Annotated in this window: 55 protein-coding genes and 1 tRNA gene (2 of these 56 cut by a window edge); 21 read left to right on the forward strand and 35 right to left on the reverse strand. The window is 66.6% G+C overall.

The genetic code is table 11. From position 1 onward, the window contains the following. Window positions 1–142 carry the final stretch of a long-chain-fatty-acid--CoA ligase gene (locus EDC31_RS05940; protein ID WP_042056578.1) on the forward strand. It extends 1520 nt beyond the left edge of the window, so only the last 142 of its 1662 coding nucleotides appear in the window; the start codon falls outside the window, past its left edge; the stop codon is at window positions 140–142. Here EDC31_RS05940 and EDC31_RS05945 read toward each other — a convergent pair whose 3' ends face one another. Next, the gene (locus EDC31_RS05945; protein WP_042056576.1) at window positions 143–991 is read right to left on the reverse strand and encodes an alpha/beta hydrolase; all 849 of its coding nucleotides are present in this window, start codon (window positions 989–991) and stop codon (window positions 143–145) included. On the opposite strand from EDC31_RS05945, the gene EDC31_RS05950 reads away from it, so the two are divergent. Together EDC31_RS05950 and EDC31_RS05955 are read left to right on the forward strand one after the other, a co-directional pair. Then, window positions 990–1268, forward strand: coding sequence for a hypothetical protein (locus EDC31_RS05950; RefSeq protein WP_132126948.1), 279 nt, complete (start codon window positions 990–992; stop codon window positions 1266–1268). The two genes, EDC31_RS05945 and EDC31_RS05950, sit on opposite strands and share 2 nt — an antisense overlap. Window positions 1269–1284: 16 nt before the next feature. Beyond that, a complete protein-coding gene (locus EDC31_RS05955) occupies window positions 1285–1908 on the forward strand; it encodes a histidine phosphatase family protein (RefSeq protein ID WP_042056625.1) in 624 nt (207 codons plus the stop codon). A 36-nt stretch (window positions 1909–1944) separates the two neighbouring features. On the opposite strand, the gene EDC31_RS05960 is transcribed toward EDC31_RS05955, so the two are convergent. Beyond that, the gene (locus tag EDC31_RS05960; RefSeq protein WP_239641556.1) at window positions 1945–2742 is read right to left on the reverse strand and encodes an alpha/beta hydrolase; all 798 of its coding nucleotides are present in this window, start codon (window positions 2740–2742) and stop codon (window positions 1945–1947) included. Between the two features lie 228 nt (window positions 2743–2970). Between EDC31_RS05960 and EDC31_RS05965 the strand changes: the two genes are divergently transcribed. The 5 genes from EDC31_RS05965 (at window position 2971) to EDC31_RS05985 (ending at window position 6582) form a co-directional block, all read left to right on the forward strand. Beyond that, window positions 2971–3045, forward strand: a tRNA-Thr gene (locus tag EDC31_RS05965). A 147-nt stretch (window positions 3046–3192) separates the two neighbouring features. After that, window positions 3193–4266, forward strand: coding sequence for an ABC transporter permease (locus tag EDC31_RS05970; protein ID WP_239641558.1), 1074 nt, complete (start codon window positions 3193–3195; stop codon window positions 4264–4266). Next, complete coding sequence (locus tag EDC31_RS05975) at window positions 4266–5051, forward strand: ABC transporter ATP-binding protein (protein ID WP_042056575.1); 786 nt, start codon at window positions 4266–4268, stop codon at window positions 5049–5051. The genes EDC31_RS05970 and EDC31_RS05975 overlap by 1 nt, the downstream gene beginning before the upstream one ends. Next, the gene (locus EDC31_RS05980; RefSeq protein WP_042056571.1) at window positions 5048–6010 is read left to right on the forward strand and encodes an MlaD family protein; all 963 of its coding nucleotides are present in this window, start codon (window positions 5048–5050) and stop codon (window positions 6008–6010) included. The genes EDC31_RS05975 and EDC31_RS05980 overlap by 4 nt, the downstream gene beginning before the upstream one ends. Next, the gene (locus EDC31_RS05985) at window positions 6007–6582 is read left to right on the forward strand and encodes a PqiC family protein (protein WP_042056570.1); all 576 of its coding nucleotides are present in this window, start codon (window positions 6007–6009) and stop codon (window positions 6580–6582) included. Before EDC31_RS05980 ends, EDC31_RS05985 begins: the two co-directional genes overlap by 4 nt. 12 nt (window positions 6583–6594) lie before the next feature. On the opposite strand, the gene EDC31_RS05990 is transcribed toward EDC31_RS05985, so the two are convergent. From EDC31_RS05990 to EDC31_RS06015, 6 genes are all read right to left on the reverse strand, one after another. Then, entirely contained in the window at window positions 6595–7032 is a 438-nt protein-coding gene (locus EDC31_RS05990; protein ID WP_042056567.1) for a DUF934 domain-containing protein, read from the reverse strand. Continuing rightward, a complete protein-coding gene (locus EDC31_RS05995; RefSeq protein ID WP_042056565.1) occupies window positions 7019–8692 on the reverse strand; it encodes a nitrite/sulfite reductase in 1674 nt (557 codons plus the stop codon). The genes EDC31_RS05990 and EDC31_RS05995 overlap by 14 nt, the downstream gene beginning before the upstream one ends. A 12-nt stretch (window positions 8693–8704) precedes the next feature. Beyond that, window positions 8705–8986: a DUF2849 domain-containing protein gene (locus tag EDC31_RS06000; protein ID WP_042056563.1), complete on the reverse strand. Its 282-nt coding sequence runs from the start codon at window positions 8984–8986 to the stop codon at window positions 8705–8707. Continuing rightward, on the reverse strand, window positions 8986–10857 hold the full coding sequence (cysC, locus tag EDC31_RS06005) for an adenylyl-sulfate kinase (protein ID WP_132126949.1): 1872 nt from the start codon (window positions 10855–10857) through the stop codon (window positions 8986–8988). The genes EDC31_RS06000 and cysC overlap by 1 nt, the downstream gene beginning before the upstream one ends. 14 nt (window positions 10858–10871) lie before the next feature. Then, window positions 10872–11666: a sulfate adenylyltransferase subunit CysD gene (gene cysD / locus EDC31_RS06010; protein WP_042056620.1), complete on the reverse strand. Its 795-nt coding sequence runs from the start codon at window positions 11664–11666 to the stop codon at window positions 10872–10874. A gap of 65 nt (window positions 11667–11731) precedes the next feature. Next, window positions 11732–12412, reverse strand: coding sequence for a phosphoadenylyl-sulfate reductase (locus EDC31_RS06015; RefSeq protein WP_042056557.1), 681 nt, complete (start codon window positions 12410–12412; stop codon window positions 11732–11734). A gap of 427 nt (window positions 12413–12839) precedes the next feature. Between EDC31_RS06015 and EDC31_RS06020 the strand changes: the two genes are divergently transcribed. Continuing rightward, window positions 12840–13316 (forward strand): SRPBCC family protein, encoded by a 477-nt coding sequence (locus EDC31_RS06020; RefSeq protein ID WP_042056556.1) that lies wholly within the window; start codon window positions 12840–12842, stop codon window positions 13314–13316. A 20-nt stretch (window positions 13317–13336) separates the two neighbouring features. Here EDC31_RS06020 and cysG read toward each other — a convergent pair whose 3' ends face one another. Further along, window positions 13337–14722 carry a siroheme synthase CysG gene (gene cysG, locus EDC31_RS06025; protein WP_042056554.1) on the reverse strand — a complete coding sequence of 462 codons (1386 nt, stop codon included), beginning with the start codon at window positions 14720–14722 and terminating at the stop codon, window positions 13337–13339. 587 nt (window positions 14723–15309) lie between these two features. Between cysG and EDC31_RS06030 the strand changes: the two genes are divergently transcribed. Continuing rightward, entirely contained in the window at window positions 15310–17556 is a 2247-nt protein-coding gene (locus tag EDC31_RS06030; protein ID WP_081797425.1) for a PQQ-dependent dehydrogenase, methanol/ethanol family, read from the forward strand. 65 nt (window positions 17557–17621) lie between these two features. Further along, window positions 17622–19037 carry a cytochrome c gene (locus tag EDC31_RS06035; protein ID WP_132126950.1) on the forward strand — a complete coding sequence of 472 codons (1416 nt, stop codon included), beginning with the start codon at window positions 17622–17624 and terminating at the stop codon, window positions 19035–19037. Window positions 19038–19122: 85 nt separating this feature from the next. Here the strand turns inward: EDC31_RS06035 and EDC31_RS06040 are convergent, their stop codons facing one another. Beyond that, window positions 19123–19896 (reverse strand): aspartyl/asparaginyl beta-hydroxylase domain-containing protein, encoded by a 774-nt coding sequence (locus tag EDC31_RS06040; RefSeq protein ID WP_042056549.1) that lies wholly within the window; start codon window positions 19894–19896, stop codon window positions 19123–19125. 95 nt (window positions 19897–19991) lie between these two features. On the opposite strand from EDC31_RS06040, the gene EDC31_RS06045 reads away from it, so the two are divergent. The 3 genes from EDC31_RS06045 (at window position 19992) to EDC31_RS06055 (ending at window position 23106) form a co-directional block, all read left to right on the forward strand. Continuing rightward, the gene (locus tag EDC31_RS06045) at window positions 19992–21359 is read left to right on the forward strand and encodes an anthranilate synthase component I family protein (protein WP_042056546.1); all 1368 of its coding nucleotides are present in this window, start codon (window positions 19992–19994) and stop codon (window positions 21357–21359) included. Continuing rightward, window positions 21356–22174 carry an aminotransferase class IV gene (locus EDC31_RS06050; protein ID WP_042056544.1) on the forward strand — a complete coding sequence of 273 codons (819 nt, stop codon included), beginning with the start codon at window positions 21356–21358 and terminating at the stop codon, window positions 22172–22174. The genes EDC31_RS06045 and EDC31_RS06050 overlap by 4 nt, the downstream gene beginning before the upstream one ends. Before the next feature lie 152 nt (window positions 22175–22326). Beyond that, window positions 22327–23106 (forward strand): enoyl-CoA hydratase-related protein, encoded by a 780-nt coding sequence (locus tag EDC31_RS06055; protein ID WP_042056542.1) that lies wholly within the window; start codon window positions 22327–22329, stop codon window positions 23104–23106. A 39-nt stretch (window positions 23107–23145) separates the two neighbouring features. Here EDC31_RS06055 and EDC31_RS06060 read toward each other — a convergent pair whose 3' ends face one another. From EDC31_RS06060 to EDC31_RS06110, 11 genes are all read right to left on the reverse strand, one after another. After that, window positions 23146–24294 carry a TDT family transporter gene (locus EDC31_RS06060; RefSeq protein ID WP_042056539.1) on the reverse strand — a complete coding sequence of 383 codons (1149 nt, stop codon included), beginning with the start codon at window positions 24292–24294 and terminating at the stop codon, window positions 23146–23148. 24 nt (window positions 24295–24318) lie between these two features. Then, a complete protein-coding gene (locus EDC31_RS06065; RefSeq protein ID WP_239641555.1) occupies window positions 24319–25479 on the reverse strand; it encodes a TQO small subunit DoxD in 1161 nt (386 codons plus the stop codon). Between the two features lies 1 nt (window position 25480). Then, window positions 25481–26497 (reverse strand): substrate-binding domain-containing protein, encoded by a 1017-nt coding sequence (locus EDC31_RS06070; RefSeq protein ID WP_239641553.1) that lies wholly within the window; start codon window positions 26495–26497, stop codon window positions 25481–25483. Next, window positions 26494–27294: a thiosulfate dehydrogenase gene (gene tetH / locus EDC31_RS06075; RefSeq protein ID WP_042056613.1), complete on the reverse strand. Its 801-nt coding sequence runs from the start codon at window positions 27292–27294 to the stop codon at window positions 26494–26496. The genes EDC31_RS06070 and tetH overlap by 4 nt, the downstream gene beginning before the upstream one ends. A 330-nt stretch (window positions 27295–27624) precedes the next feature. Further along, on the reverse strand, window positions 27625–28305 hold the full coding sequence (locus EDC31_RS06080) for a DUF4410 domain-containing protein (protein ID WP_042056537.1): 681 nt from the start codon (window positions 28303–28305) through the stop codon (window positions 27625–27627). After that, window positions 28302–28670: a hypothetical protein gene (locus tag EDC31_RS06085; protein ID WP_042056535.1), complete on the reverse strand. Its 369-nt coding sequence runs from the start codon at window positions 28668–28670 to the stop codon at window positions 28302–28304. Before EDC31_RS06085 ends, EDC31_RS06080 begins: the two co-directional genes overlap by 4 nt. A gap of 38 nt (window positions 28671–28708) precedes the next feature. Next, window positions 28709–29068, reverse strand: a complete 360-nt coding sequence (locus tag EDC31_RS06090) for an EF-hand domain-containing protein (protein WP_042056532.1) — start codon at window positions 29066–29068, stop codon at window positions 28709–28711. Window positions 29069–29140: 72 nt separating this feature from the next. Continuing rightward, entirely contained in the window at window positions 29141–29692 is a 552-nt protein-coding gene (locus EDC31_RS06095) for a glycine zipper family protein (RefSeq protein ID WP_052511669.1), read from the reverse strand. Between the two features lie 129 nt (window positions 29693–29821). Next, window positions 29822–30274 (reverse strand): periplasmic heavy metal sensor, encoded by a 453-nt coding sequence (locus EDC31_RS06100; RefSeq protein ID WP_042056529.1) that lies wholly within the window; start codon window positions 30272–30274, stop codon window positions 29822–29824. Further along, entirely contained in the window at window positions 30271–30783 is a 513-nt protein-coding gene (locus EDC31_RS06105) for a hypothetical protein (RefSeq protein ID WP_042056527.1), read from the reverse strand. Before EDC31_RS06105 ends, EDC31_RS06100 begins: the two co-directional genes overlap by 4 nt. After that, window positions 30780–31364: a sigma-70 family RNA polymerase sigma factor gene (locus tag EDC31_RS06110; protein ID WP_239641552.1), complete on the reverse strand. Its 585-nt coding sequence runs from the start codon at window positions 31362–31364 to the stop codon at window positions 30780–30782. Before EDC31_RS06110 ends, EDC31_RS06105 begins: the two co-directional genes overlap by 4 nt. 225 nt (window positions 31365–31589) lie before the next feature. On the opposite strand from EDC31_RS06110, the gene EDC31_RS06115 reads away from it, so the two are divergent. Then, a complete protein-coding gene (locus tag EDC31_RS06115) occupies window positions 31590–32258 on the forward strand; it encodes a DUF4410 domain-containing protein (RefSeq protein ID WP_042056522.1) in 669 nt (222 codons plus the stop codon). Beyond that, window positions 32255–33598, forward strand: coding sequence for an ATP-binding protein (locus EDC31_RS06120; protein ID WP_239641551.1), 1344 nt, complete (start codon window positions 32255–32257; stop codon window positions 33596–33598). Before EDC31_RS06115 ends, EDC31_RS06120 begins: the two co-directional genes overlap by 4 nt. A gap of 12 nt (window positions 33599–33610) precedes the next feature. Here EDC31_RS06120 and EDC31_RS06125 read toward each other — a convergent pair whose 3' ends face one another. The 9 genes from EDC31_RS06125 to EDC31_RS06165 all read right to left on the reverse strand — a co-directional run bounded on the left by EDC31_RS06125 (window position 33611) and on the right by EDC31_RS06165 (window position 46717). After that, window positions 33611–35404, reverse strand: coding sequence for a tannase/feruloyl esterase family alpha/beta hydrolase (locus EDC31_RS06125; RefSeq protein WP_042056520.1), 1794 nt, complete (start codon window positions 35402–35404; stop codon window positions 33611–33613). A gap of 36 nt (window positions 35405–35440) precedes the next feature. Then, entirely contained in the window at window positions 35441–37840 is a 2400-nt protein-coding gene (locus EDC31_RS06130; protein ID WP_165920198.1) for a TonB-dependent receptor, read from the reverse strand. A gap of 198 nt (window positions 37841–38038) precedes the next feature. Then, window positions 38039–38857, reverse strand: a complete 819-nt coding sequence (locus EDC31_RS06135) for an alpha/beta fold hydrolase (RefSeq protein ID WP_042056517.1) — start codon at window positions 38855–38857, stop codon at window positions 38039–38041. A gap of 12 nt (window positions 38858–38869) precedes the next feature. Further along, a complete protein-coding gene (locus EDC31_RS06140) occupies window positions 38870–39625 on the reverse strand; it encodes a maleate cis-trans isomerase family protein (RefSeq protein WP_042056516.1) in 756 nt (251 codons plus the stop codon). Between the two features lie 19 nt (window positions 39626–39644). After that, on the reverse strand, window positions 39645–40274 hold the full coding sequence (locus EDC31_RS06145; RefSeq protein WP_252349670.1) for an isochorismatase family protein: 630 nt from the start codon (window positions 40272–40274) through the stop codon (window positions 39645–39647). Window positions 40275–40276: 2 nt separating this feature from the next. Further along, the gene (locus tag EDC31_RS06150; protein WP_042056511.1) at window positions 40277–41311 is read right to left on the reverse strand and encodes a hypothetical protein; all 1035 of its coding nucleotides are present in this window, start codon (window positions 41309–41311) and stop codon (window positions 40277–40279) included. After that, a complete protein-coding gene (locus tag EDC31_RS06155) occupies window positions 41308–42603 on the reverse strand; it encodes a solute carrier family 23 protein (protein WP_052511665.1) in 1296 nt (431 codons plus the stop codon). The genes EDC31_RS06150 and EDC31_RS06155 overlap by 4 nt, the downstream gene beginning before the upstream one ends. Before the next feature lie 2 nt (window positions 42604–42605). Continuing rightward, window positions 42606–46247: a molybdopterin cofactor-binding domain-containing protein gene (locus EDC31_RS06160; protein ID WP_239641550.1), complete on the reverse strand. Its 3642-nt coding sequence runs from the start codon at window positions 46245–46247 to the stop codon at window positions 42606–42608. Further along, a complete protein-coding gene (locus tag EDC31_RS06165) occupies window positions 46244–46717 on the reverse strand; it encodes a (2Fe-2S)-binding protein (protein WP_042056509.1) in 474 nt (157 codons plus the stop codon). The genes EDC31_RS06160 and EDC31_RS06165 overlap by 4 nt, the downstream gene beginning before the upstream one ends. A 161-nt stretch (window positions 46718–46878) precedes the next feature. Here EDC31_RS06165 and EDC31_RS06170 point away from each other — a divergent pair, with 161 nt between their 5' ends. Further along, complete coding sequence (locus tag EDC31_RS06170; protein WP_081797424.1) at window positions 46879–47382, forward strand: MarR family winged helix-turn-helix transcriptional regulator; 504 nt, start codon at window positions 46879–46881, stop codon at window positions 47380–47382. 140 nt (window positions 47383–47522) lie between these two features. After that, the gene (locus EDC31_RS06175; protein ID WP_042056507.1) at window positions 47523–48641 is read left to right on the forward strand and encodes an FAD-dependent monooxygenase; all 1119 of its coding nucleotides are present in this window, start codon (window positions 47523–47525) and stop codon (window positions 48639–48641) included. Between the two features lie 30 nt (window positions 48642–48671). Here EDC31_RS06175 and EDC31_RS06180 read toward each other — a convergent pair whose 3' ends face one another. The 5 genes from EDC31_RS06180 to pqqA form a co-directional block, all read right to left on the reverse strand. After that, window positions 48672–49256: a nucleotidyltransferase family protein gene (locus tag EDC31_RS06180; protein WP_158310297.1), complete on the reverse strand. Its 585-nt coding sequence runs from the start codon at window positions 49254–49256 to the stop codon at window positions 48672–48674. Between the two features lie 19 nt (window positions 49257–49275). Next, window positions 49276–50298, reverse strand: a complete 1023-nt coding sequence (locus EDC31_RS06185; protein WP_158310296.1) for an XdhC family protein — start codon at window positions 50296–50298, stop codon at window positions 49276–49278. A 261-nt stretch (window positions 50299–50559) separates the two neighbouring features. After that, the gene (gene speE / locus EDC31_RS06190; RefSeq protein WP_042056502.1) at window positions 50560–51441 is read right to left on the reverse strand and encodes a polyamine aminopropyltransferase; all 882 of its coding nucleotides are present in this window, start codon (window positions 51439–51441) and stop codon (window positions 50560–50562) included. Window positions 51442–51570: 129 nt separating this feature from the next. After that, entirely contained in the window at window positions 51571–52047 is a 477-nt protein-coding gene (speD, locus tag EDC31_RS06195) for an adenosylmethionine decarboxylase (RefSeq protein WP_042056498.1), read from the reverse strand. A 233-nt stretch (window positions 52048–52280) separates the two neighbouring features. Further along, window positions 52281–52361: a pyrroloquinoline quinone precursor peptide PqqA gene (gene pqqA / locus EDC31_RS06200; protein ID WP_042056495.1), complete on the reverse strand. Its 81-nt coding sequence runs from the start codon at window positions 52359–52361 to the stop codon at window positions 52281–52283. Between the two features lie 204 nt (window positions 52362–52565). Between pqqA and EDC31_RS06205 the strand changes: the two genes are divergently transcribed. From EDC31_RS06205 to EDC31_RS06215, 3 genes are all read left to right on the forward strand, one after another. Further along, window positions 52566–53801: an AI-2E family transporter gene (locus tag EDC31_RS06205; protein ID WP_042056493.1), complete on the forward strand. Its 1236-nt coding sequence runs from the start codon at window positions 52566–52568 to the stop codon at window positions 53799–53801. Window positions 53802–54009: 208 nt separating this feature from the next. After that, window positions 54010–55167, forward strand: coding sequence for an efflux RND transporter periplasmic adaptor subunit (locus tag EDC31_RS06210; protein WP_052511661.1), 1158 nt, complete (start codon window positions 54010–54012; stop codon window positions 55165–55167). A gap of 45 nt (window positions 55168–55212) precedes the next feature. Continuing rightward, window positions 55213–56330, forward strand: partial view of an efflux RND transporter permease subunit gene (locus EDC31_RS06215; protein WP_042056490.1) — the 5' end (the start) only. Its footprint extends 1975 nt past the window's final position; the window shows 1118 of its 3093 coding nt (coding positions 1–1118); the start codon lies at window positions 55213–55215; its stop codon lies off the right edge, out of view.

Consider the following 56330-nt stretch of genomic DNA (forward strand, 5'->3'; position numbering starts at 1 on the left):
ACTCGCCACGCATCTGGAGGAGTATCTCTCGAAGATCGAACGCCCGAAGGAAATCGTCTTCCGCGACACGCTGCCCAAGACGCTCATCGGGAAGCTCTCCCGCAAGGATCTGATGATTCAGGAAGGTCTCACCTCCTCCTGATCACCTCTCCCGGACCGGGCCGGACAGCCACGCCTCCAGCGTCTCGAAAACGATCTCCCCCGCAGGGGGAGGTTCGTTGAAGATCTCGTGGTAGAGCCCCTCGAAAAGATGCAGCTCCACACGGCCAGCCGGAGCGGCGGCGGCGAAATCGATGCTGCCCTGAGGATCGACGACCCGGTCGGCCCCCGCCGCCAGCAGCAGGGTGGGCACATCCAGCGCGGGCGCGTCACGAATGCACGCCTCTCCGGCCCGGAGAAAATAATCGACCAGCGACAGGGTGATCCATCCCGTCCCGAGCGGATCGCTCCGCGCGGCCTGCCCGAAAGCGGCGTCATGCGACAAATCGGCCGGAGAAATGCCCGCGCGGAGCGGCAGACCAGGCACGACGCGGGCAAGCAGCCGCGCCACATGGCTCAGCGCGCGGCCGACGGGTAGACGCAGGGCGGGCGAGCTGAGAATCAGGCGGGGCGGGGCGACACGCCCGTCCAGCACGGCCCGGGCCGCCGTCAACCCGCCCATGCTATGCCCGAACAGCAACGGCTCATGCGGCAATTCCTGCGCGAAGGCGCGATAGACCGTCGTCAGATCGCGCGGCAGATCGTCGAGACGACGGATCGCCCCGCGCCGCCCGGGAGAAAGGCCATGCCCCCGATGATCGTAACTTCTGACCGCATAACCGCGCGCGCGGAACCACGCCGCCAGATGGGCATAACGGCCGCTATGTTCCCCATAGCCATGGACGAGCAGAACGCCGCGCTCCGCGCCCGGAAGCGGCCAGTCCCGCCGGGCGAGCGCCACGCCATCCTCCATCACCTGCCGGTCAACTCGTCCCGGATCGTCTTCAGCCATGCGTCGACCGCCCTTCGAACCCGTCCCCGGAGCGGCAAGACCGCGCTCACGCGGCGATGCCTCCTTATTACGCGGCCGGGAGGCGCGCTTCAAGGTTCGGGGGGCGACGGTCAGGAAACAGCGTTCTTTTTTGAAAAAAGAACCAAAAAACTTTTTCGACCTGCGGTACAGTCCCCCGGTGACGCTCCGCCGCCAAAGGATCAAAATCTTTTTGCTTCTTTTTCTGGAGAACAAGAAGGCCATCCCCACCGGCAACCGGAACAGCCCATATTTCTGACATGAGGCAGGTCAACATGCAGCCTTTTACCGTGATTCTCGTCCGCCATGGCCATGTCGAGGGCATAGAACCGCCGAGATTCCGCGGCAGGATCGACCTGCCCCTGACCGAACGCGGACGCCGACAGGCCGTCGCCACGGCTGATTTCATTTCATCCCGCTGGACGGCATCCGCCATTTATTCCAGCCCGCTGAGCCGGTGCATGGACACCGCCGAAGCCATAGCAAAAAAACAGACCGTTCCCGTGCTCCCCCTGCCGGACCTGCTCGATATCGACTACGGAACATGGCAGGGCAGGACACGGGATGAGGTCAAATCCGCCGCGCCCGAACTGTTCAAGGCGTGGATGGAGCAGCCTCACCTCACCGTCATCGACAGGGCCGAGACGTTGCAGGACGTCCAGGCCCGTCTGATCAGGGCCTTCGATCTCATGCGCAGAGCCCATCCCGACGGCACGGTCATCGCGATCGGACATGACAGCACGAACCGCATCTTCGTGAGCCTGGCCCTCGACCTGTCCCTGTCGCATTACTGGCGTCTCCAGCAAGATCCCTGCGCCATCAACGTCTTGCGCTTCGACGATGCCGGCAGCCACGTCGTCTCGATCAACCAAACCGCCCATCTGGCCGCCGACCTCTGACGCCCCAACCCGCGCTTTCCTTCCGGCCGATCTCACCTATCCACGCAGCCGGGCCTGAATCCAGTCGCCGATGAGACCGACGACCTTGTCTTCGATGCCGTAATAGCCGTGCGGCGTGAGAGAGCCGCAATCCCTCCGGGACCGGGTGATCCCGCCCGAAACCACCTGTACATCGACACGCGGGCTGTTGGTCATGGCGGCGGCGATCCTCGGCGCCATGCCGGCCGGAGCCACGTCGCATCGGTCGTCGCGATTGGCCACCACCAGAGCCGGAACGCGTACGCCCGCCGGGTCCGCGTCGAAAACGGTTTCATGGCTGCCGCCCATCAGGGAGACGGACTCGGTCAGGATCACGCCGGCCAGATCTCCGGGCCGCGCATGTGACGCGCCGTTCATCGCTGCGATCGACCCCTGACTCGTGCCGAGAAGAAACGCGGGGACGGCCGCCTCGTCATGCGCGAGCCGGATCAGACGCTCCACTACGCCGCCATATCGCACCGAACTGCGCAAACCCCTGAGATTGGCGCGATCGACCGTATCGGGGATCAGCACGGCATAGCCGCGGGCCGCCCAGAGCGCCCGCGTCCGGACCGTGAAATTATCGCCATGGCGGATCTCGCCGTCGCGGGAAAGACCGACATCGCCCGCGCCGCCGGGCAGCATGACGATGATCGCTCTCGGGCGATCCGGCATGACGAGGAGCGCGCGCTGACGCCCGCCCTCCGCGAGAGGCATCTCCATCAACCGCTCCACCAGCGGCTGCGCCCGCGTCGCCGGGGCGAGTGCTGCGACCGAGAAAAGGGCAAGAACCGTCACCCCCGATCGGACGCTCATGACCGACATGTCTCGTTTCCCTTCGTGCCTCTCACGCGCGCCCCCTGCCGCCTGTTTTCATTGATGCAGCACGATCATTTCCGCAACAGGACCGTTGACCGTTTTCCTTCCCCAAGCCAAAAGGAAACGTAACGCCCCAAGGCGAACGCGAACGGCGCGCGTATCTGGGGGAAACATTCACCACCCCGCAACGGGAGCGGTTCAAAAAACGGCGGAACCCCGCCGATCGCCGGGTTAGCACAGCGGTAGTGCAGCGGTTTTGTAAACCGAAGGTCGGGGGTTCAAATCCCTCACCCGGCACCAGAGTTGGCCGCACGGCCGGGATCGAGACCGCCGCACATGTCGCGGCTTCCGTCACCATGCAGGGAGGAACCGCCAGAGGTGTCAGAGTCCGCGTCGCGTTGGACACCGCCGAGTTGGACACTGGACGCAGGAAACGGCGCGCCGGTCATGGCGCTGACGGGGCGATGGATGACGCGGGACGCCGCCCTGCCGGTTCTCCCCGACGATGCGCTGGACGCCCTGCCGAAGGGCGACACTCTGGGTTTCGACATCGCCGGACTCGAAAGCTGGGACAGCGGTTTCGTCGCCTTTCTCTGGGACGTCAAGCGCGCCGGGCAGAAGACAGGCGTGACCCTGCGGACGGAGACGCTCCCCCCTGCGGCGGCGCGCCTGCTGGGGCTCCTGCCGGATCAGGCAGCCGAGCCGCCCGCCCAGACCGGGCGCAAACCGGGCTTCGTCGAGCAGATCGGCGACCGGACCTTCGCCGCCCTGACGGAAACCGGGATCATCGCCGAACTCGGCGCGCAGGCGGTCAAGGGCGGCCTCCAGGCCGTGGCCGGGCGCGGACGGATGCGCATGGCCGATCTGCTGGCCAACCTTACCGATGCCGGGCCGCGCGCCCTGCTCATCGTCGGCGTGGTGAATTTCCTCCTCGGCGCGATTCTCGCCTTCGTCGGCGCGGTGCAACTCGAGAAATTCGCCGCCGGGATCTATGTCGCCAGCCTCGTCGGCATCGCCATGGTGCGCGAGATGGCCGCCGTGATGACCGCCATCATCATGGCCGGGCGCACGGGCGGCGCCTATGCGGCGCGCATCTCCACCATGCTCGGCAATGAGGAGATCGACGCGCTGGAGGTCTTCAGCATTCCGGTCTCCAGCTATCTCGTGCTGCCCGCCGTGCTGTCGCTCACCATCACCATGCCTTTCCTCTACCTCTATGGCTGCCTGATCGGCATGCTCGGCGGTTTCGTGGTGGCGATCGCCATGCTCGACGTCACCGGCGCGGGCTATTTCCACTACACCGTGACGGCTTTCGGCATCGGGCAGTTCCTGTTCGGCCTGAGCAAGAGCATCGTCTTCGGCGCCTTCATCGGCCTGACGAGTTGCCGCATCGGCCTCAAGGCCGGACGGTCCGCCGCCGATGTGGGCGTGGCCGCCACCCGCGCCGTGGTCGTCGGCATCGTGGGGGTGATCGCCCTCGACGCGCTCTTCGCCGTCATCGCCGACGTGCTGAATATCTGATGCCCGACGCCCCGATGACCCCCGACACGCTCCTCTCCATGCGCGACGTGACGCTCGCTTTCGGCCCGAAGCTGATCCAGCGCGGCATCTCGCTGGACATCCGGCGCGGCAGCATCTTCGCGGTGATGGGCGGGTCCGGCTGCGGCAAATCCACGCTGCTCAAGAGCATGATCGGCCTCCTGCGCCCCGTCGAAGGCCGCTTCGAGGTGCAGGGCGAGGACTACTGGGCCGCGACGCCCGCCCGGCGCGAGGCGATCAACCACCGCTTCGGCGTGCTGTTCCAGAGCGGCGCGCTGTGGAGTTCCATGACCATCGGCGAGAACGTCGCCCTGCCGATGCAGATGCTGACGGACCTGCCGCCCGCGACCGTCTCGCGCATGGTGGCGCTGAAGCTCGGCTTCGTCGGCCTGTCGAATGCCGTCGATCTCTTCCCCTCGGAGATCAGCGGCGGCATGCGCAAGCGCGCCGGGCTAGCGCGCGCGCTCGCGCTGGACCCCGATATCCTGTTCTTCGACGAACCCTCGGCCGGGCTGGACCCGATCACCTCGGCGCGGCTCGACGACCTCATCCTGAACCTGCGCGACGGGCTGGGCGCGACCATCGTCATCGTCAGCCACGAACTGCCCAGCCTCTTCCGCATCGCCGACAGCGGCATCTTCCTCGATGCCCGGAGCAAGACGCCGATCGCCCATGGGTCCCCCGCCGAACTGCGCGACCATTGCGCCGATCCCCAGGTCCATGCCTTCATGACCCGCGAGCGCGAGGAGGGAGACAGCACTCCATGAAGAAAGAAACACTCGTCGGCGCCTTCGTGCTGGGCGGGGTCGCGTTGCTGCTGGCGGCCTTCGTGCTGTTCGGGCGCTTCCACCCGTTCGAGCATAAGCTGTATGCGACGCTGATCTTCGAAGGCGCGAGTTCCGGCCTCACGGTCGGTTCGCCGGTGACGTTCCGCGGCGTGCAGGTCGGCACGGTGGACAAGGTGTCGATCGAATACGACCCGCCGACGCGGCGCGCCTATATCCCCGTGCATATCACGCTTCAGCCCGCCAACATCTCGCTGACCGCCGGCAGGAACTCGACGCTGCCCACCATCCCCGAACTCGTGGCGCAGGGGTTGCGCGGGGAGATGAACCTCAAGAGCTTCGTCACCGGCTCCTCGGAGATCAATCTGGATTTCGCGCCGCAGACCCGCGCCGTGCTGCATCCCGATCTCGTCTCCGGCAACGAGATCCCCACGCGCCAGTCCACCATGCAGCAGATGACGCAGACCCTGACGCAGCTTCCCCTGCGCCAGCTCGCCGACAATGCCGACAAGACCCTCGCCAGCCTCCGCGCCCTGTCGGACCGGATGGACACCTCCCTCCCCCAGCTCGTGGACAGCCTGCGCGAGACCTCCGACCACACGCGCCAGATGATGGACACCGCGAACGCCACGCTGGCCACGCTCCAGCCGGAACTGACGCGCACGCTGGAGACGATCGACCGCCTCGCCGCGGCCGGCACGGCGCAGATGAACGGGCGCGGCGCGCAGTTGAACGCCCTGCTGGCCAGGGCGGACACGATGCTGCGGAAAGCCGATCACTCGCTGGACGGGATCACCTCCCTGACCTCGCCCCGCTCGCCGGAGCGCGCCGATCTCGAAGCCAGCCTGCGCGACATCGCCGCCGCCGCCGCCGCGCTGCGCGGCTTCGCCAGCGATGTCGAACGCAATCCGCAACTCCTTCTCACGGGACGCCGCCCATGAACCGCGCCTTGCCCGGCCTCGCCCTGCTGGTCCTGCTCGCCGGGTGTGCCTCGCCGCCCCTGCGCTATTACACGCTCGGCGCGCCCGCGATCTCCACCGGCGCGACCAGCGCGCGGACGGCCCGGATGCTGACGGTCCAGCGCGTCTCCCTGCCGGATTATCTCGACACGCAGGAGATCACCTCGCGCGACGACGACCGCATCCTGCGCAGCGCCGGCGGACGCTGGGCCGAGCGCCTTTCCGTCGCCGCGACGGCGCTGCTCGCCGCGCATCTCCAGACGGACTGGCCGGACATGCTCGTGACCACCCAGCGCCCGGAGGGCGCGCCCCCCGCCGACCGTCTCGCCGTCACCATCACCCGCCTCGACATCACGAAGGACGGGCACGGTGCGCTGGATGCCCTCTGGCGCCTGATTCCCGCCGATCCGCACCGCCCGATCGCGCAGGGTCAGACCCGGCTGACGGCGGACGGCAACGCGACGACCGATGACGGCGTCGTGACCCTCACACGGAAGCTTGTGGACGGCCTCGCCGCCCGGATCGCAACACAGAGCGGCGCGACGCTTCGCTGAGTTTCGCTGAACTCAGCCGATCTTCCGTCGCAGCGCCCCCAGCGGCCCGTCCAGCACCGAGGGCTGATAGGCCGTGTGAAACCGCGCCAGTTCACGCCGCCAGGGCGCTTCATCCGCTTCGTCGGGCAGCATGACCGCATCGACGCCGCAGCGGCGGAGATAATTGGCCTGATCGGGCAGGACATGGCCGCTCGCGCGGATCTCGCCGCCGAATTTGCCGTATTCCCGCACGGCGCGCGCCTGGGTGAACCCCCGCCCGTCGCGGAAGAGCGGGAAGATGACGACCACCAGATCGAGCCGGTCGAGAAACGGCGCGATCTGCGGGAAGTCGATCTCCGGCGAGAGGATGACGCCCCGCGCGCCGGGCATCGTCTCCAGCTCCGCGAACGGAACGGCCTCGACGGTCGCCGGCGTCGCGACGGAACGCCCCCCGAGTTCAAGCCGCTTCATAGGCTGCCTCCTTGAACGGCGCGTCGCCGAGACGGGACAGCGTGTCGAGGAAGCTCTCCCCCATGTCCCGCAGGCTCAGATAACGGTCGACGATGCGGGCGATGGCGTCCACCGTCTCGTCCTCGCGCAGGGCCGGGCCGAGAATCTCGCCGATCGCCGCCTTCTCGTCGGACCGTCCGCCCAGCGTGATCTGGAAGAACTCCTCCCCACGCTTGTCCACGCCCAGCAGCCCGATATGGCCCGCATGATGATGGCCGCAGGCGTTGATGCAGCCCGAGATGTTGACGCGCAGCACGCCGATCTCCTCCTGCAACGCCACATCGCCGAAGCGCGCGCTCAGCTTCCGCGCGATCGGAATGGAGCGGGCATTGGCCAGCGCGCAGTAATCCAGCCCCGGACAGGCGATGATGTCGCCGATCCGGCTGACATTCGGCGTGCCGAGCCCGATCTCGCGCAGTTCCGACCACAGCGCGAACAGACGGTCCTGCCGCACATGCGCCAGCACGATGTTCTGCATATGCGTGATGCGCAGTTCGCCGAAGGAATGGCTGTCGGCCAGATCGGCCAGGCGATCCATCTGCGCCGAGGTCGCATCGCCCGGACTGCCGCCGGTCGGCTTCAGCGACACGGTGACGGCGATGAAGCCCGGCGCGCGATGCGGATGGGTGTTCGCATGCACCCAGCGGTCGAAGGCCGCATCGCGCCGGCGATCCGCCTCCAGCCGCGCCGCCGCATCCGCCGGAGCGTCCAGCACGGGCGAGGCGAAGCGGGCGCGGATCGCCCCGACCATCTCCGGCGTCAGACGATAATGCGCGCGATCCATCTGCGCGAGTTCCGCCAGCACCGCCGCGCGATAGGCCTCGATGCCCAGCGCCTCGACGAGAACCTTGATGCGCGCCTTGTAGATATTGTCCCGGCGACCATGGGCGTTATAGACGCGGATGATCGCCTCCAGCGTCATCAACAGGTCTTCCTCCGGCACGGAATCGAAAATCTCCTTGCCGACGAACGGCGTCCGCCCCAGACCGCCGCCCACGAAGATGCGGAAGAGCGGCTTTCCATCCGCCCCCGGCCGCGTGACGAGGCCGATATCATGGAAGCGCGCGGCGACGCGGTCCTGCGGACTGCCGGAAATCGCGATCTTGAACTTGCGCGGCAGGAAGGTGAATTCCGGATGCAGCGTGGACCATTGCCGCAGGATTTCGGCATGAATGCGCGGATCGAGCAGCTCGTCCGCCGCCGCGCCCGCGAACTGGTCCGAGGTGACGTTGCGGATGCAGTTGCCGCTGGTCTGGATCGCATGCATGTCCACGCTGGCCAGCTTGCGGAGGATCTCCGGCGTCTCCTCCAGCTTGATCCAGTTGAACTGGATGTTCTGCCGCGTGGTGAAATGCCCGTAATCGCGATCATGCACGCGCGCGATCTCGGCCAGCATCCGCATCTGCCGGCTGTCCAGCGTGCCGTAGGGAATGGCGATGCGGAGCATGTAGGCGTGAAGCTGGAGATACAGGCCGTTCATCAGACGGAACGGCTTGAACTCGTCCTCGGTCAGCGCGCCGCTGAGACGGCGGCCGACCTGATCGGCGAATTCCTCGATCCGCGAGGCGAGAAAATCGCGGTCCACCGCGTCATACTGGTAGTGGCCGATGGGGGCGTTCATCTCAGGCGATCCTCATACCGTCGGCCCGAAGGCCCTGATCCTCTCCCGCATCGTCGCGGGAACCGGCGGCGCGCCGGGCGTGACGGCGACCTTGTAGACGCCGACCACGCCGTCCTTCTGCGCGTCCACTCCGGCCAGCGCCGCCTCGGCCTCGTCGGCATCGAGCAGCGCGGCCCTGTCGAAGGCGGACCACCACGCGCCGGCGGCATCACGCCAGACGATGACTCCATCCAGCAGGCGGTTGGCCGTCAGGGCGAGCTTCTGTCCGGCGCCAAGGCGGGCGGGATGCAGCATCAGAGCGCGACTTCGCGGCGGATGAAGGCGGCGAGCCGCTCGGCCAGCGCCGCCGCATCCCCGTCGGCCAGAACCAGCGCCGGCGCGTCGGGCGCTTCATACGGCGCGCTGACGCCGGTGAACTCGGGGATCTTCCCCGCCTTCGCCGCCGCATAGAGCCCCTTCGGATCGCGCGCCTCGCAGGTGGCGAGCGGCGTGTCCACGAAAATCTCGTGGAAGGACTCGCCGACGATTTGCCGCGCCATCTCCCGGTCCGCGCGCAGCGGGGAGACGAGCGCCACGATCACCGCCTGACCGCTCTCGGCGAGAATCTTCGCCACATGCGCCGCACGGCGGATGTTCTCGCGCCGCTCCTCGGGAGAGAAGCCGAGATCTGAGCAGAGCCCGGCCCGCAGCGTGTCGCCGTCGAGCACGGTGACGGCGCTTCCCCCGGCGGCCAGATCCTCTTCCGCCCGGCGCGCGAGCGTGCTCTTGCCGGAGCCGGGCAGGCCGGTCAGCCAGAACACCGCCGCGCGATGCCCGCGCGCCTTCGCCCGGGCATGGGCGTCGATGCGGCTGGCGGTCGGATGGATGGCGCGCGCGCCATCGGGCAGCGCGGCCGCGCCGATCAGCGGCGCCCCGGCGACGATGCGCTGGAAGCGATCGACCAGCACGCCGCGCCCGTCGCTCAGCCCCGGCTGGAACGGATCGAACAGCACCGCATGCGCCGCCGCCAGCGTGACCTCCGCGAACCCGTCCGCCGGCACGGAGTCGCCGGGATTGAGCATGAGCGTGTCGAGATCGACCACCGCGTCGATGCTCGCCACCGTCACGTCATGCTCGGCGGTGGACAGCCGCAGCGTGAAGCTCTCGCCCACGCGCAACGGCTCGCTCCGCAGCCAGAACAGGCGCGTGCGGATGCGGGCGGCGCGTTCGGGCGCGGCGGCCGCGTCATCGGCGGGAAACAGCAGATCGCCGCGATCGGGCACGAGATCCGGCTCCAGACGCAGGGCGACGGATTCGCCCGCCCCCGCCACCGTGCTCTCCGGCGCATGCCAGCGGCTGATCTCCACCACCGTCGCGACCTGCCCCTGCGCGCCGATCACGATGCGGTCCCCCGTGCGGACCGCCCCGCGCTCGACACGCCCGGCGACATAGCGCACATCGTCGAAACGATAGACATCCTGCACCGGCATGCGGAAGGGCAGCGCCGCGCGCGAGCCGGGCGGCGGCACCTGCGCCAGCGCCTCGGTCAGGGTGGGGCCTTCGTACCACGGCGCTTTCTCCGAGCGCGCGGCGATGTTGTCTCCATCGCGGGCGGAAGCGGGAATCACGGCCTCGACCGCGATCTCCAGACGCCCGAGCAGGGCGCGCACATCCGCCTCGGCCTGCGCGATCCGCGCCTCGTCGAAACCCAGCAGGTCGGATTTGTTGAGCAGCACGATGACATGGCGGATGCCGATGAGCCGCAGCAGCATCGCATGGCGGCGCGTCTGCTCCTGCGCGCCTTCCTGCGCGTCCACAACCAGCACGGCGGCCTCCGCGTCGGCCGCGCCGGTGATCATGTTGCGCAGGAACTGGCGATGGCCCGGCGCATCGACGATCACATATTCCCGCCCGCCGAGATGAAAGGGAATCCGCGTGGAATCCACGGTCACGCCCTGGTCGCGCTCGATCTGCAAACTGTCGAGCAGGAAGGACCACTCGATATGCAGCCCGCGCTTGCGGCTGGATTCGACGATCTGGGCCAGCTTGCCTTCCTGAAGGCTGCCCGTGTCATGCAGCAGCCGGCCGATCAGCGTGGACTTGCCGTGATCGACATGCCCGACGATGACGATCGGCGTGGCGGCGGCGCGGTGAGCCCCGATGGCGGGACTCGCAGGCGTGTTCATGACGTCTCCCATCTTTACAGATACCCCGCGACGCGCAGACGCTCGAACGCGTCTTCCGCCTCATGATCCATGGCGCGCCCGGCGCGCTCGGAGGTCTTGCTGGTCTCCAGCTCGGCGATCACCTCGGCGACGGTTGCGGCGTTGCTCTCCACCGGGAAGGTGATGTCCGAATCCCCCAGCGAACGGTAGCGCTTGCCGTTCTTCGCGAAATACAGATCGACCAGCGGAATGTTCTCGCGCTCGATATAGCGCCAGATGTCGATCTCCCGCCACGCCAGCAACGGATGGACGCGGACATGCATCCCGTCCTCGTACGGCGTCGCATACTGGTCCCAGAATTCGGGCGGCTGGTTGCGCACGTCCCAGCGATGCCCCGCGCCGCGCGGGCTGAACACGCGCTCCTTGGCGCGAGTGGCCTGCTCGTCGCGGCGGATGCCCGCGATGACGCCGCGCAGCCTGTGCGTCTCGATCAGCTTCGCCAGCCCCGCCGTCTTGCGCGCCGCCGACCGCGCGGCGGGCGGCAGGGACGGGTCGATCTCCTCGACCGGCGGGCAGTCGCCCAGCATCAGGTCGAGATTCCACTTCTTCGCGTATTCCGTGCGGAAGGCATACATCTCGGGGAATTTCTTCCCCGTATCGACATGCATGACCGGGAAGGGCAGGCGGCCCATGAACGCCTTGCGCGCCAGCCACACCATCACGTTGCTGTCCTTGCCCAGCGACCAGAGCAGGGCGAGCGGACGCAGCTTTCGATAGGCCTCGCGCAGGATGAAGACGCTCTGCGCCTCCAGCTGATCGAGATCGTCCATGACGTGGGATTCGGGCATGACGCGGGGTTCGGAGTGGGATATCATCGTCTCTCTGGTCCAGTTCCTCAGCTCGGCTGATGGATGCCGCATTCGATCTTCGCAAGGCCGGACCAGCGTCCGGCGCGGGGGTCTTCCCCGTCCCTGACCGGCCGCGTGCAGGGCGCGCAGCCGATCGAACTGTAGCCCAGCGCCGCGAGCGGATGACGGGGCAGGGCGCGGCGCGTCATCTCCGCGTCGATCTCCCGCGGCGTCCAGCTCGCCAGCGGATTGATCTTCACCGTCCCGTCCTCCCGCCGCTCGATGAGCGGCAGGGCCGAGCGCGTCGCCGCCTGGCTGCGCTTGCGCCCGGAGATCCAGGCGTCGAACGGCGGCAGTGCCGCGTCCAGTGGCTCGACCTTGCGCAGGGCGCAGCAGGCGTCGGGGTCGAAATGCCAGAGCTGGCCGATCGGGTCGCGCGCCGCCAGCGCCTCGTCCGACGGGGCGATCGAGCGCACGTCGCGCAGCCCGAGATGGCGCGTCAGACTGTCGCGATAGGCGAGCGTCTCCGGGAAATGCTGGCCCGTCTCGAGAAACAGCACCGGCACGTCGGGATCGACCTCGGCGGCCATGGCCAGCAGCAGGGCGGATTCGGTGCCGAAGGACGAGACGATGGCGATCCGCCCGCGCAGCACGCGCAGGGCCGTTTCCATCAGCGACGCTTCCGCCGCCTGCTCCAGCCGATCGAATTCCTCGTCCTGCATTGCCATGATGGATGAACCTGAGTCCTGAGTCGCGTCACCCGGATATGGGCAGGGGTTCCCGATAATCAATCACCGGAAATTGGGCAATAGTTATTTTCCATATTTAACTATTGTGAAATGTTGATTTGAAAGACCGTTTCCCCTTCATCACATGCGCGCGCCAATTCATCACACACATGTCACGGGAACCTTTCCGGCACGGGCGACGAGTCGCCGTCCTATCCTGCGAACGCCATGCGATTCGTCCCCTGCGCCGCGCCGACCGAAAGAGAACCGCCACGCATCCCACGCGTCCACGTCACATACCGGGTTGCGCCACGACGGACGACCCGCACCGGAATCGACGGGTGTTCACAACTCTGTACTCTATGGCAGCATCTACAGGATGCAGAGGACGACGCTCCTCTGAGCAAGTGAGGCTGAAATGAAGTCGATGTCGAGGAAATTGATTGCACCGCTGACCGTCGCCGCCATGGCGGCCGCCCCCGCCTACGCGCTCGACGTGACGCGGACGGAGACGATCGCCGCGCCGCCGGCGAAGGTCTGGGCGGCGATCGCGCCATTCTGCAGCATCGGCGACTGGCATCCCGCCATAGCGAAATGCACGCTCGTCGACGCGGGCGGCCACCCGCAGCGCGATCTGGCGCTGAAGGGCGGCGGCGAGATCGTCGAACAGCAGGTCTTCATCGACGACGCCAAGATGACCTACACCTATATCATCGTGAAGGGCCCGCTCCCCGTGGCGAATTACCAGTCCAGCCTCACGGTGCTGCCGGACGGCAAAGGCTCGAAACTCGTCTGGACCGGCACGTTCGACGCGAAGGGCGCAACGGACGCGAAGGCGAAGGACGTGATCGCCGGAATCTACGAAAGCGGGCTGAAGGGCATCGCCGCCAAGGTGGCTCAGTAAGCCGCCATCGCGGCGCGGCGTCACCCGACCGCGCCGCGATGGCGCACCACCTCGCCGATGATGATCAGCGCCGGGCTTGAGACCGCCCGCTCCCGCGCCAGCGCGGCGAGGGTGGCGAGCGTGCCCGCATGGACGCGCTGGTCGGGCCGTGTCCCGCGCTCGATGACGGCGGCGGGCCAGTCCGGGGGGAGCCCGTGCTCGGTCAGCCGCGCGCAGAGTTCGGCCAGCGGCGTGAGCCCCATATAGATCACGAGCGTCTGGCCGCGCCGCGCCAGAGTCGGCCAGTCGAGAGCGAGCGTGCCGTCGGCACGCGCATGACCGGTGAGAAAGACGCAGATCTGCGCGCAATCGCGGTGGGTGAGCGGAATCCCCGCCAGCGCCCCGCATCCGCTCGCCGCCGTGATGCCGGGAATGACGCGCACGCGCACCCCCGCCGCCAGCAGGGCCTCCATCTCCTCGCCGCCCCGCCCGAAGATGAACGGATCGCCCCCCTTGAGGCGCAGCACGCGCTCGCCCGCCTGCGCGCGGCGAATCAATTCCGCATTGATCTCCGCCTGCGGCAGGGAATGGCGACTCTTCTGCTTGCCCACGAAGACGCGCACCGCGTCCCGGCGCACCCGCTCCAGGATCGCCTCGGGAATGAGCTGGTCATAAAGCACCGAATCGCAATTCTGCATCAGCCGCAGCGCCGCGAGCGTCAACATGTCGGGATCGCCGGGACCGGCCCCCACCAGCCACGCCTCGCCCACGCGCGAATGGCCGCTCACCGCGCGCTCCAGCGCCGCCTGGGCCGCATCGTCCCGCCCGGCCAGAGCGGCTTCCGCCCCCGGACCGTCCACGAACATCTCCCAGGCGCGGCGGCGGGCCGTCACCTCCGGCAGGCGCTCCCGAATCCAGGGCCGCCGCCCGCGCATGAACCGCGCCAGCCGCCCCAGCCCCTCGGGCAGCAACGCTTCGATCTGCAAACGCAGGCGGCGCGCGAGCACCGGCGCGGCCCCGCCGGTCATGATGGCGATCTGAACCGGCCTGCGGTCGATGATGGCGGGGGTGATGAAGCTGGAAGGCTCCGGATCGTCCACCGCGCAGACGAGGACATTATGCGCCCGCGCGCGATCGGCCACGAGTCGGTTGACCGCTTCGTCGTCCGTCGCCGCGAAGACGGCCCGCATCCGCGGCAACAGCGCATCGAGCAGCGCCGCGCCGACCGATTCGCCCGCGAGACGGAACCGCCCTTCTTCGTGCCAGCGCCGCATCTCCGGCCCGAGCGCGCGGGCGATCACATGGATCGTCGCGCCCCGGCTCATCACGAGGCGCGTCTTGTTGGCCGCGATCCCTCCGCCGCCGACGATCAGGATCTCGGCATCGTCCAGACGCAGGGCGACAGGCAGAAAGGCATCATCATTCATGACAGCATCATGGGCCGCATGACAGAAAAGTTAAAACGAAAACGCCCGCGCCACGCCGCTTCAACCCGCGCCGTTCCTGCCCTCCGTCGGAGAACTCCGCCGGAATGGAGCGGGTCATGTCGGGAGAATAATAACATGGATGTCACGATACCTATGCATTATGTCAAAACATGTCAATTAGATATGCGTTTTTTGCATGCATAAAGCTCTGTCGCAAAGGTGATCGCCCATCTCATCCACGTGTTATTTGAGACGTCAACGTATCAAATTGGGAGTTTACGGCCCAATCCGCCAAGAGGCCGGCAACGAAAATAAGATTGATTATCAATTTCAATTCATACCGGGGTGAGTCGAAGTAAAGTTTTTGTGATATCCAACAAAGAGCCCATGCTTACATTGCATGGTTCCCCGCAACCCGGTAAGCGGATGCAATCTGGATTTGATGTCAGGACTGTTCACCGAAACCTGGATTGGCGGCGCGGCTGCCGGCGTCGGGACCAGCATCGGACAATGTCTCCGGACGGGACATTTCGCCGCGACGGTTTCTGCGTTCATCCATATAGACTGAGGGATGAGATACTCTGACGATGACGGCTAAAACAAATCGGCGCAGCAACGCCGCGTCATGGCTTCTGGGCGGCTGCCTCGCCGCAACGGCTCTCTCCCTCCTTCCACAGGCGCCCGCGCGCGCCCAGGAGACACATGCGGCGGATACCGGCGAGGCCATCATCCATGCCGACGCCCATCCGGAAAACTGGCTGAGCTACGGCCGCACCTATTCCGAGCAGCGCTACAGCCCGCTCGACCAGATCAACACCTCCAATGTCGGCCAGATGAAGCTGGCATGGCATTACGACCTCGACACGAATCGCGGCCAGGAGGGCACGCCCCTCGTCGTTGACGGCGTCCTCTACGCCACCACCAACTGGTCGAAGATGAAGGCGGTGGACGCCGCGACGGGCAAGCTGATCTGGGCCTACGATCCCAAGGTGCCGGGCAACATCGCCGACCGGGGCTGCTGCGACACCGTCAATCGCGGCCTCGCCTACTGGAACGGCAAGGTCTATTTCGGCACGTTCGACGGCCGCCTGATCGCGCTGGACGCCAAGACCGGCAAGCTCGTGTGGCAGGTCTACACCATTCCCAAGGAAGCGCAGCTCGGCCATCAGCGCTCCTATACGATCGACATCGCTCCCCGCATCGCCAAGGGCCGCGTGCTGATCGGCAATGGCGGCGCGGAATTCGGCGCGCGCGGCTTCGTCTCCGCCTATGACGCCGAGACCGGCAAGCTCGACTGGCGCTTCTTCACGGTGCCGAACCCCAAGAACGAGCCGGACCACGCCCCCTCCGACTCCATCCTGATGTCCAAGGCCTACAAGACCTGGGGCGACGGCGCATGGAAGCAGCAGGGCGGCGGCGGCACCGTCTGGGATTCGCTCGTCTACGACCCCGTGACCGACCTCGTCTATATCGGCGTCGGCAACGGCTCGCCCTGGAACTACAAGTTCCGTTCGGGCGGCAAGGGCAACGATCTCTTCCTCGGCTCCATCGTGGCCGTGAAGCCCGAGACCGGCGAATATGTCTGGCATTTCCAGGAAACGCCGATGGATCAGTGGGACTATACGTCAGTCCAGCAGATCATGACGCTCGACCTGCCGATCAACGGCGAGACGCGCCACGTCATCGTCCATGCGCCGAAGAACGGCTTCTTCTATATCCTCGACGCGAAGACGGGCGCCTTCATCTCGGCCAACAATTACGTCTATGAGAACTGGGCCGACGGCGTCGATCCCGTGACCGGCCGCCCCAACATCAAGCCCGAGGCGCTCTGGACGCTGACCGGCGGCTCGCGCTACGCCATCCCGGGCGATCTCGGCGGCCATAATTTCGCGGCGATGTCCTACGATCCGCAGACCGGCTATGTCTATATCCCGGCGCAGCAGGTGCCCTTCGCCTACACGCAGCAGGTCGGCGGCTTCAAGGTTCATCCGGACAGCTGGAATCTCGGCCTCGACATGAACAAGGTCGGCCTTCTGGACAGCGATCCGGAAGGCAAGAAGCAGTTCTTCAACGATCTGAAGGGCTGGATCGTCGCCTGGGACCCGAAGACGCAGAAGGCGGCCTTCACCGTCGATCACAAGGGGCCGTGGAACGGCGGCCTCCTGACCACCGCCGGCGGGCTGATCTTCCAGGGCCTGGCGAATGGCGAATTCCACGCCTATGACGCGAAGACGGGCCAGGATCTCTACACCTTCCCGGCCCAGTCCGGCATCATCGCCCCGCCGATCACCTATACCGCCCACGGCAAGCAGTATGTCGCCGTGGAAGTGGGCTGGGGCGGCATCTACCCGATCATGCTCGGCGTCGCGGCCCGGCCCTCGGGCTGGACGGTCAACCACTCGCGTCTCATCGCCTTCTCGCTGGACGGCAAGGACAGGCTCCCGCCCGATAACGACAAGGGCTTCATCCCCGTCAAACCGCCGGAGCAGGCCGCGAACGCGGATGACAAGGCGCTGGCCGACGGATACTTCCAGTATCAGACGTTCTGCGTCGGCTGCCATGGCGACAACGCCGTGTCCGGCGGCGTCCTGCCGGATCTCCGCTGGTCCGGCGCCATCCGCGGCACGCAGAAATTCTACGACCTCGTCGGCCGCGGCGCCCTGACCGCCTACGGCATGGACCGCTTCGACAAGTCAATGAACCCGCAGCAGATCGAGCATATTCGCGAGTTCCTCGTGAAGCGCGCCCAGGATACGTACGAGGCTGAAGTGAAGGCCCGGCAGAACCCGCAGGGCATTCCCGACGAGAGCTTCCTCAAAGGGGGTGAGCCGTGAGCCGCCGCTCCGATCGTCCGGAAACGCACAGCAGCCTCGGGGGCAATGACATGAAGAAAAACGTGATGAAACGGGCCGTTCTGGCAGGCGCCCTCTCCCTGGCGGCAGGCTGGCTCGCCGCCGGCCCGGCCACGGCACAGGAAACCGGCGGCGAGGACGCGCTGGTCCAGCGCGGCGCCTATATTTCCCGCCTGGCGGACTGCGTGGCCTGCCACACCGGCCTGCACGGCATAAAATACGCGGGCGGGCTGAAGATCGCCACGCCGATCGGCGATATCTATTCGACGAACATCACGCCGGACAAGGAAACCGGCATCGGCACCTACACGCTCGCCGATTTCACCCGCGCGCTGCGCGAGGGCGTCCGCAAGGACGGGGCGACCATGTATCCGGCCATGCCCTATGACGCCTTCTCGCGCATGTCGGACTCCGACATCGCCGCGCTCTATGCCTATTTCATGCACGGCGTCGCGCCGGTCCACATGGAGAACAGGGCCTCCACGATCTCCTGGCCGCTCTCCATGCGCTGGCCGCTGGCGATCTGGCGCGCGCTGTTCGCACCCGCGCCGAAGCCCATGAACACGACGGAAGGCTCGGACGACGTGGCGCGGGGCGAATATATCGTCACCGGCCCCGGCCATTGCGGCTCGTGCCACACGCCGCGCGGCTGGGCGATGCAGCTCAAGGCCTATGACGCGTCAGGCGGGCCGGCCTTCCTCGCCGGCGGCGCGCCGATCGACAACTGGGTGGCGCCGAGCCTGCGCAGCGATCCGGTGCAGGGCATCGGCAAGTGGTCGGAAGACGATATCGTCACCTTCCTGAAATCGGGCCGCATCGACCACTCCGCCGTGTTCGGCGGCATGGCCGACGTGGTGGGCTGGAGCACGCAGTACTACACGGACTCCGACCTCCGCTCGATCGCGAAATACCTGAAGAGCCTGCCGGACGTGCCGGTCCCGCCCGTCACCGTCAAGGACGCGGCGACGACGACGCAGGCCGTCGCCTCCGCCGACCCGGCCGGCCACACGGGCGCGTCCGTCTATCTGCGTGAATGCGCGATCTGCCACCAGAACGACGGCTCGGGCGTCAACCGCATGTTCCCGCCGCTCGACGGCAACCCGGTCATCGTGTCGGACAACCCGACCTCCGTGGCGAACGTGATCGTCAATGGCGGCGTGCTGCCGCCGACGAATATCGCGCCGTCCTCCGTCGCCATGCCGGGCTTCGCCCATGGCACGCACGCCCTGAGCGACGCGGACATCGCGGCGGTCACGAACTTCATCCGCGAGGGCTGGAGCAATCAGGCCCACGGCAACGTCACGGCGGCGGACATCCGGACACTCCGCACCACCGGCGCGCCGCTGAGCTTCGCCGCCTGGGCGCACAGCACGACCGGCTTCGCCTCCCAGACGCCGCAACCCTACGGCGCCGGCTGGACCTTCTCGCCGCAGACCCATGCGGGAGTCGACGAGGCGCAGTAACGCACCTCGCCGCCACGCCATGGACCCGAAAAGCGCCGCGATGCCTCCATCGCGGCGCTTTTTCGTTTCGGGCCGCCGCCCCCTTTCACCGCCCCCCGACGGCTTTCAGCGCATCCAGCCGGTGCCGGATATCCTGCACGAAGCGGGTATGCGATACGGCGCGGAGGAAGAGGCCCTGCATGCTCCGCGCCAGCCCCCGGCAGGGCCGCCGCACCTGAAGCAACAACACATAGCGATCCTCGGGCGTATCGTTCCAGACCTCGTGATTATACGTGTCGTCAAAGAGCAGCGACGCCCCCTCCCGCCAGCACACCACATGCCGTCCTTCCGGCGCCTCGATGTCGATGTGACATCCCGCCTCGTTCTTCGGCACGACCAGCGCGAGGTGAAAGGTGAGCATCCCCTTGGTCATGCCGTAATGGCGCGGAATATGTGCCCCCGCCTCCAGCACGGAGAAACAGGCCGTCACCAGCCCCGGCACGGTGTCGAGCAGCGCCATGGTGCGCGGCACGCGGGCGCAGTTCTCGGCGCGCCGATACCCGTATCCTTCCAGAAAGAAGGACCGCCAGCGCCGGTCCGCCGCGATCCGCCCGTGATCGGGCGAAATGTCGCCCAGCGCGGGAATCTCCCGTGCCCGGATCGCCACCGCCTCGTCGCGAATCTCCGCCCAGTGCCGTTCGAGCCGCGCGATCCACGGAAGGGAGGCGGGATCGAGAATCGCCCGGTCCGGCAGGAGCGATCCCCGCATGATCATGCGATCGATGGCGGGCCGCATCGCCGCCCCGATCTCGAAGAAGGATTTGTTGATGAAAGGCAGTTTCTTCCGTCCCGATCCCGCCTTTCCCCCTGTCTGAGTCATCACCCTCCCTTTCGACACGTCGCCCGGCCGCGATACGGCCACCCCGGACGGGCCGCTCCGTTCGACTCTCTCGACCCCGGCCCTGAGCTTGAGATATGAACCACATCTCCCATTTCAACCGGAGCCCGACGACACTGACCGTCCCGCCCCACCCCGTCGCCCTCCCCTGGCGCACGCCGGACAGCGTCCTGGCGGCGAGCCGGGACGAGGAGTGGCTCGCCCTGCTCGACAGCAACGGCCCGGTCAACGCCCAGTCACGCTGGACGATCCTCTGCCGCTCGCCTTCCGCCACGCTCGTCACGAGCGAACCCGACGGCTGGGACCGGCTCCGCGCCCTGCTGCCGCCGCGCACCTCGCCCTCCCTGCCGCATCTCCCCTGTCCCGGCCCCTATCCCGGCCCCTGCGCGGGCGGCGTCATCGGGATAGCGAGCTACGGAGCCGGACTGGCGCTGGAGGCAATCCCCTCCCGCCATCGCGACACCACGCCCCATCTCATCGCCGCGCGCTTCGACGACGCGCTGGTTTTCGACCGGCAGGACAAACGCCTCTGGTGGACCAGCCTCACCGGCGCGCCGCCGCCCGACCTTCCCGCCTGCACCCGCGCGATTCCCCGGCCCCCGACCCTCCGCTTCACGCCGGACCGCGCGCCCGACGCCTGGCGCGCCGATGTCCGCGCCGTGATCGAGGCCATCGCGGCGGGCGAGATCTTCCAGGCCAATCTCACCCAGCGCTGGCGCGCGCCCACACCGGCGGCATTCCCGATCCTGGAGACCTATCGCGCCCTCCGCCGCCACACCCCCGCGCCGTTCGGCGGCGTGCTGCGCATGCCCGGCTTCGCCCTGCTCAGCGCCTCGGTCGAACGTTTCCTGCATATGGACGCGACCGGACGCATCGAGACGCGCCCCATCAAGGGCACCGCCCCCCTCGGCGCCACGCCGGAGGAAAGCCGCGCCTTCGCCGAGGCCCTCGGCCGCGACGGCAAGGAATACGCCGAGAACCTGATGATCACCGACCTCATGCGCAACGATATCGGCCGCGTCTGCGCGATCGGGTCGGTCGAGGTCGCCGAACTCTGCGCCGTCGAGCGGTTCGCGCACTGGCACCATCTCGTCTCCTCGATCCGCGGCCGCCTCGCCCCGGGCCTCGACGCCGTCGACCTCCTGCGCGCCACCCTGCCGCCCGGCTCCGTCACCGGCGCGCCGAAACATCGCGCGATGGAAATCATCGACAGGCTGGAACATTCGGCGCGCGGCCCCTATTGTGGCACTCTGTTTCGCATCGGCGCGGACGGGACGCTGGACAGCAACGTCATCATCCGCAGCATCGCGGTCACACGGGAGGACATCACCATCGGCGCTGGAGGCGGCATCACCTACCCCTCGGACCCCGCGCGGGAATATGACGAGATGATTCTGAAAGCGGCGCCCCTGCTGGCGGTTTTCGGGCATGAGGCGCTCGCATGAACCCGCACGCCGTCATCTGGCTCAACGAGAGGCTGGTGCCGCGGGGCGAGGCCTGCATCAGCGTATCCGACCGCGGCTTTCTCTTCGGCGACGGCGTGTTCGAGACCATGCGCGTCACCGGCGGGCGGCTTCCCCTGCTGGACCGCCACCTCGCGCGCCTCGCCGAAGGGTGCCGCGTCCTGCGCCTCCCCCCGCCCGACCGCCCGGCCCTGCGGGAGGCGGTGGAGACGGTCGTGGCCGCCAATGCGCTCGCCAACGGCGCGGTACGCCTCACCTGCTCGCGCGGCCCCGGTCCGCGCGGCATCACCCCGCCCGCCGATCCCTCGCCCACCATCATGATCGCGGCCTATGCGTTGCAGCCGCCCGCCCTGCCGCCGTTGCGCGTCCATGTGAGCCGCCAGGTGCGGGACGGAGCCTCCGTGCTCAGCCGCATCAAGACCACGAACTACCTGCCGTCCATCATGGCCCGTTTCGAGGCCACCGACGCAGGCGCCGACGAGGCCCTCCTGCGCAACCCGGCCGGGCGCATCGCCAGCGCCTCCATCGGCGCGCTGATCGTGCTGGCCGGCGATCATCTCGTGACCCCCTTCGTGGATGAGGGCGCGATGGAGAGCATCAGCCGCGCCCTGCTGCTGGAACAGGGGCTGGCGAGCGAGGGCCTCGTCTTCCCCGATTTCAACGACATCCGCGCGGCCTGGGTCGTCAGCGCGCTGTCCGTGCGCCCGATCGGCTCCGTCGGCCGCGTGCCGCTGGCGGTGGACAAGTCCTGGACGGAACGCATCCGCGCCTGCATCCATCCCCACCCGGAAGGGTGACGGCAAGAGCCGCGCCGTTCGCCGCGGAACGACACATCCGGGACCGCGCGCATCACGTTCATGAGACAAACAAACGTTAGACTTGACGAATTCCCGTCGGGACTGCTCTCTGCACACGTGACTCCCCCCGATTTCCGGATGCGAAGGACATCATGCCCGACATCGAGATCTCCAGCAGCGGCGGCATTCTCAGCCTCGTCCTCAATCGCCCCGCGAAACGGAACGCGCTGACCGACGCCATGTACGGCACGCTGGCCGACGCCTTCGCCCATGCCGGGTCCGACCGCGCCACCCGCGTGATCCTGCTGGCGGGAGAAGGCGAGTCCTTCACGGCAGGCAACGACATCGCCGATTTCGTCGCCGTCACCTCCGGCACGGCCGCCGGTCGAGCTTCCGGGCCCGGCAACGTGCTCCGTTTCCTCGACGCGCTGGCCACATGCACGCTGCCCCTCGTCTCCGCCGCGCAGGGCCACGCGGTCGGCATCGGCACGACGCTGCTGCTGCATTGCGATCATGTCGTGCTCGGCGAGAGCGCCCGTCTCTCGACGCCCTTCGTCAACCTCGCCCTCGTGCCGGAGGCCGCGTCCAGCCTGCTGATCCCGCGGCGGATCGGCCATGCGCGCGCCTATGCGATGTTCGCCCTGGCCGAGATCGTCACCGCCGAGCAGGCCGTCGCCTGGGGGCTGGCCAACGCCGTCGTGCCCGACACGTCCCTGCGGGAGGCGGCCCTCGACGTCGCGGGACGCCTGGCCGCCCAGCCGCGCGAAGCGCTCGCCATCACCAAACGCCTGATGCGTGACACCGCCACGATCCGGGCGCGCATGGATGAGGAGAACGACGCATTCATGGCGCGGCTGCGTTCGCCGGAGGCGATGGAGGCGTTCACCGCCTTCGCGGAACGACGCAAACCGGATTTTTCGCGGTTCGACTGATCGCGCCTGCTCCCCCCATGGCTCACGCGCCCCGCGCGCTCACGCCCGGGACATGATACAGGGTGCGACGAACAACTCGCCGCGCCAACTGCCGACCAGCGTCTTCGCACCGACGACGACCCACATGATCGCGAGCGTGAGCGCGAGCACGCAGCCGATCTCATCGAAGACCATGAGATGCAGCACCCTCCCGAGCTTCAGCGTCGCGGCGGTATAGACGCCGAGCGGGAAGGTGTAGCCCCACCAGCCGAGATTGAACGGAATGCCGGCGCGCCAGTAGCGCAGCGTGATCAGGCCGGCCAGCAGCAACCACCACAGGCCGAACCCCCACATCGCCAGCCCTCCGATGGTGCCGAGCCCCTGCGCGATCGCGGCGACCTCGCCGAGACCCTGCGCGCCGAACGCCGCCGGCGTGGCCGCGCCCAGCAACAGCAGACCGAGACTCCCGGTGCCGATCGGCCCGAGAGCCAGCCACGACGACGCGGCCATGCTCGCATGCGGCAGCTTGTGCAAGGCGAGGCGCAGGATGAGGATCGCCAGGACACAGACCGCCACCGGCACCGAATAGGCCCATAGCGTCCATGACAGGGCGCAGACCAGGAAGGCATGGCGCGGATCGGCGAGATGCGGCGCCAGCAATCCGCCGCTGGCCGCCGCCACCTCGGCGGCGACCACAGGCAGCAGCCAGACCGCCGTCATGCCGTCGAGGCTGTGCTCGTGACGGGTGAACATCAGATACGGGATCAGCACCCCGCAGACGACCGACATCGCCACGTCGATCCACCACAGCGCCGCCGCGATGTCGATGGCGCTCGCGCCGAAATGCGCGCTGCCGAATACGATGAAGCCGTTGACGATGGTGGCCAGCCCCATCGGGATCGTGCCGAAGAACATCGACGCCGTGTTGTGGCCGAAGATACGCCGCGCCTCGTGACCGAACATCATCCAGCGCGCGGCGTACAACGCGCTGAACAGCGCGAACAGACAGATGTTGAACACCCACAGCCCGCTCCCGAGCGGCCGCAACGTCGCGCCGAAGCCGGGAATCTGCGGCAGGACGAGGCTGAGAATGCCGGTGCCCATCGTGGCGGCGAACCAGTTCGGCGTGAACTGCCGGATCATCTCGCAGGGATGCGAGAGCTGGCCGAGCGGCCGTCCCCGGCGCGGAGCTGATGGCATGTCGCTCATCGTTTCATTCCTCCAGCCGCCGGATCAGCCGGCGACGCCGACCAGCTTCGTCGTGAAGCTGCGCCCGTCGACATCGGTCAGACGGATGCTGTCGCCCCCCACAGCGCCCGATCCGACAGCGCCCGACCCGGGGGCACCCGATCCGGGGGCCGGCAGCGTCAGCGTGGCCTTCGCCCCCATGGGCGCGCGGATGCCATAAGGTCCGGCGGCGAATGTGTTGTAGGCATAGTCATTGGCGAAGCTCGTTTTCGGCAGTGCGGAGAGCGCCTTCGCATCCCACTGCTCCACCACATGTCCGTCAGCCGCGAGAACGGCGGCGGAGACCACATGCAGCGGCGCTTCGGGCGTCCCGGCATCGAGATAGGCATGCACCCGCACCGATCCGTCCGGCAGCACCACGCCATCGGTCAGCGTGACATGATGCCTGGTCGGGCTGACCGGGCCGCTGTGAAACGGCGTCACCACGGAGCCGCGATAGTAGCTGTAGGTGCCGACATCGAAGATCACCACGAAGGCGAACAGAGCCAGCGTGAGGTTGCGCAGGCGCAGATCGCCCAGCGGCAGCGGCAGCGCGCCACAGCCCCAGCGGAACCAGCCCCTCCCGGCGAGGGACGGCCGACGCCGCAGCAGCACGTTGTCGAGGCTCCAGGCGCTCGACCCGCCGAGCAGCAATGTCGCGCCCATCGCGAGATTGCACGCCGCCATCGTCCATTCGTCGATGCAGGTCGCGCCCTGCCAGCCGAACATCGCCATCAGCACCACCGAGAACACCATCGACACCAGGGCCGCGAGCCGGGTGAACAGCCCCGCCATCAGCGCCGCGCCCGCGATCAGCTCGGCGGCGCTGAACATGATCACGCAGGCATAGAGCAGCCAGAAATGATGCAGCAGGAACGAGATCAGATGCTCGGTGCCGAACAGCGCGCCGGGCATCGCGGTCTGGAACTTGTTGGCCATCCAGTTATGGCCGCCCCAGGCGTCGAGCTTCGACGGCGCGTAGATGAATCGCCGCGATCCGCCTCCCCAGTAGACGAAGCCCTGGATGACGCGGGTGGCCAGCAGCGCCGTGCCGGCGATCCGCCAGACATGCTGCGCCTCGCCGGTGGGGATCGCGACCCGGCCGTCGGCATGCGCGCCGATGACGCGGGCCCTCTCGCCCGCCGGATCATAGGTCATGGTCGTCATGTCAGTCTCCCTGCGGCGTCGATGCGCCGCCCGTCGCGGCGTGGTAGGCCTTGAAGCCATAGCGTTCGAAAATCGCGAGCGCCGGTCCGGAATGGATGAAATCGAGCCATAGCCGCGCCGCCTGCGGATGCGCGGCCGCCCTGACCATGGCACCCGCGTAGATCGCGGTGGCGTTCTGGTCGGCGGGGATATCGACATGCGAGATCGCATGCCCCGCCTGCTCCTGGAATATCGCCTCCGACTGCCAGGTCACTCCGGCATCGGCGCGCCCCTGCATCAGGAAGAGCGGCGTCTGCCGGTGATGGATATGGGTCAGCACCGTGGTGCCGTCGGCAACCTTGGTCTTGTAGACCGCCTCCGCCAGCGCCTCGCCGCCGGCCTTTCTCAGCGCCGCCTCGATCTGCCGGACGATCCCCTCATAGGCCGGGTTGGGCATCGCGAGCCGGATACTCCTACCGCCGAGATCGGCCAGCGAGGTGACATGAGCGGGATTGTCCTTCGGGATCATGATCGTCAGCGTATTGACCACGTACGGCACGGCGGGCGCGGCGAGCAGTCCGCTGCGGATATAGTCCTCGATCTTCTTCAGCCCGGCGAAATAGGCGTCCGGCTTGACCGTCCAGGTCATGTTGCCCGAAGTGACCCTGCCGCCCGCCTGCATCTGCTTGATCAGCAGACCCGGCGGCAGCGTCTCCCAGTAGAGGCGCCCTTTGTAGTCGGGATGCTCGCGCTCGAACTCCGCAACCAGCGGCGCCATCGCGAAGAAGTAGTTGCCGCCGACGAACAGCACCAGCTTCGGATCGGTGAGATCGCCGTGAAAATCGGCGAGGTCGTCGATCTCGGGCACGGTGAACGCGAGACCGCGATCGGTTGCGTCGTTATTGCGCCCCTGCTGCCAGGGCGGAAACACGCCCTCGTCGTCACGCGGCGTCTGCGCCGTCGCCAGGCCGGCCGCCAAGGCGAGACAGGTCGCGCCTGGAAGGACGCACCGTCTGATCCGGGTCATCGCGCGGCTCATTTGATGTATCCGAACCCGGCGCGCTGCAATTCGGGGATCGTCGCGACGATGCCGGGCGTCAGCACCACGCCGTCGACGAGATGGTTGGTCAGCTCCGCCGCCATGGCTTCATGCGACAGCCGATCAGGATTGACGCCCATCTTGATGAGCCTGGCGCTCTGTTCCCAGATCGCGTTATGACATGCGAGAAACACGACGCCGCGCGCCTGGAGGGCCGGGATGTTGGCGCCCTCCGGCCCCAGCGCGCCCTTGGGAGTCCCGCGCGCCGCCGCATCGAGCGCGCCGGGCTTTGCGACGGCCAGCGTGTTGACCGGGAATTTCGCCCCCGCCAGCTTCGACAGCAGATACTTGTCCCACATCGCCTGGTCGAAGAGAGCCAGATGCGCGCCGCCATGCGTCGCCGAGACCGCCAGGAAATCCGGATGACGGAAGGAGACGACCTGCGTGTTCAGCGCATTGCGCATCAGGTTCATCCATGGACCGTCAAGCTGGGTATTGTCCCAGACCTGCTTCGACTCGCCCTGATAGGCCATCACCGCGTCGAGCGCCTGCGCGTCCCACTGCGCGGGATCGTCGAGCATCATCGGCACGGTCTTGAAATCGCGTCGGCGCGGCGTTCTGGCCAGCACGGCCATCAACGCGCCGAGGCGACCGGTTGCCACGGCGCGCGGCTCATCGGCGCGGGCGGGAGCGCCCGCCAGCAGGCCGGCCGCCCCGGCGGTCGAGGCGGCAAGGCCCAACAGCGCCTGACGGCGGTCGGTCGGGCGATCGTGAGTCGGGTGTACGGGATCAGGCATGATCGCTTTCCTCGTGATATCCTGCATCGAGGATCGCAACTGCGTCGTCATCAGTCCAACGGATTGAATGAATGAATCCGATCACATAAACGGATCATTCGCGCCGGAGACACCCCGTTATGGGTCGTGGCCGACAAGCCACATGCGGAGGCGACGCGGCCGTGAGCGCGCCGCTATGTGAGGGGGAGCATCATCGCGCAGCATGTGGCTGCACGGCGTCGAACGTCATCCAGCATCCGGAGCGCTCGACGTTCACACGTCACTGATGAGCGAATGACGACAGAAGAAATCGCGGGGCACGCGCTCAAAAACCGAACCGCGACACCGGACTCAGTCGTTTTCCGCATTTTCGGGCGGCAGCCATCCATTCGTCCGATAATATTCCACCATTTTCTTGACGATCGCCTTCGCGGTCCTGTCCGCGTCTTCATGGCCGTCGCTCAACGTCTCCTTGGCGATGGCGTGCGCGCTGTGGATGCCAAACCCGATCGGATTCCAGGCGCTGACGATGACCCCGGGCATGGACCCGCTATCGGCCTTGACGGTGAAGTCCAGCAGATCCGTCACTTGTGTTCCACGTTCGTCATAGAGGATGACATGGGATTGCAGGCGGCTCTTGCCCGTCCCGAAGCCGACCAGCTCGCGCGTCCAGGCACTCCCGGTCCGGAGCGTGCCGATATCGACCACGAGCGCAAGTTCGCTCCCGTTCGCATGCGGCGTCGTCTCCGACGGATCGGCGGGATGCGCGACGATATGCGCCTTCTCGAGGCTTTTCGCCAGACCGGCGGACAGAGCCTGCATGTTGCGGTCCAGGCGCGGCGCGTTCTGCGTCGTCCGGGCAATGCTGGTCGTCACGGTCACAGCAACCGGGGCGACAGGCTGGCTGTCGGGCGAGGTCACGGGATTCTGGACCTGGGCGCCGGCGCAGGAGGTAAGGAACAGAGCCGCTCCGACCGCCGGGAATTTTCCTGCGACCGTCATGGAACGGCCCTTCAAAAAGAGCGGCGTCATGGCACCGGGCGCGCCGGATACACGTAGGCGGGCGCGGGCGCCACGATAATCGCGGGCGGATAGACGACCGGCCTCGGCGCGACATAAACCGGATAAGGATAACCGTAAGGATAAGGATAGGGATGCGTCGCCGCACCGATCGCGGCCCCCGCCGCGACACCGGCCGCAACCGCTCCCGCCCCGCGCCAGGGCGCGTAGCAGCACGGGCCGGGCACAGGCCGAACGTACGGGCCGGGCGTATGCACCGTGGCCACGCCGCCATGCGGCCCCCAATAGGTCGCCGTTCCGGCTCCGGCCGGAGCGGCGCACGCGATACACGCCGCGATACTGATGGCGCCACCGAACGCGCGAGAAATTCTTGACATTTTTCGCCTCCAATAGTCAGGATTGCGTGGTTTTTTCTTCAGGATTGCGGATGCCAGTCGTCCGGCGTCAGATATCCCTTGCCGCCGCTGTCCATCTGGGCGAATTTTTCGTCGAGCCGCGCCTTCTGGTCCTCGGGCGCGAGCCGGTTGAACATGGTCGCGCGCATGCCGCCGGATGACGCCAGCCGGGCTCTGGCGAACGCCTCGAACTCCTCCTGCGAGACACGCCCGTCATGATTCGCGTCAGCTGCCTGGAAACTCGCCATCCGTCGGCCGCCGGAACCGTCCTGCGCGAACGCCTCGTCACTCAGAGCCAGTCCGGCCAGACCCAGGATGAGAGGTGAAAGAAGAGCGATGGCTCCGATCCTGATCGCGGAATTTCTGAAAGCATCGGACATGCTGACCTCCGTTGGATTGTCCGATGCTGTTACGGACGGAGGAGCGGAATACGACAGCGTCGCCGCAAATTTTTAAGGAACGACAGGCGCCGGATAAATGACGGCGGGCGGCGGATAGGCGATGACGGCAGGCGGCCCATAGACCATCGGCGGCGGCGGCAGTTCCTCGCCATGGCCGACCATGCACTGGGCATACGCGCCGTCGTAACGATGCTGGAGCATCTGGCCAGTCTGCCGCGCGCGACCCGCCCCGATGAGCGAACCGAGCAGAAGACCGCTTCCCGCGCCGATCGCCGCACCGGCCCCGGCATTGCCGGTCACGCTTCCGAGCAACGCGCCCGAAGCGGCGCCGATGCCCGTGCCCAGAGCGGCGCTTTTCACGCCGCTCGACGCGGCCCCCTGCGACGGCGTCTCGCCCGTCTGCGTCTGCGCATAGAGACGGCATTGGGCGTCATTCTTCTGGAACGTCGCGAAACTTTCGCCGGGCCGGGGCATGACCGTGAAACTCGGCGCGACCGGCGCTGGCGGCGCGCATGCCGCAAGCGTGAGAACGCCGAGCAGGGGAATCACCGCCCGCCCGCAGGACGAGCGCGACGGACGCGTGGAGAGTATCTTCTGAAGCATGACGCCTGACCCATCAGGGTTGAAATAAAACCACGGTCGCACCGGCGACCATGCGTTCTACGGACGACGGATCGTCGTCCCCCCGGATCAGGCGTCTCGGCGGAGTCCCGCCGCGCCGAAAAAAAAGCGTCAGAGATCCGGCCGCTGGTGCGGCGCGGCATTGACCAGCGCGCGACGCCCCGCCGGAGACAGACGGCCCATGGCCTCGACCAGCGCGTTACTGAACGAGCCGACGAAGACATTCCACGCGGCCTGCCATTGTTGCATCGCGGCGCGGGTCGCCACCGGGTCGAATTGCGGCGCCAGCAATTGACGGTCGATTTCCGCGCGGGCCCGCGCGAGATTTTCCTGCGCCTGGGCGTACCGTGGCGCTTCCTGACGCAACACCGCCCGGAAAGCCGCCGCGTCCTTCGCATCGAGCCGGGACGTCACATGCTGCAGAACGCGCATGAGAACAGGCCCGTCACCCTCGCGATGACGCAGATACTGACCGCCGACGACGGCCACGAGAAAGAGATTCAACAGAAGCGAACCGATCAGCACCCCGCGGCGAGCCCTGCCGTTCGCGTCGAAAAAAATCATGATCCGCCACCACTTACTGGAATCACAAGAAGCGTGTTGAGCACGTCGCCCGCCCCGCCGGAGGACTGCACCCAGCCCAGCCACAGCCCGCTCGTCACGACGAAGGCGCAGCCAAGCACCAGCCCCGCGCGACGGACGGCGACAAGACCGTCCGCCGTCGTCTCCCAGGCGGGATGCCCCGTCATCCCGCGCGGGACGACGCGCCACCATGCGCGCGACGGTCGCTTTTTCCCGTTATATTCGGCAATCCGCCCGGCCACGCCCGCGCGCAGACGCATCAGGGCGGCGTGCGTGTCCTCATCGGCGCTCCGGGCCTGAAGCTCCGCCTCCTGGGCGTCGAACGCGCGGGCGATGACCGCATCCACCTCCCGCTGGTCCCGCAGGACGGCGCGCGCCTCCGAAGACCGCGCGAGCAGCGTCTCCGCCGGTTCACGATCGGCCGCAGGCCAGCGGGAGAGATCCGCGCCGTAGCACTCCGCCAGAGTGCGGAATCTTTTCTGCGTCATCATGAGTTCTGCCTCCTTTCCGTGCGTCCATCCCGCTCCAGCGTCTCCCGCAGGAGCGCGCGCCCGCGCGCGAGCAGCCGTTCCACCGCCTTGGCCGAAAGCCCCATGCGGCGCGCCGCTTCCGCGCCGGACAGACCCTCGTCATACACCAGCGCCATCGCCGCCCGTTGCCGCGGCGGCACGGACTGAAGCGCTGCGACGAGCGCCAGGCGCTCCTGCCGCGCCTCCAGATGGCCTTCGGCGGACGGTCCGTCATCGGTCATGTCGAATCCTTCGGGCAGCGGCTCCGGCTGCTTCCGGCGGGCGAGATCGATGCTGAGATTGACGATGACCCGATAGAGCCAGGTGGTGAACCGGGCGCGCGAACCGTCGAAATCGCGCGCGTGATTCCATGCCCGCACGAAGGCATCCTGCACCAGATCCTCCGCCGCCTCGACATTGCGCGTCAGGCGACGGGCCGTGCGCAGCGCATACGGACCATGCCTGAGCACGATCTGGTCGAACGCGTCACGATCCCCCATCCCCGACCAGCGCAGAAGATCGTCGTCGGACGCCTCGCCATAGCGCCGACGCTCATCCGCCATCGGTCGATATCCCGCCCCCGCGCGACCTGGAGCCGCGCATGCGGCAAGCCTCACACCGATTACCCTGCCGAAGCGCCATCCTGTCATGCCATTCCGCCGTGTCCGCTATCGGCCATGATACGGCGGACGATCGCCCATCCCCCACCGACGGAGAAAAATTCTCCGGCCGCGCATTTTTTCACGCCGGAACCGGGGGAAGCGCGCCTTACAGACCGTAACAACGACATGACACACGCTCATCCCGCCTCGGCGACCCGTAGCACGACCCTCGCCGGACTCGCCAGCATCCTCACGCTGCTGCTCCTCGGCGGCTGCGCGGGCGCCACCGTGAGCAGCCGCCGGCCCGGCGCCGTGACGCCGTTCGCCGCCCTCTCCCCACCCGAGGTGGTGTTCGTCGCGGTGACGGGACCGGACGCCACGATCTCCCGGGCGGACGCGGCACTGGCCTCCAGCCTGATCCCGGCCCTGCGGAAGGCGGGAATTCCTGCCGCATTGCAACTGCCCGGCATCTCGGACCCGACCTACCCGATCCTGCGCGTGGCACTGGCGCGCGTCGATCCGGGCAACGCCATGGAACGCACGATGATCGGTTTCGGCGCGGGACGATCGACGCTCGCCGCCCATGTCCGGCTCGACGATCCGCGTCGCGTCGATCGCACGCCGGCGACCGCCTTCGACATCGAAGCCGATAGCGGACGCAAGCCCGGGCTGATCGTCCCCGCGGCGGTGACGCTCGGCACAGCCGTCCCGATCCACATGGCGATCGGCGGCGGCCTCGACCTGCTTCTCGGCCGTCGGCAGGGAACGGATTCCGATCTGAACAACGCGGCGGCCGCCATCACGCGCGAGGTTCTCGCCTGCTACCAGGCCATGGGCTGGAGTGCCCCCGCATGAGATTTCCCCGGCCGAGATCCCTGCGCGGGCAAATGGCGCTTCTGCTCGGCGGAAGCGCGGCCGTCATGCTGGTGCTGGCGGCGGCGGCATTCCTGACGCTCCGCACCGAGGACCCGATGCCGCCGCCCGGCCCCTGGCCCGATGCCATCGGCATCGCCACGACACTCCGCGCGATCGCGGCGGTCCCGGAGGCGGACCGCGAAGCGATCGCGGCGGCGCTCTCCACGCCCGACCTGATCGTCGTCCTGAACACCGCCACGCCCTGCCGCCAGGAAACGGACGTCTTCGCGACACGGACGCTGCGGCACGCGCTCTACGCACTGGACATGCCGGCCACACCGGCGCCCCTCGTCATGAATTGCGCAAGCGACGCCTGGCGGTCGGGGTTGACCCGCGTCAGCTTCGACGTCCCGGACGTGACGTTTCTCGTCCATAATTACGCCCGCGTCAGCGGACCGGGCATGATCCTCGCGACGCTGCCCATCGCCCTCTGGATCGGAACGATCGCCACCGGCACCGCCGTGCTGCTGCTCTGGTCGGCATGGTCCGTCCGCCGCCCGCTGGGCGTGCTGGCTGAGGCCGTATCGCGATACGAGGCCCAGGATCGACCCGCGCCGATCGACGAGACGGGCCCGTCCGAGATCCGGGGCGTCATCCGCGCATTCAATGGGCTTCAGGAACGTCTCGCCCGGTCGAGCGAGACGCGGATCTGTGCCCTCATGGGTGTCGCGCATGATCTCCGCACGCCCCTGACCCGCCTCGCCTTGCGGGTGGAAATGGGCGACGAATATATGCGGCAGGACGGTCTGAAACGCGATATCGGCCTGATGAAACGCATGCTGGACAACGCGATGTCGCTGTTCCGCGGCTTCGACGCGACGGAAGAATGGGAGGTCGTCGATCTCGCGGCCCTCGTGCAGGAGGTGAGCGCCGACTTCGTCGCCGTGGACCGCCCGGTGCGGACCAAGGCCGACTACCCGATCCTCCTGCGCTGCCAGCCCCTGGCCATGACGCGGGCACTCGGCAACCTGATCGAAAACGGATGCCGACACGCGAATAACGTGTCCGTCACCCTGCGCGAGGAAGCGTGCGACCTCGTCCTGGAAGTCAGCGACGACGGCCCCGGGATGCCGTCACGGCAACGACGCGAGGCGCTGCGGGGAGACACGCGAAAGGTTCCGGAGCGCGCCGATGGGGCCGAACATCTCGGGCTCGGCCTGCCGATCGTCGCTGAAATCGTTCGCCGGCATCAGGGCCGCATGGCGCTGCTCGACGCGACCCCATGCGGGCTCATGGTGCGGATCGTCCTGCCCCGCACCCTGTCTTCAGCGGTCGCGTAACGGAGGACGCGCCTACGGATCGTACCCCGCCACCCTGCCTGCCGTGCCCGTCATCAACATCCGCCGATCCTGCGCCTCACAGCGCCAGTTCCGCGCATCCTTCACGTCGCCCTGTCCCATATACCGCGCCATCTGCGGAAAGGGACAAAGCGGCATGGTGCGGTCCGTAACGGGGCGCGGGCGCGTTTCGTCCTCATGCGCGGCGTCCAGACGCAGGGGCGGACGTGATTTCCTCACCCAATCATCCAGCGACGCCAGGATATCGGTCCCGGGGTCCGCGGCGCGCGCCGCCAGACCGGATTGCCCGAACACGCTCGGCCCCGGCCCGCCCCCGCAATGCGCCATTCCCGGCACGGCGAAGAGGACGGCATGTTGCCTGAGCGTTTCGTATCCCCCCAGCCGCCGCGCCAGCCCCCGGTAGAAGTTCAGCGTCCTATACGGCGTGATGTCCCCGTCCGACAGCCCGTGATACAGGATCAACCGATGCCCCGAACGAAAGAACGCATCGAGCGCGCTTTCATCCGTGCCGTCTCCGGCCCCGACGGCGCGATGCAGACGGGCGAGCATTTCATCCGTCACCACGGCATGCAGCCCGCCGCCTGCCCCCGCAAACCGGAGACCGGGATCATCGACGCCGCCGAGATAACGCATGGTCTGATTGCCGTAATACCAGGCCTGAGGCTGGGATGCGGGGTCATGCCAACCACCCGGCACGGTCGAGAAACCCAGCCAATAGCGCATATTGTCGACCATCGGCCCGCCCTGAGCGAGACCCGAAGCCGGGAACCCCGGATAGACCGCCCGGCCCGACCCATCCGTCATGGCCGAAAGCGCGCTGTCGAGCGCCTGAGCCTGCGCCGTCGTGAAGCACTGCCCGTCATCGTGCCCGGCGCATCGAGGAAGATCCCGGACCGCGCTGAAATCGCACCGCGCCGGATTCTGGATCAGCCCGTCCTTCACGCCGTCCGCGGTATCGCAGCGGTCGAGAATGACCTTGTCCGCAAGATGCCATTGCTCATCCGTCAGCGCCGCATCGGGCGCGCGCATCTGCGCGAGCACCCCCGCCAGGGCGGAAATTGCCTCGCCCTCGATATCGAAATAGGGATCGCCGGCCAGAATGCCGTCGAAATCGTCGGGATAGCGTTCCGCCTCGACGAGCGCCTCGCGTCCGCCGTCGGAACAGCCGGAAAAATAGGCGAAGGCCGGGCGGCTTCCATAATAGGCGGCCGTCCACTGGCGGGCCCGCTCCGCCAGTTGGTGAACGGCGCCGAAGAAAAACGCCGCCTGTTTCGCATGATCAGGCTCGCCATCGGCCGTCCGCGCCCAGCTCGATTCTGAAACCGACCACAAACGCGGAGACGGGCTGGGTTTCGCGACATGACCATCATCGGTCGCCCAGATCGCATATCCACGCGCGACCCATCCCAGCGGAGCGGCCCCGAGGAAAACGGTTCCGCAATTCCCTCCGCAACCCACCTGGAGAATCTTTCCGTTCCAGCGTTGCGGAAGCAATCCGGCAAAATTCGCCCGGCCACTTTCATGAGTCCCGAGCGCCATGTCGCCGGTCACGACGCAGAAAATCGCGCCGTCCACGTTCCGTATTTCAGCGCCCCTTTCCGGCATGTCGAGATTTCTCGCGCCCCAGTCGCCGATGCCCCGAATGCGCGCGTCCTGCCCGACGATCCCCCCGAGGGACGCCGGACTGCACGCGGTGGCCGCCCTCGCGCCATGCCCCGTCACCAGACCCGCGAACAGGATACCCACTGCGGCAAACAGGCCCTTGCGCGTCGTTCTCCACCGACTCATCCCACTCTCCCCCTTCAGAACGCCGCATTCCCCCCGTCAGAAGCCTGCGCTGATCGTTCCGAAAAATTCACGCGGCGCCCCGATCTGGAATGACTGGTAGTCTCCCGAAAGCGGATTTCCGGACTCGCCCATATTGGAAATATAAACCGTATTGAAAAGATTGTAGATATTGAACGACGCCGTGACGTTTTTCAGAAATCCGAATTTTCCGAAATGATAGCCGGCCCCCAGATTGGCGAGCCAGTAACTCGGCACATGCGTGTCGTTCGTATAGCTGAGATACCGTTTGCCCATGTAGATCACGTCAATATGGGCAAACGCGCCCTTGTACTGGTAGGACAGATTGGTCTTGTACATCAGCTTCGGATAATTGACCTCCTGCTTTCCCTTGAGATCATAGAACGTTCCGTTTTCCATCAGGTTGGAGCCGTATTTCGAGCTGTTATAGCTGATGCTGTTCGTCAGGCTGAGACCATCGACAGGACGCAGCGTCAGCGTGCCGTCCACGCCGTTCATCTCCACATTGCCGACATTGCGCAACAGGCTTTCGATATTGACGAGATTGCCCTCCGTGACCGACGCGAGACGATTGTGGAAATCCGTGTGATAGAGCGTCAACAGGCCCGTCACGATCGGAGAATTATAACGATACCCCCCTTCGAAGACATAATCCGTCTCCGGCTTGAGCGAATTCTTCTCTTCATTAAAAATGGCCTGCGTCGCCGAACCCCAGGGCGACGCCTGATTATATCCGGCCTCGGGGAATACGCGCATGTTCTTGGAGAAGTCGAAGAAGAGTTCCTGCCGGTGCGTCACACGGTAATTGATGCTGAACTGGGGAAGAAATGCCGCGTCGTTCCGCAGCGTGCCCGATGGCGGCGTCCCGCCGGAATAAGCGGGATCGTTCTCCAGCACGTTGCTCGTCCCCTTGAAGAGAAGCGAACGGAACCCGGCATTGATGCGAAGATTCGGGAGAATCGTGACCGTGTCCTGAAGATGTGTCTGGACAGTATCGTTCACATAATGCAGACGCCAGGCCTCCGCGAACGCCGGCGGCAGGCTGTTCCGGGGATTGAGCGGCGCGCCCTCTCCCAGAACGGGCTCGTTATAGAAAGTATAGAACGGCTCATAGGCCCCATGTTCATACCAGACGCCCACATCGATCTTGTTCCGCGCAATCGTATACACGAAGTCCGACGTCAGGCCGCCACGCTGGGAAAGGCTGCCATTATCCTGCTCGGCCAGCGGCGCTCCGCTCGGCGAGGCGATATAGGGATTCGTCCAGTAGGCGTTGAACCCCTTGCCCTGGCCATACAGCGTGGTCGTCCAGTTCAGATGCGACGTCAGATCCGTCCGGAGTGTCGCGCCCCCGAAATAATCATGGCTCGTCGCGGGACCGTCATAATACGACGCATCCACAGGATCGGAGACGCGGTTGTAACCCGCGGGCAACGCCCCGCCGGGAAGACCCGCGCCGTACAGGGCGGTCCGATAGGCTGCGGCATAATCGGGGTAATAATAGGAGACCCTGGACCCGAGCTTGTGCAGGTTTTCAAGCGAAAGATCGGCATAGGTATCGGCCGTGGCCTGATCCCAGTCGAAGAAAGCCGTCAGCTTCGTGCTTTCACCGAAAGGTTGAACCAGCTTCGTATTGACCTGCTGGAGGAACTGACTCCCGCTGCCCTTCCATTTCTGCTCGTCGCCCCGGCTGTACGACACGAAGAATTTGGTGCCACTGCGGTTGAGACGGCCGCTGTCGATACGAACGAATGTCAGATAGCTGTCATAGCTGCCGAAGGTCTGCGACACCTTGCCGCCGAACGTATCCGCCGGGTCGATCGAGTGAAACTGCACCACCCCGCCGAGATTGCTCGACGACGGAACGTTCACGGCGCCCGCGCCCTGGGAAACGTCGATGGACTGGATATTCTGTTGCGAAATCGCATTGATAACGTTCAGGCCCTGGGCGCTTCCATAACTCTGGAGCCCCAGCGGCATGCCATCCAGCGTGAACCCGAGCTGGTCCTGCGAGAAACCCCGCATGAGAAAACTCTGGGACCACAGATCGATGCCGAGAGGATCGGCGGAGTTATAGGAGATGCCGGGCATGGACCCCAGCAGTTTCAGCGGATTCGTTCCGGGAACCGATTGCGCCATCATCGACGCGGTCATCGTCTGCACCTGACGGGTCGCGCCGCGTCCGATCACGCTCATTTCCTCGGCACGCGGGATGACGGGGACATGCCGGCGCGGCCGGGGCGCCACCCCGCCTGTCGGCGTCGGCATGGGCGTCGTCGCGTGGACCGGACTCGCCCCGCGAGTTCGCGCGGACAGATGGCTCTTCGCGTGGGTCGTCCGCGACGTCGTAGCGTATACGCTATTCATTTGCGCGCCCGTCATCAGTGCCACGCCGGCAAGCAAACTGATTTTTTTCATATCGAACTCCCCTTGGGCGGCACGCGCGCCAGAATTCAGAACGACCATCCTTGGCTGATCACCACAACCACTTTGCTCTCGCACGATTTTCTCCTGCGCGCCCCACCGGACACGCCCGGATACCGCACCGGCGTCGTCGAATATGATTGTTATGCCGAACGTTCCTTATATGCAATATAATTAATGTGTATACGCGATTTAATTCGCAATTCCTTCCACCGCCTCCCCTTCCACAGCCTCGATGAACCCGGAGAGATTGTCCCACGGGATCATGTGACCGGCCTCCGCGACATGCGTGATCTGAATGGACGGGTTGAGCCCGAGGATTTCCGCCTCGTCCTCCGGCAGGATGACGCCGCCGCGCGTGGCGACCATGAGCGTCACAGGCAGGTCGAGAAACGGCAGATCCTGATGAATATCCTCGGTGTGAAACTTCTCGAAGGAGATCCGGGTCGCCAGCTCGTCGCAGGTATGCAGCCATTCGGCCCGCAGCGCGCGCTGCTCCTCGGTCCATGTCGGACAGAAACGCTTCATGTCCTCCGCCGTCATACCGCCCCGGGCGAGTCGGATCGAGTCCGTATACCATTCGAGCTTCGCGGGATAGGGACGCCTGCCGGGCCCGCTGACGGGCGGATCGACGAGGACGAGCCGCGCCAGAGCCCGGCTGTCCGCCCGCGCCAGACGAATGGCGATCCGCGCCCCCATCGAATGCCCCGTCAGGACGACGTCGGAAAGGCCGAGCGCATCGATGAAGCCGCGTCCGTCCGCGGCGTAGCTGTCGAGATCATAGGAAAGATCAGGCCCCGTCGATGACAGCCCGCGCCCGCGCACATCGAGCACATAGACGTCATGGCGCGCCGCCAGGGCATCCGCCACGAAACCCCATGTCACGGCGGGGCTGGTGATGCCGGGAATGAGGACGAGCGGCTGCCCCTCCCCTCCATAGCGGAGATAATGCTGGCGAATGCCGTTGGCATGGACATTCGCGCCATAAAGAAACCGGCTGTCGCCTGTCATCTCAATTCCCTTTCAATATGCGCCGGACAATAACGCCCCCGCGCCGGGCGCAACAGGTTCGAGGCCGAGCGCCTTCAACATCGCGTAGGTCGTGGCGATCGCGGCGGTCACGACCGGCTTGCCGGTCATGGCCTCGACCTTCGCCACAGCGGGGAGGGACGGCATCTGCACGCAGGCGGAGAGCACGATCGCATCCGCATCCGCATGGTTCAGCCCCATCACGATCTCCGGCAACCGCGCGGGATCATGCGCGGCGACATCCAGATTATCCGGGATTTCCAATGCCACATGATCGATGATTTCGTAACCTTCCGCGGCGATATATTCGACGACGAGGTTCGTCAGCGGCTTCATATAGGGCGCCACCAGAACGATCTTCCGCGCGCCGATCACCCGAAGCCCCTCCACGAGCGCGCCCGCACTCGTCACGACCGGCGTGGGCGCGCCGTTTTCCACCGTCCGCTCATGAAGACGCGCCTCCGAGCGGCGATGATAACCGAGCCCCATCGCCATGATGGCGACGAGACACGCATATCCCATCACATCCACCCGCGCGTCGCTCAGTTCCAGCGCGCAGCGATCGGACTCCGCGTCCATGGCGGCGAGTTCGTCCTTGCTGACGGTCTTCATGCGCATGCGGCTGGAATGGAACAGGAAACGCTCCGGACGCACGAGCTGACGCGCCGCCAGCATGGCGGGAATTTCGGTCTCCATGGTGACGTTGGAGCTCGGGACGATCTGCCCGATCCGATAGAAAGACTTTGTCATGACAGAACACTCCGCACAGTCAGGAATTGGGCAGACGGCCGAGAAGGGTGGCGAGATCGATCACATCGCCGCATTTCTGGGCCATGTCGAAGAGATTGGCCTCATGCGGCCCGATCGCGCGATCGCCGACGCAGTCGGACACCACGACGGGACGGAACCCCGCCTGCATCGCGTCCAGCACACTCGCCCGCACGCAGCCCGAGGTCACGCACCCGGCGACAACGATGGTCCGCACGCCATGCGCGACATACCAAGCGGCAAGAGGCGTGCCCGAAAACGCTGAAGGCACGGTCTTGCGGACTACATATTCCCCCGGTTCGGGCGTCAGTTCGGGCACGATCGCCGAGAGCGGATTATTTTCCGTCAGGCCGAGCAGCGTCGGCACTTTCAGCGAGAAAATATTCGCATCCGCCCCGTCATCGGCGAAGACGATCCGCGAATGGGCCGTCTTCCAGCCGAGCCGCCTGGCCGTCGCCAGAAGGACCGTCGTCCGCTGGATCGCCTCGCCGATATTTCCGCCGCCGAACGCCTCCGGATCAGCGAATCCATTGACGAAATCGACGATCAGCAGGCCGATCGGCCCGACGATCCCCATTTCGGTCCCGAAACCCTGCGCCTTGTAGCGCGCTTCGTCACGCCGCATGTCCATGCTCACCCCTCCACGAGCCTGCCGTCACGCACCACCGCCACGCCGTCGAGTTTCACGGTGCAGTTGCGCATGGGGATGTCGATGTGACAGGCGGTGTCGCGCGTTCCGCCCGCCTCGTTGTTCGGCCCGGTGGACCAGAGAAAATTCCCCGCACAGGCGCGCGCATCCATGCCGATGCTGGCCTCCCGATCGTAGAATCCCAGGACCGACCAGTGCGCCCGCCTCTGCAACCCCCAGCCGATATGCGACACCGCGAAGACCTCCGGGTCGCCGAAACTCTCCATGTAATCGCGCAGATGGTCCGCCTCGTACCCGCCCTCGATGGACCGGACATAGCCGCCGTCGAGCCGCAGGGTCACGGGCGCCGTGACATAGGATTTCTGCGGCAGAAGGATGTCGCCGGGCGCCAGCACGATCGTTCCCCGGGCCGAACCCTCGTTGGACCATGTCGCCAGAAACCCGCTCGGCCAATGATCCCAGCGGCCCGGCGCATCCACGAAGCCATATTCCTCCAGCATCGGATAATCGCCCAGCGCGAAGCTCACATCGGTCCCCGCGGCGGAGGTGACACGCAGGCTCCGCGCGGCCCGCAACCTGGCCGACGCCGCCAGAACGCGCGTCCGGTCCTCCGCCGTCGGCACCATGCGCACGAGAATTTCCGGCGGCTCGACGGCGAGCAGAATGCGGCCGCCCGCCGCCAGGATCTCATGCTGCTCGGCGGAAAACAGGAGCGTCATGAGATCGAGCACGAGATCGCTCGCCTTGAGCATCTCGACCGCCGCGCGATTGCCCGTCAGCGGCGTCGTGCCGACATAGGCCAGCGGATCGCGCGAGAGGGAGACCCCGCCATTCGTCGGCTGGAGATCGAGGCGATTGGCGATCGCCCCCCTGTCCCGGACCGCGAGAATCGCGCAACGCAGCGTCTGCCGGTTCGTGTCGGCCGACGTCAGAAGCGTCACCGTCTGCCCGGCTTCAAGCCGGCAAAGATCGAGGACCTGACGCCACGCCCGGACCAGTTCGTAATCGCTCACGCTCATGGAGCTGTCTCCTTGCTGCCACGCGGGGCCAGGATCTGGTTCAGAATGATCGCGGCCAGGCTGGCCGTGATAATTCCCCCCAGAGTGACGCCGCCGATATGAAGGGTGAAATCGGCCGAACCCGCGACGAGCGCGGCGCCGACCGGAAAGAGTGTCGAAGGGCGTGAAAAATCGACGCGATGCTCGATCCACACCCGGACCATGGTTGCCGCGATCAGCCCGAACAGACCGAGCGCCAGCCCGCCCAGCACCGGCTCGGGAACGGCATGCAGCACCGCGCCGACGAACGGGGAAAACCCCAGCAGCACGGCGAGCCCTCCGGCCACGGCGAAGACCAGCGTCGAATAGACGCGCGAGATCGCCATGACGCCGATATTCTCGACATAGGTCGTCACGCCCGTGCCGCCCAGAGACGCCGCCAGAATCGTCGCCAGCCCGTCTCCGAGGAAGGCGCGCCCCGTCAGCCCGTCGAGCGGCCGTTCCATCATGGCGCCGATGGCCTTCAGATGCCCGAGATTTTCCGCGACGAGCACGATGGCGACAGGCGCCAGCATCATCACGGCGTGCGCGGAAAAACGGGGCCTGACGACATGCGGCCACCCGATCAGCGGCGCATGCGCGATCGCCCGGAAATCGACGGGCGGAGCCATGCCGAAACCATTCGCCGCCACCGCATAGACCGCGCTCGACAGCACAAGCGCCAGCAGGACCGAAAGCCGTCGCACCACAACACTTCCATAGACCGCGAAACCCGCCATGCAGAGCAGCGCGAGCAGGCCGCAGGCCGTTCCCACGTCGCCGTGACCGAGCCCGCGCGTCGCCGTCGGCGCGAGATTCAACCCGATCGCGGCCCCGATCGCGCCCGTGACCGAAGGCGGCATCAGCCGTTCGATCCAGCCGCTTCCCGCCCCCATCACGACGACCCCGATCAGCGCGTACATGACCCCCACGGCCAGAATGCCGCCGCATGCCAGCGCGATGCCGGGATTGACGCCATGCCCCGCATACCCCGTCAACGCCACGACGAGCGCGATGAAGGAGAAGCTCGACCCCAGATAGCTCGGCACGCGCCCGGCCGTGACGCCGAAGAACAGGAGCGTCCCGAGGCCCGAGCCCAGCAGCGCGACATTGGGGTCGAACCCCATGAGCAGCGGTCCGAGGACGTTTGACCCCGTCATGGCAAGCAGATGCTGACCGCCGAGGGCGAGACATTGCCAGACGCCGGGATGCTCGTCGACGGCCACGCCGCCCTGCCCTTCGGCCCGCCGCCAGATCGGAAACCGGCCCCGCATCGTCACTGCCCTCCCCGCCCCGCGTGACCCGACTGCCCGCGCAACACCGCAATCCGGCCCTCCAACCCCTCCCAGCCCGGCCGCCCCGGCGCATGGGCCGCCCGGAGATAGCGCAGGAGCGACGCGATCTGCCGGTCATCCAGCACCCCCCTGAACCCGGGCATTTCGCCGCGCCCCCGCTGCCCGGCATAGGGAGCGCCGTCGAGAATGACGCGAATGAGATTGTCGGGCCGATCCTCCTGAAGATTGCTGTTGAGGGCGAGATCGGGTCGCGCACCGTCCATATGCCGCGCCTCCCCCTCATGGCAGGCGGCGCAACTCCCCGCGAAGAGCCGCGCCCCCTGCGGCTCCCGCAGGGCGGCCAGGGCCATGCGGGACAAGCGGTCATCGGCGTTCGGCCCCGCATTCCCGTCGCGCCCATGCCCCTCCGTCAGATAAACGGCGATGGCCCTGATATCCTCGTCGGGCAGCACGCGCATTTCCTCGACGACCGGGGCCATCGGGCCGAGCGCGGGTCCATGTTCCGCGTCGTGACCGCTCCGCAGATACCGGACCATCGCCTCCACGGTCCATGGCACCGGCGCCCGCGAGACCGCGCCAAGGGGCGGCGCGACCCATCCATCCGCCTCACCCCCGGCGAGATAGGCCGAGCCGCTCTTCTCCGCCCCCAGACCGTTGCGCGGCGTATGGCAGCCGGAGCAATGGCCGGGACCATCGACCAGATAGGCCCCCCGGTTCCATTCGGCGGACCGGGACGGATCGGGGCGATAGGGGTTCGGATCGTGAAACAGCAGGTTCCATCCCGCCATGGCCGGACGAAAACCATAGGGAAAGGCGAGTTTCGTCGCCGGAACCGCATTCGATATCGCCGTCCGCGTCATCAGATAGGCATAGAGCGCTTCGAGATCGGCATCCGACATGCGGGCGAAGGAGGTATAAGGGAAGGCCGGATAGAGATGATGCCCGTCCCGGCTGATGCCCTCCCTCATCGCCCGGACGAAGGCGGGAAAGGACCAGCGCCCGATGCCGGTTTCCTCATCGGGCGTGAGGTTCGTGGTGACGATCTGGCCGAACGGCGTATCCATCATCCGGCCGCCCGCATTCGGAATCCCGCCCGGCGCGGTATGGCACACGGCGCAGTCCCCCGCGGCGGCGAGAAGCCGGCCCCGCTCGATCGCCGCCGTATCGAAAGACGCCGCCTCGGGCCGCCGGACCGGAGCGAGCGCCGGGCGAACCGGCAGGGCGGCGGAGGCGGTCTGCACCAGAGCCGTCGCAACGACTCCCAGCTTCAGGAGATCGCGCAGGGAGCGCGTCCCTCCCGGTCTGCCCCCCGCCGCCCCACCGCCACGCGGCAGGGCCAGGGGCAGGGGCAGCGGAACAGGCTCCTCCGACGGCCCGACCCACACGCCGAGCGCCCGGTCCAGCGCGGGCCTGACCCGCGCCGGAGTCAGGGGCAGTTCCCGGAAGCGCACCCCCGTCGCATCGAAAAGAGCGTTGGCGATGGCCGCGGCACTCGGAACGGAGGCGGATTCTCCAACCCCTAGCGGCGGATCGTCTGGTCGATCCATCAGAAGCACGTCGATATCGGGCAGCTCGGCGAAGGTCAGAATGGGATAGGTGCCCCAGTCCCGGCTCGTGACGCCGGTGGCGTCGAACGTCACCTCCTCCTTCAACACGCGACTCACGGACTGGACGACATTGCCGTGCACCTGATGCCGCACCCCGGCGGGGTTGACCATCATTCCCGCATCCTGCGCGATATGGACGCGCAGGACGCGCACCACGCCCGTCAGCCGATCGACCTCCACATCCGCGATCCAGGCCGCCCAGGCCGCCGCCACGCCCGGAAACGCACCATGGACATAAACCGCATAGCCGACGCCCCGTCCCGTCAGCACGCGGGCCGTCCGGTCGATGGCCGGCCTCGGCCCGTGGCGCATGACCCATCCCGCCCGGTCGGCGAGCGCGCGCAGCATGGCGCAAGCGCGCTCGTCCCGCAGGAGATCGAGGCGATAGGCCAGCGGATCGGCCCCGGCCAGCGCCGCGAGTTCGTCGACGAAGCTGTCATGCGCGAAGCTGTTGGGCATCGCCGACACGCCGCGCAGCCAGGAGGCCCTGGCGATCGGCGGCGTGTCATGCACGATCACGCGCGCATTGTCATAGGCATAGGGCGGGATGCTGGTGCGGTCGCCCATCTGGGTGATCGTTGGCCGATCGGCGTCCATCCGCCGCGTCAGAACGAGCGCGAGCAGCGGCGAGACGTTCGACGGATACCGCGTCTGGAACGCATAGGCGACCGGCCTGCCCCGCGCATCCAGCGCGCCGCTGACCTGCATGAGCTGCGCCGCGCCCTTGGGCTCCCAGACATGCTCCTGCCGCCGCGAAAGCTGCACGCGCACGGGCCGCCCCACGGCGCGGGAAAGGAGCAGCGCATCGCCGCACACGTCATCGGCGCAGTTGCGTCCGTAACATCCGGCGGCCTCATGCCGGAGAATCTCGATCCGGTCTTCCGGAGTCTCCACCAGACGCGCCAGATCGCCACGCAGCATGTGCGGATTCTGCGTCCCGGACCAGACGAGCGGCCGCCCGTCCCGCCAGTCGGCCACGGCGCAGGACGGGCCGATCGAGGCATGCATCTGGTACGGCCAGAGATAATCCGCTTCATGCCGCGTGACGGCGCCGGCGATCGCCGCATCGACATCGCCCCGGTCGAGCAGCCTGCGCGGCGTGGAGGGATTGGACCGCAACGCCGCATCGAGATCGGACAGATCCGGCATCCCGACCTGCCGCCAGCGGATGACGAGCGCCTCCGCCGCCGCGACGGCCTGCTCCTCGCGCTCCGCCACGACGCCGACGAAATCACCGATCGTCACCACATCGACGATCCCCGGCAGATGGGAGATCGAGTCCCGCTCCACGCCGATCAGACTTCGCCCGACCTGACGACCATGCTCGACCCCATGATAGGGCGGCCGCACCACGCGGCCATGCAACATGCCCTCCACCCGCACGTCATGGACATAGACGGCCCGCCCCGTCGCCTTGTCGGGAATATCGATTCGGGGCACCTCACGCCCGACCACGCGATAGGCCGCGCGCGGCTTGAGCGCCACGCCCTCGTCGAGCCGGACGATCCGTTGCCGCCCCGCGAGCAGCTCCGCCACGCTCGCCACGCGCCGGCGCTCCTCCGCCCCGCCGCTCCAGACGATTCCGTCCCGGACATGCAGGCCGCAGACCTCGACCCCATGAGAAGCCGCCGCGAGAGTCTTCAGCGTCTCGCGCGCCTGCGCCGCCGCCTTGCGCAGGGGAATCGCGGCGACCTGAATCGTTTCACTCGCGATTGTCGCCCCCTGGTCGGGCGTGGTGCCGGTATGGCCCAGTTCCATGCGGACCCAGGAGAACGGCACCTCCATTTCCTCCGCCACGATCTGCGCCAGAGCCGTGGCGATCCCCGTCCCCAGATCGACATGCCCGCAATAGCCGACGACGCGCTCATCCGCCCGCAGCACCACGAACACGTCATCCGGCGCATTGCTCAGATCCCGATGGACCGCCCCCATGCCGTGCGGCTGCTCCGGCGGCCGCACGACCGCGATGTAGCCGCCCGCATCCTCGTGACGCCGAAGGAGTCCGAATCCGCTCAAGGCGACATCCCCGCCGGGTCCAGCCCGCAGGCCCGCCGCGCGGCGCGCAGGATTTCCACATGCGTGCCGCACCGGCAGAGCGAATAGCGCAGCGCATGGCGGATCGCCGCCTCATCGGGCGCGGGCGTCGCATTCAGCAGCGCGCGGATCGTGATGATCATCCCGTTGAGACAATATCCGCACTGCGCGCCCTGTTCGACGATGAAGGCCTCCTGAACCGGGTCGAGCCGTCCGTCAGCGGCGAGCCCTTCGAGCGTGACGATCGGCCTTCCCTCGGCCGCGGCGCAGGACACGGCGCAGGCCCGCGCCACGCGCCCCTCGATCAGCACCGCGCACGCCCCGCACTCCCCCAGCCCGCACCCGTATTTCGGACCGCGCAGCGCGAGGTCGTTGCGCAGGACATGCAGGAGCGGCGCGTCGCCCGGCACGTCCAGACGATGACGCCGCCCGTTGACGGTCAGTTCGATCATGTGTCGTTCCGAATCGAGCACATTACGACCTCGATCTCATTCATACGGGGAAAATCCGCCATTCTAGGGTATACGCGATATGATAGGCGCATGTCGCGCGGCAAAACAAGACCTGATTCGCCCGGATTGAGCGCCCGCCCGTTTCGGGCTACCCTTCCGGAATGAACAGGAAGCCTGGCCGCCGATCCTCCAGACCCGATTCCCCGTCAGCCGGCGCTCCGGCGAATGGCGCGCCAGAGGAAAATAGCGATTACGTTCTTTCCGAGCAGATCGGCTATCTGCTGCGCAGAGCCTATCAGCGCCACACGGCCATTTTCCAGGCCGCCATCCCCGACGACAAGCTGACCTCCGTCCAGTTCGCCGTCCTGACGACCGTGCGCGACCATCCGAACTCGCCGCTCGTGCTCGTGGCACAACGGACCGCCATCGATCACGCCACCCTTCGCGACATCGTCCTGCGCCTGAAGCGCCGTGGCCTCCTGCACGTCGTCGCGGATCATCAGGACCGGCGCCAACGCCTGCTTTCCCTCTCCCCGGAGGGCACGCGACTCGTGGAAAGCGTGATTCCGGACGCCAGACGGATCACGGAACTGACCCTCGCAAACCTCAGCGCCTGCGAGCGGCTCGCCGCCATAGAGGTGCTCCGCAAGCTCTCGCGGGACTGACGCGGCGCGCCGGATCGTATCGATTCCAGAGCAATCCGCTTGACAGCCCCGCCACCTTGCGCTGCACTATAAATAGCGTATACACTATTAATAACCGGCCGCGTCCGCCAGCGTCATCTCCATCGGGAAAGCAGTCATCCATGTCGGAAGTTTCAAGAATCGGTATCGTCGGCGCGGGCATGGGCGGCATCGCCGCCGCCGCCCTCCTGCAAAGGGCCGGCTTCGACGTCATCCTTTTCGATCAGTCGCCTGCCTTCTCACGCCTCGGCGCGGGCATCCAGTTCGGCCCGAACGTGATGAAAATCCTTCGCCGCCTGGATCTCGAAGCCCCGCTGGAGGCGATGTCCTGTCTGCCCGACTACTGGATGAGCCGCAAATGGGACGACGGCGAGGTGCTCGCCGCCATTCCGCTCAATGCCGAGCGCGAGCGTTATCACGCCCCTTACATCACCATTCACCGTGGCGACCTCCAGCAGAAAATGCTCGAAGCCGTCGCCACGGACCGGGTCCGGTTCGGCAGGAAACTCGTTACCTTTCACGATGACGGGCAGGCCGTCTCCCTCGAGTTTGAGGACGGCACGCGGGACAAGGTCGACATCCTCATCGCGGCGGACGGGATCAACTCGCGTATCCGCGAGATTCTCTTCGGGCAGGAAGAGCCTGTCTACACCGGCTGGCTCGCGCATCGCGCCATCATCCCCGGCGCGGTGGCGCGAGATGTCGGCGCCGATCTCAACGCCAAATGGTGGTCGGAGGACCGCCATATCGTCTGCTATTACCTCGACAGGGCCCTCGACGAATTCTACCTCGTAACCGGCGAACCGGGAGAATGGACCAGCGCCGGCGGCCAGATGTCCAGCACGCGCGACGCCCTGCGCGAGTCCTTCCGGGGCTATCACCCCATGGTCCAGGCCTATATCGACGCCACGGAAGACGTCACGAAATGGCCCCTGAAAACACGCGAGCCGCTGCCCGTCTGGCATCGGGGACGTGTCGTTCTCCTCGGCGATTCCTGCCACCCGATGAAGCCGCATATGGCGCAGGGCGCCGCCATGGCCGTCGAGGACGCCGCCGTGCTGACGCGCTGCCTCACCGTCCTCGGCACCGATGACCTGGACGCCACGTTCCGCCGCTATCATGCCCTGCGCAAGGACCGCGCCACGAAAGTCCAGTCCATCTCCAACGCGAACACATGGCTGCGCGCACCGGAAGATCCGTTCTGGTGTTACGGGGACGATGTCTACGACATGACCATATGATCCCGAGACTCTTCACGCGGATACATGAATTCACACGAAGCGGTCGGCTGTGTCGCAGTCGAAAACCGTGCCCGGATTGGAGGAGGCATACACCGCCTTGTCGGTCGGATAGTCCCTGACGATACCGGCGGCGCCATGGTCGCCGGACAACGCGCCGAGACGGCCGAAATGCTCGCGCCCGAAAAGGACCGGATGGCCGGGCCGCCGATCGAATATCGGCCGGCATATGCTCCGAGGACCGGAGAATATGCCGGCAACGGAATGAAAATCCTCGGCGGTGAGTCCCGGCATGTCCGCCGGGCAGATGAAGACTCCTTCCGCATCCGGCCGCAAAGCGGCGGAGCCGACGGCGATGGAGCGCCCCATACCCTCCGACGCCCGCGCATTGACGCATTCGCGCCAGTCCGGATAGCGTTTGAGTTCCGCAACGATATCACTCCGATACGGCTCGCCGGTGACGACGATGCGCCGCCCGACATCGAGCCCCGCGATGGTGCGAAGAATATGTCCGATCAGCGGCAGGCCCCGATAGGGTTCAACGAGCTTGTTCCCCGCCGTAAAACGTCGGGAGGCGCCCGCCGCGAGCAATATGACGTCGAACCTTCGAAGTGACACGGCGCCCGCCTCGCCCGGTTTAACCACCGGAGAAGGATCGCCCGTCATGCTCCCGGCGGCGGATCGCCACTTCTCCCAGAACCGAGAGCGCCAGCGTTTCCGGCTCCCGCGCCTGCGGTATGATGCCGACCGGCCCTGATATCCGGTTCACCAGAGCCGGACTGTGACCGGCCGCCAACAGGCGATCACGGCGGCCCGCATGCGTCCGCTGACTACCGAGAGCGCCAATATAAAACCCGGGTGCGGCAAGGGCCGCGGCGAGAATGGGATCTTCCCATTCGCGTTCATGGAAAAGCAGCACCGTCGCCGTCCACGGATCGGCCGGCAATGCGGGAACGTCGCGCGGACTGTCGAGAATGGTCAGATCGACGGGAAGATCCGCGAGCCGACGCCCCATTTCCGCATCCGGCGTCATCACCACGATATCGTAATTGACGGCCGCCGCGAGCCTCGCCGTGGTCTCGAGCTCCGGCCCCCTGCCGACCAGAACCAGACGCGTGGCAGGCAGATAGCGCCGGTGAAAGGACGTCCCGCACCAGCCCGTTTGCAAAGGCGTTTCGACAATGGCGGACCGGCTTTCGCCGGGCATGAATGCAAGGGTGAAGGCTTTCCGCCGGGCGAATCGGTCCAGAACCTCTTCGACCAGCGCGGTCGTCAACCCCGTATGGACCAGAACGTCAACACCGCCCCCGCACGGAAAGCGGATGTCGAAAAAGGGAGATCCCTTGCCGAACCTGATGACGCGGTCCTGCCGCGCGGCAATCACCGCCTCGGCCTCGCGCGCGATGGCCGGCTCGACGCAGCCGCCGGAAAGATAGCCGTGAAATCGTTCCCCGGAAACGACGGCCATATGAGACCCCACCGGGCGCGGCGCGCCGCCATCCACACCCGCGACGGTCAGCAACGCGCCCGCCCTGTTTTCGGAAAATTCTTTCAAAAGCCAGGAAAACGACGCGACATCCGGGCTGGATGAATAATGTCCCGCGACCGGCGAGAACGACCCTGTCAGTGCCTGACGGGAGGAGTCATCCGTAAAGAACAAGGCGACCGCCCCTCCGTTTTCCATGCGCTTCGGATTGCGTGCCGGTCGTCAACCGCGTTCGCGCGGGCCGACCCTGACGAAGATCGAGTGTGTCGCCACTGCGCCGCTTTCGTCAAAGGATATCTGCGGTCGCCACAACTCTGCCCGAACCCATCAGAAGCCGCAGGCTCCGAACCTCATTTCTGAAAGCCGACGGGTTTCCAAAGGGCAAGCCCTTTGGCGGGTGCGGGACAGCGCCCTGCATCACAGCGTCAAATGACGTCATCCCCCGACCGGGAGCGCTTCCGCGATATAGGGCGGCAGATTGAACGACCCGACATGAATCTCCGGCGTCCAGTAGCGCGTCGTCCCGAGAATGCCGGCCCGCCCGGCGCGCGCGCGCACCGTCTCCACCGGCACGGCCCCCGGCACGCCGCCCTTGGCCGCCACGCCCAGCGTCATGAACCCGCCCACATAGGTCGGCACCGCCGCCACATAGGCCGAGACATGGGGGAAAAACTTCGCCCGCCGCAGCGAGGTCTCGCGCAGCTCGTCGGCCTGCATGAACGGCACGCCGCACTGATTGACGATCAGCCCGTCCGGCGAAAGAATCCGCGCGCAATCGGCATAGAACGCATCGGTGAACAACGCCTCGCCCACGCCGATCGGATCGGTCGAATCGACGATGATGACGTCGAACGACTCCGCCCCGGCTCTGGCGACATAGTCGATGCCGTCGCCGACGATCACCTCGGCGCGCGAATCGTCCCAGGCATCCCCGGCGATCGAGGGCAGGAAGCGCTTCGACAACGCGATGACCGCGCCATCGATCTCCACCATCACCGCCTTCTCGACCGTACGATGCTGCAAGACCCGCCGCAGCACCCCGCCATCGCCCGCGCCGATGATGAGCACGTTCTTCGCCAGCGGATGAGAGAGCAGCGGCACATGCGCGAGCATCTCCTGATAGACGAATTCGTCACGCTCGGTGATCTGGATCGCCCCGTCGAGCACCAGCACGCCACCATGCGACTCGCTCTCGAACACCACGATCTCCTGGAACGGGCTCGTCACCCGCGCGAGTTCCCGCGTCACGCGGAAACGCTGGCCCCAGTCGGGATAGAGAGTCTCGTTGATCCACTGATCGGCGGGCTGATCGGTCATCGGCGCTCAGGGTCCTGTCTCTGATGGTGGCGTGCGGCTCAAATCGAGATGGCGTCATTCGAGCCGGACAGGCTCAAAAAAAGGCCGGACCTCGCGGCCCGGCCCATGATCGGCGGGATGCCCCGCGCCTCAGGCCGCCAGCCGGGACGGCTCCCGGCCGCGACGCTCCTCCTGCGAGATCACCTTCTCGGCCTGGAAGAGCCGCTGCATGACCGGAATCGTCAGATTCGGATCGCACGCGCCACACATGAACACATCGACCGCCGCGAAATCGCGCTCCGGCCACGTATGAATCGAGATATGGCTCTCGGCCAGCACGATGACACCCGACACGCCGCCATTCGGCGAGAAATGATGGAAGTGGCTGTGCAGGATCGTCGCCCCCGCCGTCACCGCCGCCTCGCAGAGCGTGGCGTCGATCCGCTCGGGATCGTCGAGATTTCTGGCCCCCCAAAAATCGATCAGCAGATGGTGCCCGGCATAGCGCTCGCCGTCACGCTCGATGAAATAATCCTTGTGCTCCTCGTCATGCGAGGAAGCCGGTGCGATCGTCTGGTTATCTCTCGGGTGTCCCGATACCATCCCCAGTTGAGCAAGTGCGTTCATCACGTACCCCCAAACCAGTAGACAGCCTGTTGGGCATTATTGCCCCCTTGGGCCAAGGTGGCGCTGATAGAACCCCTGCCCCCTCGATGCAAGGGGATTTTGGCCCGCTCTCGCGCTTTTTTCCTCTGGCCCCGAACCGTCGCGGATCGCGGCGGCCAAGAAAAAAGCCCGGGGCCGAAACCCCGGGCTCTTCCCGCCTCCCCCGCGGCGCAAACGCCGCGAAGAACAACAGCTTACTTCTTGCTGCCGCAGACGTAGGAGTTGATCTCCGCACCCAGCGGCACTTCAGTGACTTTCGGTGTGTTCCAGGCCATGATAGCCTCCTTTGATTTATAGGCGCCACCTGTAGCTCAAGGCGACAATTGCAGTCTTGCCCTGTCAGGCGCGACTTTCAAGGCAAAATCACCACACACGCATCACGATCATGGCACCGCCCGGCTTATATCCTGCGCCTCGATCAAAAAAACGTCTAATCAGGATCTCTGAAACCGGACCACACCCAAGGAGAGGCACCCTTCATGCCGGGGACGCAGCTTCCACCTCGCAGCGGGGAGAACCGCGCGCCCGATTCGGCCGACACGGGCAATCCCGAGAACCCGATGCACGCGGACATCATCCAGCAGGCCATGCTCCGCCGGATGTTCCGCCTGCGCGATATCTGCATCCTCATCCTCGCCGTGCTCGCGGTCTTCTATTCGCTGTATTTCGCCGCGGCGATCATCCTGCCCTTCGTCTTCGCCATCGTCGTCAACCTGCTGATGGTCGGCCCGATGCGCCTGCTCAACGGCCGGCTCCGCGTTCCCAAGCCGCTCGCCGCCCTCGTCCTGATCGCCGCCATGGCGGCCCTCGTGGCCGCCATCGGGCTCGCCGTCTCCGTCCCGGCCGCCGCATGGCTCGCCCGCATCCCGCGAAGCCTGCCCACCCTCCAGGCCAAATTCGCCGTGCTGCACGCTCCCGTCCACGCGCTGCAACACCTGTACGACCACCTCGCCATCCTGTTCCACGCGCGCGCCCAGGGCCCCCAGGCCTCGGTCGGCGCCGAGCCGGCGACGCTGACGCGCATCGGCTCGCGAGTCCTGCTCGGCACCCGCACCTTCATGGGCGAGTTCATGACGATGCTGCTGATGCTGTTCTTCCTGATGACGGAAGGCGACAGCCTCCTGCGCCGCATCGTCGAGATCATGCCCACCTTCGCGGACAAGCGCCGGATCGTGCAGATCGCCACGCAGATCGAGCGCAACGTCTCGCTCTACCTGGCCACCATCACCATCATGAACCTCGCTGTGGGCGTGCTCAACTTCCTGCAATGCTGGCTGACGGGCATGCCCAATCCCCTGCTCTGGGGCGTCCTCGCCTTCCTGCTCAACTACGTGCCGATCATCGGGCCGCTCACCGGCGTCGTGATCTACTTCCTCGTGGGAATCCTGGCCTTCCCCTCGATCTTCTACGCCCTCCTGCCGCCGGCCATCTATCTGTGCATCCACATCATGGAGGGCGAAACCATAACGCCCATGCTGCTGGCCAAGCGCTTCACCCTCAATCCCGTGCTGGTCATGGCCTCGCTGATGTTCTGGGACTGGATGTGGGGAATCGCGGGCGCCTTCCTCTCCGTCCCCCTGCTCGCCGTCTTCAAGATCTTCTGCGACCATATCGACGCGCTGACCCCGCTGGGCCACCTGCTGGGCGGCCCGGTCCGCCCGCGCTCGCTCCGGACCATCGGACCGCCCGTCAGCACCACCGCGCCCGCGAAATGAAACGGATCTCCAAGGTTTCGCCGAAAGATTTCATATATTAACATATATGAAATCTTTCCGACTGTATCAGTTTCACTTCATGCTGCCACAAAGCCGCGCTATGTGAGCGTCTGCGTTCACGTTCCGCAAGACGACGGGAAGGCGCCGTCACAACCGTCAAGCAGCGCGAATCTCTTTCCGCCTGCGTCACAAGAGAGCTATCCATCACGTGCATTCCATCAGTGCGCGCCATCAAGTGCTGGCCATCGTCCTTGCATTCGTCCTGTCGGCCGTCATCTTCGGCGTCGTGCGTCATCGCCGTCCCCCGCCGGGCACGCTGTCCCCCGCGATGCTGCACAAACGCGTGGACGGCGCGATCGTGGTCGCGGACGGCGCCCCCCTCATGTCACGGCTCGAAATCGCCCCGGTGACGGTGGAGACCATCCCGCACGGCCTGCGCGTCCCAGGCATCGTCCGCGCCGATCCGCGCCGGACGCTGACCATCGTCGCCCCCGTCGCGGGGCGCGTGCTCTCGGCCCCCTACCGCCCCGGCGATCCCATCCGCCGCGGCGACGTACTGGCGCTCCTCGCCGCGGGCGATTTCGACCAGGCATGGGCGGATCTCGAAAAGGCCCGCGCCCAGCTCGCCTACGAGGAGAAAGTCGTCCACCGCGCCGAGGGCGTGCTGGCCGTCGGCGGCAATGCCCAGAAAGACCTCGATTCCGCCCGTAACGATTACGCGCAGGCCGAGGCCGAGTTGCAGCGCGCCCAGCACCGCGTCGATTCCCTCGCCGGACACGCCGCGCCCAAAGAGGCGGCCCAGGCGAAGACCGGCGTGGTGCCGATCCTCTCGCCCGTGGACGGCGTCGTCGCCTCCACCACCCTCGCCCCGGGCCAGTATGTCAGCGACCCCACCGCGACCCTGATGACGCTGCTCGATCTCTCCACGATCTGGGTGGAGGCCGCCATCCCCGAGGACGAAGCCCACGCCGTCCATATCGGGGAAAGCGCACGGGCGGATTTCCTCGCCTGGCCCGGACCCGGCTGCCATGGCCCCCTCTTCACGGTGGACCCCACGCTGACCCCCGACACGCGCCGCCTGACCGCCCGCATCGCCTGCGCCAACACGGCGATGAAACTGCTGCCGAACATGTATGCCGACGTGACGATCGACGTCCCGCAGCCGGCGGAAATCCTCGTGCCGAAATCCGCCCTGCTGATGAACAACGACGCGCTCTCCGTATTCTTGGAGATCGCGCCCCAGACCTACATGCGCCGGATGGTGACGGTCAGCTACGACGAGGGCGACACCGTCCGCGTCCTCACAGGCCTCAAGGCCGGGGACAAAATCATCACCCGCGGCGGCATCCTCATCAATGACAACTGATCGCGCGGCCCACGCCGTCACGTTCCGCCGCACGAGAGACGCCGCATGATCGGACGGTTCATCGAACTCTGCTTCACGCGGCGCGCCCTCGTCATCGGAGCCGCCATCATGCTCGCCGTCGCCGGCGCGCTGGCATGGCAGACCCTGCCCGTCGAGGCCTATCCGGATCTCGGGGCGATCAACGTACAGGTCACGACGCAGGTCTCCGGCCTCGCCGCCGAGGAGATCGAGCAACAGGTCACGATCCCGCTCGAACGCGCGCTCGCCGCCGTGCCCGGCGTGGTGGAGAGCCGGTCGAGCAGCACGTTCGGCCTCTCGCTCATCACCCTGATCTTCCGCGAGGGGATGACCGTCTATCTCGCCCGCCAGCTCGTGGCCGAGCAGATGGCCCAGGCGACACTGCCCGGCAACGCCACCCCCCAGCTCGGCCCGATCACCGGCCCGGCGGGCGAAATCTTCCGCTACACGCTGGAGTCGGACAGCAAGAACCTCCTGGAAATCTCCGACATCCAGCGCTGGCTCGTCATCCGCACGCTCCAGCAGATCCCCGGCATCGTCAACGTCACCAATTTCGGCGGCCTGACGCGCGAATACCAGCTCGTCCTGCACCCCGATTCGCTGCTGCGCTACGACCTCGCCGTCAGCGACATCGTCGCCGCCATCGCCAACAACAACGCCAACGCCGCCGGCGGCCGCGTCACGCGCGGCCAGCAATCCTACATCGTGCGCGGCATGGGCCTGATCCACACGATGGACGATCTCGGCGATATCGTCGTCACCCAGCATGACGGCACCCCCGTCCGCGTCCGCGATCTCGGCGAGATGCAGTTCGGCCACCAGGTGCGCGAGGGCATTCTCGGCAAGGACGGCAACCCGGACACGATCGAGGGCATCATGACCATGCTCTCGGGCGACAACCCCTCCCTGGTGCTCGACCGCGTCCACAAGACCGTCGCCGAACTCCAGCAGCGCCTGGCGCCGCTGGACGTGAAGCTCGTCCCCTATATCGACCGCGACAACCTGGTGCAGGCCACCATCCACAAAGTCGGCGAGACGATGGTCGAGGGCATCGGGCTCGTGCTCATCATCCTCACCCTCTTCCTCAACTCGCCCCGCTGCGCCGTCGTCACCGCCGTCACGATCCCGCTGGCGCTGTCCACCGT

The organism is Acidomonas methanolica, from assembly GCF_004346035.1.
GTDB classification, from domain to species: Bacteria; Pseudomonadota; Alphaproteobacteria; order Acetobacterales; family Acetobacteraceae; genus Acidomonas; species Acidomonas methanolica.

Excerpts from the sequence above, each read along its gene's own strand:
- EDC31_RS05950 (WP_132126948.1), top strand. The coding sequence starts at position 990 with ATGCGTCGACCGCCCTTCGAACCCGTCCCCGGAGCGGCAAGACCGCGC.
- EDC31_RS05945 (WP_042056576.1), bottom strand. The coding sequence starts at position 991 with ATGGCTGAAGACGATCCGGGACGAGTTGACCGGCAGGTGATGGAGGAT.
- EDC31_RS05955 (WP_042056625.1), top strand. The coding sequence starts at position 1,285 with ATGCAGCCTTTTACCGTGATTCTCGTCCGCCATGGCCATGTCGAGGGC.
- EDC31_RS05960 (WP_239641556.1), bottom strand. The coding sequence starts at position 2,742 with ATGAGCGTCCGATCGGGGGTGACGGTTCTTGCCCTTTTCTCGGTCGCA.
- EDC31_RS05970 (WP_239641558.1), top strand. The coding sequence starts at position 3,193 with ATGGCGCTGACGGGGCGATGGATGACGCGGGACGCCGCCCTGCCGGTT.
- EDC31_RS05975 (WP_042056575.1), top strand. The coding sequence starts at position 4,266 with ATGCCCGACGCCCCGATGACCCCCGACACGCTCCTCTCCATGCGCGAC.
- EDC31_RS05980 (WP_042056571.1), top strand. The coding sequence starts at position 5,048 with ATGAAGAAAGAAACACTCGTCGGCGCCTTCGTGCTGGGCGGGGTCGCG.
- EDC31_RS05985 (WP_042056570.1), top strand. The coding sequence starts at position 6,007 with ATGAACCGCGCCTTGCCCGGCCTCGCCCTGCTGGTCCTGCTCGCCGGG.
- EDC31_RS05990 (WP_042056567.1), bottom strand. The coding sequence starts at position 7,032 with ATGAAGCGGCTTGAACTCGGGGGGCGTTCCGTCGCGACGCCGGCGACC.
- EDC31_RS05995 (WP_042056565.1), bottom strand. The coding sequence starts at position 8,692 with ATGAACGCCCCCATCGGCCACTACCAGTATGACGCGGTGGACCGCGAT.
- EDC31_RS06000 (WP_042056563.1), bottom strand. The coding sequence starts at position 8,986 with ATGCTGCATCCCGCCCGCCTTGGCGCCGGACAGAAGCTCGCCCTGACG.
- cysC (WP_132126949.1), bottom strand. The coding sequence starts at position 10,857 with ATGAACACGCCTGCGAGTCCCGCCATCGGGGCTCACCGCGCCGCCGCC.
- cysD (WP_042056620.1), bottom strand. The coding sequence starts at position 11,666 with ATGGACGATCTCGATCAGCTGGAGGCGCAGAGCGTCTTCATCCTGCGC.
- EDC31_RS06015 (WP_042056557.1), bottom strand. The coding sequence starts at position 12,412 with ATGGCAATGCAGGACGAGGAATTCGATCGGCTGGAGCAGGCGGCGGAA.
- EDC31_RS06020 (WP_042056556.1), top strand. The coding sequence starts at position 12,840 with ATGTCGAGGAAATTGATTGCACCGCTGACCGTCGCCGCCATGGCGGCC.
- cysG (WP_042056554.1), bottom strand. The coding sequence starts at position 14,722 with ATGAATGATGATGCCTTTCTGCCTGTCGCCCTGCGTCTGGACGATGCC.
- EDC31_RS06030 (WP_081797425.1), top strand. The coding sequence starts at position 15,310 with ATGACGGCTAAAACAAATCGGCGCAGCAACGCCGCGTCATGGCTTCTG.
- EDC31_RS06035 (WP_132126950.1), top strand. The coding sequence starts at position 17,622 with ATGAAACGGGCCGTTCTGGCAGGCGCCCTCTCCCTGGCGGCAGGCTGG.
- EDC31_RS06040 (WP_042056549.1), bottom strand. The coding sequence starts at position 19,896 with ATGACTCAGACAGGGGGAAAGGCGGGATCGGGACGGAAGAAACTGCCT.
- EDC31_RS06045 (WP_042056546.1), top strand. The coding sequence starts at position 19,992 with ATGAACCACATCTCCCATTTCAACCGGAGCCCGACGACACTGACCGTC.
- EDC31_RS06050 (WP_042056544.1), top strand. The coding sequence starts at position 21,356 with ATGAACCCGCACGCCGTCATCTGGCTCAACGAGAGGCTGGTGCCGCGG.
- EDC31_RS06055 (WP_042056542.1), top strand. The coding sequence starts at position 22,327 with ATGCCCGACATCGAGATCTCCAGCAGCGGCGGCATTCTCAGCCTCGTC.
- EDC31_RS06060 (WP_042056539.1), bottom strand. The coding sequence starts at position 24,294 with ATGAGCGACATGCCATCAGCTCCGCGCCGGGGACGGCCGCTCGGCCAG.
- EDC31_RS06065 (WP_239641555.1), bottom strand. The coding sequence starts at position 25,479 with ATGACGACCATGACCTATGATCCGGCGGGCGAGAGGGCCCGCGTCATC.
- EDC31_RS06070 (WP_239641553.1), bottom strand. The coding sequence starts at position 26,497 with ATGAGCCGCGCGATGACCCGGATCAGACGGTGCGTCCTTCCAGGCGCG.
- tetH (WP_042056613.1), bottom strand. The coding sequence starts at position 27,294 with ATGCCTGATCCCGTACACCCGACTCACGATCGCCCGACCGACCGCCGT.
- EDC31_RS06080 (WP_042056537.1), bottom strand. The coding sequence starts at position 28,305 with ATGACGCCGCTCTTTTTGAAGGGCCGTTCCATGACGGTCGCAGGAAAA.
- EDC31_RS06085 (WP_042056535.1), bottom strand. The coding sequence starts at position 28,670 with ATGTCAAGAATTTCTCGCGCGTTCGGTGGCGCCATCAGTATCGCGGCG.
- EDC31_RS06090 (WP_042056532.1), bottom strand. The coding sequence starts at position 29,068 with ATGTCCGATGCTTTCAGAAATTCCGCGATCAGGATCGGAGCCATCGCT.
- EDC31_RS06095 (WP_052511669.1), bottom strand. The coding sequence starts at position 29,692 with ATGCTTCAGAAGATACTCTCCACGCGTCCGTCGCGCTCGTCCTGCGGG.
- EDC31_RS06100 (WP_042056529.1), bottom strand. The coding sequence starts at position 30,274 with ATGATTTTTTTCGACGCGAACGGCAGGGCTCGCCGCGGGGTGCTGATC.
- EDC31_RS06105 (WP_042056527.1), bottom strand. The coding sequence starts at position 30,783 with ATGATGACGCAGAAAAGATTCCGCACTCTGGCGGAGTGCTACGGCGCG.
- EDC31_RS06110 (WP_239641552.1), bottom strand. The coding sequence starts at position 31,364 with ATGGCGGATGAGCGTCGGCGCTATGGCGAGGCGTCCGACGACGATCTT.
- EDC31_RS06115 (WP_042056522.1), top strand. The coding sequence starts at position 31,590 with ATGACACACGCTCATCCCGCCTCGGCGACCCGTAGCACGACCCTCGCC.
- EDC31_RS06120 (WP_239641551.1), top strand. The coding sequence starts at position 32,255 with ATGAGATTTCCCCGGCCGAGATCCCTGCGCGGGCAAATGGCGCTTCTG.
- EDC31_RS06125 (WP_042056520.1), bottom strand. The coding sequence starts at position 35,404 with ATGAGTCGGTGGAGAACGACGCGCAAGGGCCTGTTTGCCGCAGTGGGT.
- EDC31_RS06130 (WP_165920198.1), bottom strand. The coding sequence starts at position 37,840 with ATGAAAAAAATCAGTTTGCTTGCCGGCGTGGCACTGATGACGGGCGCG.
- EDC31_RS06135 (WP_042056517.1), bottom strand. The coding sequence starts at position 38,857 with ATGACAGGCGACAGCCGGTTTCTTTATGGCGCGAATGTCCATGCCAAC.
- EDC31_RS06140 (WP_042056516.1), bottom strand. The coding sequence starts at position 39,625 with ATGACAAAGTCTTTCTATCGGATCGGGCAGATCGTCCCGAGCTCCAAC.
- EDC31_RS06145 (WP_252349670.1), bottom strand. The coding sequence starts at position 40,274 with ATGGACATGCGGCGTGACGAAGCGCGCTACAAGGCGCAGGGTTTCGGG.
- EDC31_RS06150 (WP_042056511.1), bottom strand. The coding sequence starts at position 41,311 with ATGAGCGTGAGCGATTACGAACTGGTCCGGGCGTGGCGTCAGGTCCTC.
- EDC31_RS06155 (WP_052511665.1), bottom strand. The coding sequence starts at position 42,603 with ATGCGGGGCCGGTTTCCGATCTGGCGGCGGGCCGAAGGGCAGGGCGGC.
- EDC31_RS06165 (WP_042056509.1), bottom strand. The coding sequence starts at position 46,717 with ATGATCGAACTGACCGTCAACGGGCGGCGTCATCGTCTGGACGTGCCG.
- EDC31_RS06170 (WP_081797424.1), top strand. The coding sequence starts at position 46,879 with ATGAACAGGAAGCCTGGCCGCCGATCCTCCAGACCCGATTCCCCGTCA.
- EDC31_RS06175 (WP_042056507.1), top strand. The coding sequence starts at position 47,523 with ATGTCGGAAGTTTCAAGAATCGGTATCGTCGGCGCGGGCATGGGCGGC.
- speE (WP_042056502.1), bottom strand. The coding sequence starts at position 51,441 with ATGACCGATCAGCCCGCCGATCAGTGGATCAACGAGACTCTCTATCCC.
- speD (WP_042056498.1), bottom strand. The coding sequence starts at position 52,047 with ATGAACGCACTTGCTCAACTGGGGATGGTATCGGGACACCCGAGAGAT.
- pqqA (WP_042056495.1), bottom strand. The coding sequence starts at position 52,361 with ATGGCCTGGAACACACCGAAAGTCACTGAAGTGCCGCTGGGTGCGGAG.
- EDC31_RS06205 (WP_042056493.1), top strand. The coding sequence starts at position 52,566 with ATGCCGGGGACGCAGCTTCCACCTCGCAGCGGGGAGAACCGCGCGCCC.